This window comes from Flectobacillus sp. BAB-3569 (assembly GCF_002270355.1).
Lineage (GTDB): Bacteria > Bacteroidota > Bacteroidia > Cytophagales > Spirosomataceae > Flectobacillus > Flectobacillus roseus.
In genome coordinates this window covers 115,343-155,765 of record NZ_NJFZ01000008.1, presented here as the reverse complement: position 1 = coordinate 155,765, position 40,423 = coordinate 115,343, and the positions used below count along the sequence as shown (strand labels likewise).

General features: G+C 38.3%; 18 protein-coding genes (1 of these 18 only partly in view). 2 read left to right on the top strand and 16 right to left on the bottom strand.

The window, feature by feature from the left end:
- Window positions 1-208 precede the first annotated feature (208 nt).
- The 4 genes from BWI92_RS09295 to BWI92_RS09280 all read right to left on the bottom strand — a co-directional run bounded on the left by BWI92_RS09295 (window position 209) and on the right by BWI92_RS09280 (window position 7,239).
- Window positions 209-964 carry a hypothetical protein gene (locus tag BWI92_RS09295; protein WP_141234735.1) on the bottom strand — a complete coding sequence of 252 codons (756 nt, stop codon included), beginning with the start codon at window positions 962-964 and terminating at the stop codon, window positions 209-211.
- A gap of 209 nt (window positions 965-1,173) precedes the next feature.
- On the bottom strand, window positions 1,174-2,577 hold the full coding sequence (gene lpdA / locus BWI92_RS09290) for a dihydrolipoyl dehydrogenase (protein WP_095162318.1): 1,404 nt from the start codon (window positions 2,575-2,577) through the stop codon (window positions 1,174-1,176).
- Window positions 2,578-2,819: 242 nt separating this feature from the next.
- On the bottom strand, window positions 2,820-4,343 hold the full coding sequence (gene odhB, locus BWI92_RS09285; protein WP_095162316.1) for a 2-oxoglutarate dehydrogenase complex dihydrolipoyllysine-residue succinyltransferase: 1,524 nt from the start codon (window positions 4,341-4,343) through the stop codon (window positions 2,820-2,822).
- Window positions 4,344-4,503: 160 nt separating this feature from the next.
- Window positions 4,504-7,239: a 2-oxoglutarate dehydrogenase E1 component gene (locus tag BWI92_RS09280; RefSeq protein ID WP_095162314.1), complete on the bottom strand. Its 2,736-nt coding sequence runs from the start codon at window positions 7,237-7,239 to the stop codon at window positions 4,504-4,506.
- Window positions 7,240-8,288: 1,049 nt separating this feature from the next.
- Between BWI92_RS09280 and BWI92_RS09275 the strand changes: the two genes are divergently transcribed.
- Window positions 8,289-9,629: a tetratricopeptide repeat protein gene (locus BWI92_RS09275; protein WP_095162312.1), complete on the top strand. Its 1,341-nt coding sequence runs from the start codon at window positions 8,289-8,291 to the stop codon at window positions 9,627-9,629.
- A gap of 52 nt (window positions 9,630-9,681) precedes the next feature.
- On the opposite strand, the gene BWI92_RS09270 is transcribed toward BWI92_RS09275, so the two are convergent.
- The 6 genes from BWI92_RS09270 to BWI92_RS09245 all read right to left on the bottom strand — a co-directional run bounded on the left by BWI92_RS09270 (window position 9,682) and on the right by BWI92_RS09245 (window position 30,303).
- Window positions 9,682-10,599 carry a PorP/SprF family type IX secretion system membrane protein gene (locus BWI92_RS09270; protein ID WP_095162310.1) on the bottom strand — a complete coding sequence of 306 codons (918 nt, stop codon included), beginning with the start codon at window positions 10,597-10,599 and terminating at the stop codon, window positions 9,682-9,684.
- 496 nt (window positions 10,600-11,095) lie between these two features.
- Window positions 11,096-11,845: a LytTR family DNA-binding domain-containing protein gene (locus tag BWI92_RS09265; protein ID WP_095162308.1), complete on the bottom strand. Its 750-nt coding sequence runs from the start codon at window positions 11,843-11,845 to the stop codon at window positions 11,096-11,098.
- A 28-nt stretch (window positions 11,846-11,873) separates the two neighbouring features.
- Complete coding sequence (locus tag BWI92_RS09260; protein ID WP_141234734.1) at window positions 11,874-14,948, bottom strand: two-component regulator propeller domain-containing protein; 3,075 nt, start codon at window positions 14,946-14,948, stop codon at window positions 11,874-11,876.
- A gap of 69 nt (window positions 14,949-15,017) precedes the next feature.
- Complete coding sequence (locus BWI92_RS09255; protein ID WP_095162306.1) at window positions 15,018-17,462, bottom strand: carboxypeptidase regulatory-like domain-containing protein; 2,445 nt, start codon at window positions 17,460-17,462, stop codon at window positions 15,018-15,020.
- Window positions 17,463-17,668: 206 nt separating this feature from the next.
- Window positions 17,669-18,670, bottom strand: a complete 1,002-nt coding sequence (locus BWI92_RS09250) for a type IX secretion system membrane protein PorP/SprF (RefSeq protein WP_095162304.1) — start codon at window positions 18,668-18,670, stop codon at window positions 17,669-17,671.
- Window positions 18,671-18,798: 128 nt separating this feature from the next.
- A complete protein-coding gene (locus tag BWI92_RS09245; protein WP_095162302.1) occupies window positions 18,799-30,303 on the bottom strand; it encodes an SdrD B-like domain-containing protein in 11,505 nt (3,834 codons plus the stop codon).
- Window positions 30,304-30,996: 693 nt separating this feature from the next.
- On the opposite strand from BWI92_RS09245, the gene htpG reads away from it, so the two are divergent.
- Window positions 30,997-32,811, top strand: coding sequence for a molecular chaperone HtpG (gene htpG / locus BWI92_RS09240; protein WP_095162301.1), 1,815 nt, complete (start codon window positions 30,997-30,999; stop codon window positions 32,809-32,811).
- A 167-nt stretch (window positions 32,812-32,978) separates the two neighbouring features.
- Here htpG and BWI92_RS09235 read toward each other — a convergent pair whose 3' ends face one another.
- The 6 genes from BWI92_RS09235 to BWI92_RS09210 all read right to left on the bottom strand — a co-directional run.
- Entirely contained in the window at window positions 32,979-35,240 is a 2,262-nt protein-coding gene (locus tag BWI92_RS09235; protein ID WP_095162299.1) for a carboxypeptidase regulatory-like domain-containing protein, read from the bottom strand.
- Between the two features lie 402 nt (window positions 35,241-35,642).
- Complete coding sequence (locus BWI92_RS09230) at window positions 35,643-36,905, bottom strand: MFS transporter (RefSeq protein ID WP_095162324.1); 1,263 nt, start codon at window positions 36,903-36,905, stop codon at window positions 35,643-35,645.
- On the bottom strand, window positions 36,902-37,711 hold the full coding sequence (locus BWI92_RS09225; RefSeq protein WP_095162297.1) for a hypothetical protein: 810 nt from the start codon (window positions 37,709-37,711) through the stop codon (window positions 36,902-36,904). The genes BWI92_RS09230 and BWI92_RS09225 overlap by 4 nt, the downstream gene beginning before the upstream one ends.
- 86 nt (window positions 37,712-37,797) lie before the next feature.
- Window positions 37,798-38,628: an MOSC domain-containing protein gene (locus tag BWI92_RS09220; protein ID WP_095162295.1), complete on the bottom strand. Its 831-nt coding sequence runs from the start codon at window positions 38,626-38,628 to the stop codon at window positions 37,798-37,800.
- 126 nt (window positions 38,629-38,754) lie between these two features.
- On the bottom strand, window positions 38,755-39,603 hold the full coding sequence (locus BWI92_RS09215) for a CPBP family intramembrane glutamic endopeptidase (RefSeq protein ID WP_095162292.1): 849 nt from the start codon (window positions 39,601-39,603) through the stop codon (window positions 38,755-38,757).
- A 201-nt stretch (window positions 39,604-39,804) separates the two neighbouring features.
- Window positions 39,805-40,423, bottom strand: partial view of an FkbM family methyltransferase gene (locus BWI92_RS09210; RefSeq protein WP_095162290.1) — the 3' portion only. 191 nt of this gene lie beyond the right edge of the window; 619 of the gene's 810 nt are visible here — the last part of the coding sequence; its start codon lies off the right edge, out of view — the gene reads right to left on this strand; the stop codon is at window positions 39,805-39,807.

The following is a 40,423-nucleotide window of genomic DNA, read 5'->3' as shown; positions in this document are numbered from 1 at the left end:
AGCCAAGAAGGTGAAATGTGACAAAGGCACAGGGGCACAAAGTGGATAGGTGGTAAAGCCAAGAAGGTGAAATGTGACAAAGGCACAGGGGCACAAAGTGGATAGGTGAAAAGTCAAGAAGATGAAATGTGACAAAGACACAGAGGGATAAAGCCTAATTAAATTTCACTTTGTCCCTCTGTGCCTTTGCTCCTTTGTCACTGACATCCTAATGCTTCGGCATTTGTTTTTCCTCTACATCTTTGTACATCTTATTACCTAATTCTTTATCGAAATTGGGTTTGTGATATACTGATACTTGGTCTACAATTGGGTTCAATTTTTGAATAGAAGGATGTTTCACGTCAAATTCACGATCCCCAGAAATTTGAGCATATTCAGTTTCTGATAAGCCACCAGAATTTGTAGAATAGTCGTTAAATCTAATATTGATATCTTTATCTGCCAATTTACCACCTTCCCAGCTTACAACATTTCCTCCTAAATCCCAGCCAAGGCCAGTAATAGTAAAGGTTTTACCATTAAGGGCTATAACATCTTTTAGGGTCATTCCTGGCTTCAAGCCTAGTTTAGTAGTCCAAGGCGAACCCTCAGCTGCTGGCTTATCATCTTTTATTTGTAATCTTGCTAATACATCACCAATAACTTTGTATTCTTTTCCATCTTGCCAATATACTTCGATTTCTTTGGGAGTTCCTGCAAAAATCTTAGTTGCTTCAAAAGAACCTTCACCAGTTTCGATGGTTGCTTTTTTAACAATATTCTCAGCACCAAATTTTTTCACCAAACCCTCATAATCATTACAAGCCAACACATCATCCAAATACAATGCATCGCTAGCTGGAGTAGTTGATTCCGTTTGTGTAACAGCAACCGAGTCTGTCTGAGTGGATTCTGAACCAGATTTTGATTTACAAGAAGCTAATATTGAAATAGTTAATGCGAATACGGCTATTTTTTTCATGATATTTTTTGTACAAATAGTGATATAATGATGACTACCCTCAAAGCTAAGAAAAAAGTGCGTGAGTTTCAAATCCATAATGCTGATTGAGATAGTCTTTTGGAAATGATTAATGTTGGTATTTTTAATAAAGAAAAAGGCTGACAGAATAATCCATCAGCCTTTTTCTATTTATTTTAATGCCAAAATCTCAGCATAAAAAGTTCAAATTAAGCATGCAAAGCTCTGTTTTCAGTTGCTGCCAAACATGCTTCCTTCATAGCTTCTGTATAAGTAGGGTGAGCGTGTGACATACGTGAAATATCTTCAGCAGAGGCACGATATTCCATGGCAACTACTGCTTCAGCAATCATATCTGCTGCACGAGCACCGATGATATGAACACCAAGAATTTCGTCTGTAGCTTTGTCTGCCAATACTTTTACCAAACCATCAGTATCCATTGAAGCTGTTGCACGACCCAAAGCTTTGAATGGGAATGAACCAGCCTTGTAAGCACGACCAGCCGCTTTTAATTCTTCTTCTGTTTGACCAACAGAAGCTACTTCTGGCCAAGTGTACACTACGCCTGGAATCAAGTTGTAGTTGATGTGTGGTTTTTGTCCAGCAATAGTTTCAGCTACAAATACACCCTCTTCCTCTGCTTTGTGAGCCAACATCGCACCACGAATCACATCACCAATAGCATAGATTCCACCTACTTTTGTTTGTAAAGTATGCTCATCTACTTCAAGTTTACCTCTTTGGTCTGTAGCAAGGCCAGCAGCTTCAAGATTCAAACCATCAGTATATGGGCGACGACCAATACAAACTAATACATAGTCACCAGTAATTGTTACATCTTCGTCTTTTGAGTTTTTCGCAGTAACAGTTACGTCGTCCCCATTGTTAACTACGCCAGTTACTTTGTGGCTTAAGTAGAAATCAGCACCCAATTTCTTGATTGATTTCTGCAACTCTTTACCCATTGTTTTGTCCATAGTAGGAATCATAGAATCAGCAAATTCTACGAAACTTACTTTTGCACCCAAACGAGCGTAAACCGAACCTAACTCAGCACCAATAACACCAGCACCAATAACGATCAAGTGCTTTGGAATTTCTTGAAGATTCAAAGCTTCTGTTGAAGTAATAACACGCTTTTTGTCAACAGGAATAAATGGTAACACCGTTGGTTTTGAACCTGTAGCAATGATGATATTTTTACCAGTAATTTGCTCAGCAGTACCATCTAATTTAGCAATATTCACAGTGTTTTTGTCAACAAAAGAACCTAATCCGTTGTAAACCGTGATTTTGTTTTTCTTCATCAAGAAAGCAATACCATTATTCATCTTTTCGATTACTCCTTTTTTACGAGAAATCATTTGAGATAAATTAGCTTTCAAGTTTTCAAGCTCGATACCATGCTCAGCAAATGAATGTTGTGCATTGTAGAAATGCTCAGATGAGTCCAACAATGCTTTTGATGGAATACAGCCTACGTTTAAGCAAGTACCACCCAATACAGAGTATTTTTCGATGATGGCTGTTTTTAAGCCTAATTGAGCCGAACGGATGGCTGCTACATAACCACCAGGACCTGAGCCTATTACTATTACGTCGTATTGCATACTTTGATTATTTACAGTTATTGAGCCTTTGACTCTTTATCTATAATTGCTTTGTTACTATAAAAGTTCTTTATCGGATAGTTTTGAAATAAAGTGTTTGACTTTCGACCAATCTTCTTCAATTTTTGATGAAAATAGTTTTTCTCGCACATTGAAACAATGGATTTTAAGTCAAAAAATGATACAAAAAAGGCAAAGACACGCATAATATCGTGTCTTTGCCTCAGTAATATCTATTTAAACTAGACGTCTAACAACAAACGAGTTGGATCTTCTAATAATTGTTTGATTCGTACCAAGAAGCTTACAGACTCACGACCGTCGATGATACGGTGGTCATACGAAAGTGCTACATACATAATCGGACGAACTACCACTTGGCCACCAATTACTACAGCACGCTCAACGATGTTGTGCATACCTAAGATAGCCACTTGTGGAGCATTAATAATTGGTGTTGATAACATTGAACCAAATACACCACCATTTGTAATAGTGAAAGTACCACCGTTCATTTCATCAAGTGTCAATTTGTTGTCACGAGCACGAGTTGCTAATCTAATAACCTCAGCCTCGATACCAGCCAATGATAATTGTTCAGCATTACGAATTACAGGAACCACCAAACCTTTTGGAGCAGATACCGCAATCGAAACATCACAATAATCGTGGTAAACAATTTGATCGCCGTCGATAGAAGCATTAACCGCAGGGAATTCTTTCAATGCCACTGTCACTGCTTTAGTGAAGAATGACATGAAACCTAGGTTAACACCATGTTTTTCTTTGAATTTATCTTTGTATTTCGAACGCAAATCCATAATTGGCTTCATATCAACTTCGTTGAAAGTAGTCAACATAGCAGTCTCGTTTTTCACTTGAACCAAGCGACGAGCTACTGTTTTGCGAAGCGAAGTCATTTTCTCTCTTCTTACACCTCTTGAGTCAGAAGAAGCAACTGGCGCTGCCGCAGGAGCAGGAGCTGCTGCTGGAGTTGCAGGCGCTGAAGCTACTGGTTTTTGAGCACTTTGAGCATCTTCTTTAGTAATACGGCCACCTACGCCAGTACCTTGTACAGCACCAGCATCAATACCTTTTTCAGCTAAAATTTTAGCTGCTGCAGGAGAAGCATGACCAGCAGCATAGTTGGCATCGCCCGAAGGAGCTGCTGCAACTGGTGCTGCTGAAGGAGCTGGGGCAGCAACGCTAGCACCTGCACCTACCGTAATAGTAGCTACTAAGCCACCTATTGGCAATGTTGTACCCGCTTCAGCTACGATGTGTAACACTCCCGCCGCTTCAGCAGGCAATTCGAAGGTAGCTTTGTCAGATTCAAGTTCGCACAGTACTTCGTCCATCGATACAGTATCACCTTCTTTCTTATTCCAAGACGAAACTGTAACTTCAGAAATAGACTCACCCACTGCTGGAACTTTGATTTCAACAACCTTAGTTTCCGTTGCAACTGGCGCTGCCGCTGGAGCAGTAGCTACTACTGGAGCCGCTGCAACTGGTGCTGCTGCCGAAGCACCTGCGGCTTCGATAACGCAGATTACTGCACCAATTGGTAAAGTATCTCCTTCTTTTGCAACAATACGCAAAACACCTTCAGCTTCTGCTGGTAGTTCGAAGGTAGCTTTATCAGACTCTAACTCGCACAATACCTCATCCATCTTCACTACATCCCCATCTTTTTTATTCCATGAGGCAATTGTGACCTCGGTTATCGACTCGCCAACTGGCGGAACTTTCATTTCGATTGCCATCTTATTAATTTATTATTTAGTATTCGGATTGGTTGTTTGACACAATCTTCAATTTATAACTATAGTAAAATGTCCTATTGTAATATTGTCTAGTAACATGATGCCAAAACCGACTCTCTGAGCCTTAGCGTCAAAAAGTCGGTTTCAACAAATATTATAACTAAGCAAATGCTCTATCTACTAGGATTGCTTGTTCTTCGTTGTGAACTTTCAAGAAACCTGTTGCAGGTGAAGCAGATTTTTTGCGAGCAATAACTCCTTCAAATGATTTGAAACCAAATTCGCGAGTTACAAATGACCAGTACCCCATGTTTTCTGGCTCTTCTTGTACCCAGTACACTTTCGCTTTTGGATACTTCGCAAGTTCTGCATTTACTTGGCTAGTTGGGAAAGGATGCAACTGCTCGATACGGATAATTGCCACATCGGTGCGATTGTCTTTTTGTTGTTTTTCCAACAAGTCGAAATAAACTTTGCCAGAGCACAACAATACTTTCTTCACTTTCTTAGCATCTGCATAAGTGTCACCGTAAATTTCTTGGAATGAACCGTCGATAAATTCTTCGATTGGAGAAACTACCTTTGGATGACGGAACAATGATTTTGGTGACATGATGATTAAAGGCTTACGGAATTCCCAAGCCAACTGACGACGCAATGCGTGGAAGATGTTTGCAGGAGTAGTCAAGTTTGCTACTACCATGTTATCTTCTGCTGCCAATTGTAAGTAACGCTCAGGACGAGCATTTGAGTGCTCAGGACCTTGACCTTCATAACCATGAGGCAATTGCATTACCAAAGCATTCATGGTACCCCATTTAGATTCGCAAGATGCAATGAATTGGTCAATCATCGTTTGCGCACCGTTTGAGAAATCACCAAACTGAGCTTCCCAGATTACCAAAGCCTCAGGGTTTGCCAATGAATACCCAAATTCAAAACCTAATACACCGTATTCAGACAACAATGAGTTATAGATTTGAATTTGCTCCTGTCCTTCTTCAATAAAGTTCAAAGATGTATATGACTCGTTAGTTTCAGCATCGTGCAAAACTGCGTGACGGTGAGAGAACGTACCACGTTGAACATCCTGACCAGATACACGTACCATTTTACCTTCCAACAACAATGAACCATAAGCCAAAGCTTCAGCTGTTGCCCAGTTTAATTGTCCGTTTTGGAAAAATGCTTTACGGTCAGCTAATACTTTTTCAATTTGCTTCAAGGCATGGAAACCTGCTGGCAATTTTGTTAAAGCAGCCGCAATTTTATCAATCGTTTCTTTCGAAATACCAGTTTTTGGAGATTTCTCAAAATCTTCTGTACCAGCAAAACGCAATTTAGCCCATTTGTTATCCAATTTTAATGGCACATATTCTGGACGAATTTTTTGTTTTACCTGATCAAGGCGAGCTTGTAATTCAGCCTTGAATTCAGAATCCATTTGAGAAGCCAACTGAGCATCGATATCACCACGTGTAATCAATTTTTGTGTATAGATTTCACGAGGGTTTGGATGATTTGTGATATTCGAATACAAAGTTGGTTGTGTAAATCTTGGCTCATCAGATTCGTTGTGACCATTTCTACGGTAACAAACCATATCAATAAATACGTCACGGTTGAACTGTTGACGGAATTCAGCAGCAATTTTCGAGACGAAAACAACAGCTTCAGGGTCATCGCCATTTACGTGGAATACTGGAGCGTCAATAATTTTAGCTACATCTGTACAGTAGATTGCCGAACGAGCATCTTCAAAGTCAGTAGTAAAACCTACTTGATTGTTGATTACGAAGTGGATTGTACCACCTGTTTCATAACCACGCAACTTCGCCATTTGAGTTACCTCATATACAATACCCTGACCAGCTACTGCAGCATCACCATGAATCAAGATTGGTAATACTTTGTCGTAATCACCATCATAATGAGCATCAGCACTTGCACGACAGAAACCTTCAACCACAGGGTTTACAGCTTCTAAGTGAGAAGGGTTTGGCGCTAATTTCAATGAAATTTCAGAACCAGCAGGAGTAATATGCTTAGATGAATAGCCTAAGTGATATTTTACGTCACCATCGCCATGGATTTGGTCAGGAATATTACCTTCAAAACCATCGAAGATTGCAGCGTAAGATTTATGCATGATGTTTGCCAATACGTTCAAACGACCACGGTGAGCCATACCAATCATCGCTTCTTTCACACCAAGATCAGCCGCTGTATTGATAATAGCATCAAGTGCAGGGATGGTACTTTCGCCACCTTCCAAACCGAAACGTTTTTGACCTAAGTATTTTGTACCTAAGAAGTTTTCGAAAACAACAGCTTCATTCAATTTTTGAAGAATCTGTTTTTTCTCGTCGATAGAAGGATTAAAAGCTAGCGCTTCCTTTTCGATCTTGTTACGAAGCCATTCTTTAACATCTGATTCTCTGATGTAAGAATACTCAAAACCAATCGAACCTGCATAGATTTTATAGAGAGATTCCACAATTTTGCGAAGAGAAGCTGGACCTATGCCCAAAAAACTACCCGCTTGGAATACTGTATCAAGATCAGCTTCAGAAAGTGCATAATCTTTTAAATCAAGGCGCGGACGACGATCCTTGCGCTCACGCACAGGGTTGGTCTTTGACAACAAGTGTCCTCTTGATCTAAATGCCTTAATCAAACTGATTACAGACATTTCTTTCTGAACCATTGAGGCATCGACAGATGCACTACTCACTCCAGTTGAAGAGGCCTCGCCACTCCAAGAAGTATAAAAGTCAAAACCTTTGAAAAAGTTCTGCCAACTAGCGTCAACCGAATTGGGGTCTTGCTGATATGACTCGTACAAGTCCGAAATTACCGCAGTATCGGCGTTGGCAATGTATGAAAATTGGTCCATAACTGGCGTTAATCTTTGATATTAATTAAACTTATTCGTAAAGTTTCTTACATAGGGTACGAATAAAGTACAAAGAGATTGGATTTCTGGATTTAATGAAAGTCTCCCAATAGAATTTTGGCAAAGTTACGGTATGCCCGTTAATTAAATCACAAAAATTTATTTGTTTTTTACAGGATTTTTGCCAAATTAATATAGTAGCTAAAATAACCCCTCTAAAAATTTTGCTTTCTTAGAAAAATTCAACTTTACCTTAAAATAGCAACTATTTTAATCAGTTTGTAGTATTTCTAGTTTATGTAAGAAAACTTCTTTTTTGCGGGTGCAAATGTACGCATATATCTATTTGTTTTACCTATTTTTTTTGAAAAACTATCCTTATGTCTCTAAGTCAATCAGGTAGTTAGATTTACTGAATCCTTGAATATTTTCTTTAAGCTCATCCCATTTTGGCACGTAATTAGCTACAAATTATAACACGAGTAGTGCCAAGTAGTTTTGTAGTTGTTTTACTCCTCCGCCAAAAAGCAATTAATCCTACCCAAAAAATACAAATTTTGTCATTTTTTACTCATTTTGTCTTACTACCATATCTGTATTTCATTTGTAGGTGATACTTGTACTTTTCGAATTTATTTGAAGCTTAAATGCTTTTTTTTCTGTAGTTCTGGACTACAAGTAGATAACTATATATTTTTGCATGATAACATTTAAGGAATTTCCCTAAAAACTTGTATTTGCTACCTAAATTGCTCATTCTGTGGTTATTTACACAGAGTTTTTTCACGAAGCACTTATTTATGTAATTTATTTTCAGTATATTAATCCTTGATTATTGCTGAGACTTCCTGCATTTTTAAGGGTATTAATGAGCTTCAACTGTGCTTATTTGCAAGAAGTTGTTGTTAATAATAAGGGCTTTGTGAATAAATAGTGATATTTTCGAATGGAATTTCATGAGACGATTCGTCTTAAGCATATATTTTCTTTGTTCTCAAAAACGTTGAATACTCATTGAAACTATTCCTTACCAAAAACATTACCATACCATGAAACCAGTAAACCTGTCGCAAATCTGTTTTCTTGCCCTTATGTGGGTAAGTGCTCAGACCTTCTCACAGGGAATATCTTTTCGTCAAGATGATTGGCAAAATGTACTTGTTCAGGCAAAAGCTCAGAACAAGTTGATTTTTGTTGATATTTATACTACTTGGTGCCGACCTTGTAAGGAGATGGACAAAAAAACATTCTCCGAAGCGTCTGTGGGTGATAAATTCAATAGCAAATTTATCAATTACAAAATCGATGCTGAAAAAGGATTTGGGATTACTTTAGCCAGACGTTATAATGTGACTTCCTACCCTACTTGCCTTTTTGTAGATGCCACCGAAAATTTGGTGTACAAACAAGAAGGATACCTTGGCTCAACCGATTTGTTAAAAGAAGCCGACTTGGTTTTGACAAATCAGTCAGACTCCAAGCCTATCTATGTGCTCGAAAAACAATACAATGAAGGCAAACGTGATCCTGATTTTTTATATGAGTTTATTGCCAAACGTTCCAGATACAATCTTGACAACATGACACTGGTAGAGGAGTATGTGAAAGCGTTAACTCCTATCCAACAATCGTCAGACAAAACTCTTCGTTTGGTGGTTAATAATGGTTTTAAAATTGATGGAAAAGCGTTTGAACTATTATTAAAATATCGTGAAAAAGCAGAAGGATTGTTTGAAGGTGGAGATGAAAAAGTCAATCAGGCCTTTTCGACCAGTATCAATGAATTCTTTTATCAGGCCATCGAGACCAAAAATAAAGTACTTTTTGAGAAAGCCTTACAAGCGAATTTAAAGGCACTTCCCAATACCGCTGATAGAGTAAATGATAAAAATAAGTTGGCTTTTTATCTAGCCATAAAAGACATCAATAAGTACGTAGAAGCTGCTGAAAATTATTTGGATCAATACGTGATGTTTGTGCAGATTGAAAGTATTCGTAAGCAAGATTTGTGGGAATATGACAAAATGATGCAAGCTTACAGACTCGGGATTCGTGACTCTACAGGTACAGGAGCGCCACTCTACAACAATATCAAAAAGAATGGTCGATTCACGATGGCACGCCTCACGGCCAATGAGCTTCATGATGTGGTGAAAACGTTTTATGAGCAAGTAGATACTCCAGCAAAACTAGAAAAAGCTATTCCTTGGGTTCAGAGAGCTATAGAGCTGGTAGAAAACCCTGAGTATTATCATTCTTATGCTCAACTGATGTTGAAATTGGGCGACAAGCAAAAAGCCCTTGATATAGAGCAAAAAGCTTATGAATTAGCGCTAAAAGAAAAAATAGATACGCAAAAATTTACATCTGCATTGGAAAAGATGAAATAGAAAACGGGTGAGAATTTCTCACCCGTTTTTTATTTATTGTCATGAAACATTTTTAGAAATATTTGAATTGCGCTGATTTCCCATTACCAGAATCAAAGTCAAATCTTAACATAATTTGGTGAAAACCTTGATTGGCTGGCGAAGTTGTGTTGGTCGAATTACTACCTTGGAAGTCGTAGGAATAACCAATTCTCATTTTGTTGAGTTGTATTTCTAAGGAGCCTAACAGTGCCTTATTGACAAATTCAGAGCCTGTATTTTGATACCAAACACCCACTCCAAATCTTTCTTTTACCCAAAGTACTCCGTGCAAATCTATATCGTTTCGGTTATAATCACCATTGCTGATGCGTCTGAACACTACACCAGTTTTGAGCATAAAATCATCAGATAATGGAAACAAATATCCTCCCGAAACAAAGATAGGCACATTATATCCATCACTAGAGGCATTGACATTAGGCATCGAAACACCTGCATACCAATCATCATTTTGATAATATACCCCTAAACCAAAGCTAGAACGTAATCGAGTGGTACCTGAACTCCCAGCCCCAAAAATAGCAGGAACTTGTGTTATACCCGCCAAAGCACCTACAGCCAATTTGCCATCATTAGGCATATTGAAACGATAGGCAAAATTACCATACAGCCCTAAGTTACCTGCCAAGTTCCCTCCTATTCCAATAGCTTGATCAGTATTATATGCTTGAAAGCCTACCCCCATTTTATCTTGGGCGATTGGCATATCTAAGTTAAAATATTGTTGGGTTGAAGTAGCACCAACATTATTGGTAAACAAGGGTCTTTTGCGATAAATACCTGAAAAAGAGATGACTTCTTTCGCACCAGCATAGGCAGGATTGATTGTCATGGGCATGAAAGGATAAGTATAGTACAACTGATCTTGCTGACCATAGCTTTGAAAATATAGCAAGGCGGCTATTAGCCCTAGTAAAAGCTTTTTCATAATGACATTGTGTTTAATCTTAGAACTGACCTACTCGATGAGGTTTTGTAACGAAGTTAGTAGCCAGTACGCTATAATGCAAGAATCACAAACTAGAAGAAGCATATAAAAATACTTGGTAGGATTTTATGATAATAGTGCTTGCACAAATCTCTATTGGCAGTAAATACAAAAATCAGGAAAGATAGTATTGGGGGCTTATCAGAATAGATTGTGTAGAACCTTTACTAGGATATTTTTAACAAAGCTTGATATTAGACTATCCAAAATGCTTTGTGTGGGATTTCAAAAAATTGTACTTCCTAAGTATTTTGTGTACTCATTTTATATAAAAACAAAAGAGGACCCACAAGTTACCTTATGCTTGGGAGTCCTCGATAAGTATAGAGGTCTAACACACATTACGAAAATACATAGTAAAGCTATGTCAAACAATCTACACCTTTTATACGGCAATAAATTACTATTATCTGGTCGAATATGATTGGTACATGGCTTATCGTCCTTTTAGCCATTCTAGAAAATCGGATTTTCGGCGACGAGCTATTGGTAATCGTATGTCATTGGTAAGTACAACCACTCCACCATCCTCATTCAAAACCTTCTGAATATGGAAGTGGCTAATGACATGCGAATCATGTATTCGAAAGAAATCATACTCCTCCAATAGTTCGTGGTAAGTTTTTAAATCACGAGAAGACATAACTGGCTTCCCTTGAAGCAAGTGAATCAGAGTGTAGCCACTTGAAGCCTCACACCGAACAATATCCTGTACCTCTATCATTTCAAACCCCTTGTGCGTAGGTATGGCTATTTTATTCTTACGGCTTCTGGGGTTATTCAAAGTACTAAGTAAATTTCGTAGTTCACCAAGATTATCCTGACTATTGAGTTGTTTTTCTGCCTTTTTGACTGCCTCGATCAGTTCTGCCACATCAATCGGTTTTAGAAGATAATCAATTGCCGAAAACTTAATGGCGTTAAGCGCATACTGGTCAAAACCCGTTACAAATATGACTTTGAAAGAAGGTTCGTCAAATTTCATTAATAAGTCGAATCCTGTTCCATTTGTCATTTCCACATCCAAAAACAAGAGATTAGGATTGAAAGTAACCACCTTTTGATATGCCTCTTCGACTGAGCTGGCTGTGTCTATAATTTTTACTTGCGGACAATAGTTGGTTAAAAGAGTTTTTAAAGCTTCTAGTGCATTATTTTCATCATCAACAATGATAGCTCTAAGCATGGTTAACAATTAGGGATATTTTAGTTTGTCAAAGATAAATAAGTATTTCAACTTTTGTCCCTTGAGACTCACCTATTTCATTGAATTTATCAATAATATTTACTTCGACTTTAGTTTCTTCAATATACTTTAAAGATTGAATTCGCTCTGCTGTAATTTGTGTTGCTTGAGACTGATACGATTTTAGCGATTTTTGTTTTAACTCTGCAGCTTTGGCACGTCCAATTCCATTGTCTTCGATGGTACACAGCACGTAATCGTCCTTTAGACAAAAGTGTATCCTTAGGTATCCTTCATTATTTTTACTATACACCAAGCCATGATTGATAGCATTTTCAACAAATGGTTGAATCAACATGGCAGGAATTTCTAATTCATGTGGTACATCATCCTCAATACTAATTTGGAAGGTAAAACGATTTTTAAAACGCAATTGCTCTAGTGTAATATAGTAATCCAACAGCTCCGATTCTTCATGAACAGATATATATTTGTTACGAGAGGACTCTAAAAAAAGACGCATTAATCTCGAAAATCTACTCAAATAATCATTTGCAGCTTCTATGTCATTATTTAATATATAATACTGAATAGAACTAAGCGCATTGAATACAAAATGAGGGTTCATTTGTGCCTGTAGGGCTTGTAATTCAAGTTGTGCAAATTTCTTGTTCGCCTCAGTTCTTTCACCTTCCACTCTTTGTATAAATTGGATTCGAGCGTAAACCGAAAATAGAATAATGGCAACAATAAGAATCGCTATCACTACCCAAAACCAAGTTTCTTGCCAAAATGGTGCTTTTATGTGAAATCTTATTGGATTTATTTTTTGCGTTATTTTTCCAGTCACATCATAAGCTCTCAAATCAAAAATATAAGTTCCTGGAGGCAAAAATGGAAAGCTTAACTGTAGCTCTTCTACTTCCCTCCAATGTGTATCAGATTGATTACTACCAAGCAAACGATATTGGTATCTGATATTTTTATTACTCATATAAGAAAGCGCCACAAACTCTATTGTAAGATTATTTTGCGTATGCTCAAGCTCATAATGCGTAGTGACCAAAGTATCTTGATTATTCACTTTTACTCGTCTAATCACCAACGGTACCTGAGCTTTGGGCACAGGCATATTGAGCACATACTTTACCCCCAATTTGAAGAGTCCATTGGCTGTCCCGATCCAAACTATGTCATTTTGCACCGTCAGACAATATACTTCATGGGTTGGTAAACCTTGAATTACTGACAACTTTTTGAGTTGATATTGCTTTGTTTTAAAATCAATGTTGGATAGTACAAATACCCCTTTGTTGGTGCCTACCCAAACAGTTTGAGTTTTGTTGTCCAGAAAAACAGCGTTGATATTTTCATAGGCCAGTTCTGATACAACGAACGGACTGCCCCCGTCGAAGGCATATAATCCAAACCCATTGGTACCTACCCAAGCCCTCCCATTTTTGTCCGATACCAAACATTTTACAGCTCGACTCAGTATTGGATATTGAATCTTTTGTTTGTCGAAAAGTTCTGCTGTGGAATCAATCATAGAAAGTTGATAAATACCTTTAGAGTTTCCGACCCATATCTTGTGATTACTGCCCACGTGCATGGCAACAATTTTGGGAATATTAACCTTAGTAAACATTTTTCGAGCCTGATAATACTTTTTTGACTCAAAGAGTTTTACCATCATTAGGGCGTTATATCCTATGATCGTTTTTGCATCAAGGGTATCGATTGTTTTAAAATCGATCCAATGGACGCTCTCTCCATCATATTTTCGGTTAATAGGCTCATGTAAATCGCTTTGACCATTTTTCTTGATGATTTTATTAATGGATAAACGAGTTTTGGTCATGAGTGCCTTTGTGGAATACATGGTATAATCCATTCCAAAATAGGCAATCATAGCCTTTTCCTTTGTAATAGCAATATCCCTAACGGGAAGATGAATGGGGTCTTTAATCAAAAACCGTGTAATAGATTCATCCTGATTGATTCTGTACAAGTCACCTTTACCTGTTCCAAATATGATTTTATTCTCAAATTGTTGCATAGCCACAACCGAATTTCCTCCCTGAAAATTATAGGTGGCAGAATACATTGCTTGCTTTGACAAAAACAATAAACCTTTGTCTTTGGTACAAAACCAAAAGTTTTCCTCACTATCTACATAAATTGTATTGAGAACATATTTATTTAGGAAATCGAACTGTCGAAGTCGGTTGAAATTTTCATCCAAGAGAAAGGATTCCTTTTCTGTAACACATAGTTTATACTTCAAACTCCCTGTGCTGAGAAGTAGTGTGATAGGATTGTTTTTTAATGGACTTAAGTTGGATATATGAATTTGTTTTAGACCTTCTTTACTGTACACTACAAGTTTATCGGCAGTAGCATATATGGTTTTATCATCTTCAAATAAAATCGTGATAAGTTTATCAAAAATCTCGGTTGGAAAGTTGCCTTTATCAAACCTTGGAAGTACGTGAGGTATATTTTTAAGGTTATGGGTAAGCCCTTCGGAATAGGCTCTCAGCGTAAATGGAGACCCTACACTCATTATCACACTAAGATGGGTTTTGTTATTGATAAAAGGATATGATTGATTGCCTATTTTACGTGGCATAAATCTTTTAACCACTTTCTTTTTGACATCTATTTCTAGTACTTCTAACCCTTTACTTAAAATCACTTGTACGGTATTAGGAGCTGTTTGAACATAACACCAAATATGGGAATCTTGTAAATCTGGGTATGGATTCGGAATGGTATAGAATTTATTATCATTCGTATCAAAATAAAAGAAGACAGAGCTGTAAGTTAAGAACCAAATTCTCTTTTGATTATCCTCTGCACATTGCCAGACATCGTTGTTGGGCAAACCATTTTTAGTGGTAAAACTTTCGAAATGATACCCATCAAATCTAGCAAGACCTTTGTCGGTACAAAACCATAGAAAACCTTTACTATCTTGATAAGCACGATATACATTAGAGCTAGGCAAACCATTGTCAACAGTATAAGACCTTAAAAAAGGATACTGTGCAAAACTAAGTGAAGATATAAGTAGAAATATAAAAAGTAAGAGCTGTTTCATGCCACAAAAAAAGTCCGTGTAAGGTAAAGTTACCTGATACACGGACTCAAATATCAATTTCACTCAAATTTATTGCATCTGAATTACTTTAAATTCTGTTCTACGGTTGGTTTGATGTTGCTCTTCAGTACATTCAACACCATCAGCACATTCATTAAGCAATTGTGTTTCTCCAAATCCTGAAGACTCTAATCTGGTTGAGGCGATACCACGTTTGCGCAAATAGCTAACCACTGATTTCGAACGATTTTCTGAGAGTTTTTGATTAAATTCAGTCGATGAGCGAGAATCTGTATGAGAACGCAAATCTATTCTCATTTTAGGATAACGCTTCATTAATGATACCAACTTCTCCAATTCTCTGGCAGCATCAGGGCGAATATTGTATCTACCGTAATCGTAGTAGATATTATCAATGGTGATTACATCTCCTTCTTCAAACATACTCAAGTTAGAGTTGATGTATTTCGGAGGATTGTCGCCAACTTTCTTGATTTTGTTGCTTTTCGAGCCAAAGTTTTCTTTTGCTGCTTCCAAATTATAATCACAACCTTGGCAAATATCAAATTGATAACGACCATCTGCGCCAGTGACTACTTGTTGAATTGTTCCATCGCATTCGTTTCTTAAAGTCACAAGAACGCCTGCAATTGGTTGTTTATCTTTGTTAGAAGTAACTCGACCTCTTAAGGTTGTTACTTTACAAGGTAATGCTGGGTTTGGATTTCCTGATGGATTAATTCTTGCAGAAAGAGAATCACCTTCCACTTCTTTCACTGGTTGCAAAGGAATATCCAGTGTCGACTGTTCGATTTTAGCATCTTTTGCCGAATACCCAACGGTATTTGGAAGATACCCTTCACGAGAAGCCTTTAACAAATATGACTTATCTTCATCCAAACAGATTTTGAAAGTACCATTAGAATCGGTCTTTTTCATTTCTGTCTTACCCTCTGTCGACACTTCAACATCGGCATTATCTAGTGGCAATTTAGATTCAGCATCAAATACAATCACCTGCAATTCGCGACACTCAGGTTTTTCGTCACATTCGCGTGTAAATCTGTAAATATCATCGTCAGCACCACCACGTTTGCGGTTTGAGCTTAGATATCCTTGTCTGCGTTCGCCATCGGTTATAAGTCCAAAATCATCTTGGCTTGTATTGATTGGTGCGCCAAGGTTTTTAATTTTACCTTTTGCTTTTCCATCTTGTAATTCAACGAAGAAAATATCTAATCCTCCAAGTCCAGCGTGACCATCTGAAGCAAAATAAAGATTACCTTTTTCATCTACAAAAGGAAACATTTCATTGCCTTCTGTATTTATCTCAGGACCAAGATTAACAGGCGTTCCAAAATTTCCATTGTTGTATTCAACTACATATACGTCTGTTCCTCCAAAACCACCTGGCATATCTGAAACAAAATACATTAACTTATCGTCTTTTGTCAAAGAAGGATGACCGGTCGAGTACTCATTATTATTAAAAGGAACTTCCTTCACTGTCGACCATTGCCCATCACCTTTTTTATCTTCAGCAGTGTAAAGTTTCAATTTATTTACACGGTCAGCGCTAGTTTTGAAACTTCCTGAATTGTAGTTATTTCTGGTAAAAACAATTTTACGACCGTCACTAGAAAAGGTTACTGGCCCTTCATGATACTTGGTATTAAGTGTTTTTGAAAAAACCTCACTTTGTGTAACAGGGGTTTCGTTGTAGGTAGCATATCCTTTGTACATACCTGTACTACCGTAAGACCCAATTGTTCTAGAATCGTTTGGTGTAGATGGTGTATACTCGTCATCACCAACAACGGCTGGAGCTTTAAACTTACGTTCTTTATTTGCTGTCGAACCACCAACACCTGAAGGCTGAGAAGCAGTAAGTTTACTGATGTCGGATAAATAATATAGGTCAAGAAAGTTTGAATTATCCCATGAATATACTCTTTTCAACCCAACAGACTCTGTACGCCCAGAGTTGAAAACAAAACCATTTTTGTAATAACTAGGACTAAAATCTGCTTTATCAGTATTTAGATTTAAGTATTCAACCTTGTAACAAGCACGGTTTTTATTGAGTGTTTCAATATTTTTATACAATTTTTGAAAGCTTGAACTTCGCTTGTCTGTCGCTGCTAATTTAGCGTATTTCTCATATACCTCTTGAGACTCTTTGTATTTACCGTTGGTAGCAAGCGCTTGCGCATAATAAAGATATGCTTTTGAATCACCTGAAAAAGATGGATTGTCTACAATCTCTTTATATACTCTCTCTGCATTTTGAGAATCTTTGATTTGTCGATAAGCATATGCTAGTTTCAGTTTCGCAGCTTGTTTATCTGCTTCAGAAACCTTGCCTTTTAGGGCATGCTCATACATCTCGGCGGCATTCAAATAACTCATTTTTTCAAATTCAGCTTCTGCATCTTTCAAAGTCTGAGCTGATACTTTTGAAACAAAGAGAAAGGCAGTAAGAATTACCAATCCTATTTTCTTACAATTAATCATTTTTCTAAATAGTTATAACATCATGAGGCGAATTCAAAATCGATAAAGCAACGAAGGGCATGCCTTGTATTCAATACATTCCAGTAATAATAAAAAAAAGTTTTTAGTTAATAGTATATCAGTTATTTGTTTACTCTCATAATAAGACGGCTACTTCCACAGTGCACCACAGATATACTATTAATGTAGTCTTTCGTATTACTTGATTAGAAATAACGTGGAGTAAGGATTTTGGCTTTCTTGAAACCAAATTCGTATCTCAACATAATTTCATGGCTACCTTTTTGCGAGTTCTGCAAGCTATTTAGCATAAAATCGTACGCATAGCCTATACGGAACTGGTCACTTGCTTGAATTTCGAGCATACCAATAGCGGCATCACCATTTTGATTTGCGAAAGGTGAATCAAACTTCTGATTATTAGTTCTCCAAGAAGCCCCAACAGCAACTCTATCACGAATCCATAAGTTAAGATTCAAATCAAATGCAGCGGCGTCACGAGTAGCTTTTACCAAAACGGAAGGCTTCAATGCCAATGAACTACCTAATGGCACAACAAATCCCATCATCAAAAAATAGTGTCTTTCTTGACGCGCTTTTTTCAAAGTATCCTCATTACCAGTATAAGTACGAAGTTCATTTTGTACTAAGTTGGGAACCGAAACACCAATATATCCACGGTCGTTACTCAAATACAAACCTGTACCTACATTGGGTAACCATTTTGAAGTATTACCACTAAAAGCTGGATCTATATCGTTATTATCTAGGGTACGACGAACGCCACCCAAACTACCAACCAAGTTGGTTGCACCAGCTTGGATACCCATAGCCAACGTAGAGCGTTGAGATACTTTTACACGGTAGGCATAAGATAAATAAGCTCCAGTATTGTTGAATACCCCAATTTGGTCGTGGTATGCTTGTAGCCCAATACCAACTTTTTCTTTTTTAACGGGCATATCAACAGTGAATGATTGTGTAGTAGGTGCGCCTTCGATTCCTACCCACTGTTGTCGGTAAACTCCAGTCATGCTCAACACGTCACGGCTACCTGCATAAGCGGGGTTCACTGCAAGCATATTAAACATATACTGAGAATACTGGACTTCTTGCTGAGCATGAGCTTTTTCTACACCTGCCAGCCCCAAGGCGAGTGAGAAGATGATTGCGGTTTTAGCTCTCGAAAGCAAACTTTGGCGTCTCATTGGATGATGGTTTAAATTATTAACCAAAGAAAAAAGGGTAAACACTACTTGGCTTAGTTTTCTTTGATTTGATTTTTTAACTATTTAGGCACCCTAGAGTGAGAGACTCACTCTAGGGTGTTTTTGTATTATCTCACAATTGTGAAGTATTTAACTACAGTGTTTTTACCTTGGGTTAAAATAATTTCACCTGTTGTTCTATCGTAACGAGTGAAGCTGTAGTAGTAAGTACCATCAGGTAAGCCTTGGCCATCACCGATTACTTTCACACCTTGGTTAGCTTCGCCACCCCAGTCATTTTGATAGTCACTTGCAGCGTAAACTAAACTTCCCCATCTGTTGAAGATTTTCAATTCGATGCGTTGATCAGGATTCAATGGCTGTATTACGAACTTGTCGTTAATTCCATCACCGTTTGGAGAGAACCCTTCAGGAATAAATGGACTATCAGTTACTACCGACGCATCGAATATTACAGGAGTCTTAGCATTTTCAGAAGGATTACCATCACCATTAGGATCTGGGTTCGTACCTGCTGTTGATAAGTCAAATGCTTTCTTCGTCGCATCTGCAATACTTATACCTGTTGCGCTAGCTTGAGTATAAATCGTATCCTGAAGTGGTTCACGGATATTCAATGTGTACTCAATCACGATACTGTCACCTTGGGCAAACTTGAATGTACTACTTGCTACTGTAAGAGTTGTATCAGCAATGCCATCGAACAATGAATCTAGTTTTACACTACCACTTACAAGTGTTGGCTTACCTACCAATGACCAAGCCGTTACTTGCTGACCAATATTAGATTGAATATGGTTGGCAAGAACAACATTGTTTAGCGTATCCTTACCATAGTTACGAGCAATCAATCTAAACTTCACGTTAAACGTGCTATCTGTTTGCATCACTGGTTTGCTAGCTGACAATGCTACACCAATTGCGGCATCTCCTAATGGTTTTACTGGGTTACTCAACGTTACTGAAGTAGCCACCTTGTTATTTGAAGGATCACCATCTTTGTCAGGATCTGGATCAGAACCAGCCGTTGAAATATCCTCATAAGTCAAACCATCTGTACCTGTACCTTTACCTATTGCAACGTTACTGAATACTGAGTCAGTAGCAGCAGTAGTATTAACTCTTACTGCCAAGTTGATTGATACTGAATCGCCAACACCTAGCGCAGACGAATCTGGCAATACTAAATCGATATTCAAACCAGAACCTGTATATTTAGAATTTACTTTCACACCTGGACGATTTGTCGAAACAGTAGGTTGACCTACAATAGTTGCTCCTTTCGAAGTATAAACTGCATCTAAGTCATCGGTTACTGACAATTTCGTGATTCTATTTACACCCATGTTAACAACTCTAATGACATAAGGAACTGTCCATTCGTTTGTGCTCTCACGTTTCAAGCCAGAAGCTAGAACTTCTTTTGCTACACCAATCAATGTTCTTGGTAAGTCGAAGCGCAATACTGTTCTGCTAGGCATTGCACTCACATCGGTACCAGCAGATGACTTAGCTGTTACTGTGCCACTTGGAGCAATACCCGAACCATTTACTTGACTGTAGAATGGACCTTTATTGCCGTTTAATGTAAGTGTTACAGTGTAAATCAAAGTATCTACTTTATTTGGAATCATGAAGCTAGAAGCCGCTTTCACCAAATTTGGATCACTAGCGCCAAATGCCTCATTGATTACCAAATTGCCTGTATTCTTCAATACTGGTGCACTCACTGTAAATGTTGCAGGAGAAGGGAAGTTTTTCGCAACCGAATCTACCAAGCTAACATTACGTAGCGTATCACTACAGAAGTTTTTCGCAATCAATTGATAAGTCACGTTGTAAACACCAGTTGATGTTTGGTTTGTATCAATTACAGCTAATGCTAAGCCCAGTCTACAGTCATTTACCACTCTATTGATGATATTAACTTCAACTGTACTCTTATCATTCTCTTTCACAGCATCCAATTTACTTGAGCTTGCTACAAATACAGTGTTAGGTGCAACACCTTGTAATACAGCACGTGCACTGTAGGTTAACGATTTAGTTTCTCCTTTTGCAATTGCTGCAATAGTAGCACTCAATGAATCACCTGTTGCAGTCTTGCCAGTTGAAGTAAAGTCGCCACTGATGTATGACAAATTACTTACTAAGAAGTCTTTCAAGACAACATTTGTAGCATTACCAGGACCCGCATTGGTTACCTTAATGGTGTAGGTTACCAAACTGTCTTTGTTAACTGTTGTAGCACTTGCTGTTTTGACTACTGCCAAATCTGCATAGAGTGTATCGTTTGCAGATACGATTGTCGCAGTTGCTGTATTATTAGTCAACAATGGGTCTGTTGGGCTATACCTAGTTGTAGTCGCAGTAGTTGAGATTGTTTTATCTTCATCTACTTTCACTCTATAAGAGAATGATGCTGAAGCCCCAACTGCCAAATTACCGATAGTTGCTTTTATTGAATCTGCAGTTTTATCTACATCGCCAGATAAGAATGTTAGCCCTTGAGGGAACAACGCTCTTAACTCAATGTTTGAAGCAGCAGCAGGTCCATTATTTTGAACTTTTAATGTATAAACTACTTCATCACCTTTTGATACAATCGACTTATCTGCAGTAAAGCTTAAAGCAAGGTCAGCTAAACCTGTTGGGTTGATAGTTCCAACCTGAACAGTGGTCGTTGCAGTATTGTTATCTGTTTTAGGATCTAAGGTAGAAGCTACTGTAGCTCCAAATAATAGATTTCCAGATGTAATACCTTTCGCGATGAATGTTAATACTTTTGTTTCTCCTTTCTTCAATGAATCGTAGCTAGCTGTCAAAGTATTTCCACTCACTATCCAATCAGTTGCTGCTGACATTAACTCGAACCCTGCTGGAATAGTAGTTGTCACTTTCACTCCTTTAGCTGTAGCAGGGCCATTGTTAGAAACAGTTACTGTTAAAGTTGTTGTTTCATTTAATCCAATGGCTGTTTTATCTGCAACTATAGCAATGGCTGCATCTGCGGCATTTGGATCTACAATTCCTGCATTGATTGTAACAGACGCTTTGTTGTTAGCTGTATTCGGATCTACAGTGCTAGAAGTTCCTGACACCGTAATAGTTGCTTCCGAAGTACTTGTTACCACCGATTTGAATGTGTATGTTTTAGTACCATTCATTGCAAGTGTATCAATATTTACACCAACTGTATTTCCATTTTGAATTAAGCCTCCTGTTTGACTTGCATAAGTAAGCGTTCCTGGGATGATTACACTTAGGGCAACTCCTTTAGCAATTCTTGGTCCAGAGTTAACTACTGTTACTGTAGTTACTACTGTGTCACCTACCGCATATGTTGCTTTGTCTGTTGTTATACCTACACCAATATCAGCCAAATCCATCACTACCAAATCAGTACTTACTGTAATTGGCGAACCAGAAGAGAAACATCCTTGTGCAGTACGATAGAATGCGTAGTATGTTCCAAATCCAACCGCAGATGGAGTTGCTACATCGTTAGATGTTGCCGAACCACCAGATTTAAACACCAAGGTAGCCCCAGTTGGAGTTGTTGATGTTACTAAACTATTCAAGTTGGCAGTCTGACCAGAAGATATCATCAAATTCTTCGTGACTGGAGCAGAGATATCTGCAAGAGGATTCAATGTAGCTGTATCTGATGGTACAGAAGTACATCCATTTGCATCGCTCAAGATATAGTAATAGCTACCCAAACCTTTCACATTGATCGCCTGTGCAGTTGAAACCACAGAAGACGAACCTACTTTATACCATTTGTATTGATAACCATCAATTGCTTTCAATCCTACAGAATCAGTTGTACAAGCTGTCAAATTACCCGAAACGGTAATGGTTGGTTTTACTTTGATTCCATTAATAGTAAGAATCATTGTATCCACAGCAGCCACACATGGACCTGTACCATCAGGGTCATTTGAAGTCAAGAATAACTTCACTGAACCATTTGTCACATCTTGTGCCGAAGCGGTATAGGTAGCAGTTGGCAATAATGGATTATCAAATGTACCTGAACCTGTTGACTTCCATGTAATGAAGTTTGCAGCTCCACTAAATACCCCTTTCAATTGGTAAGATTTAGTATCACAAATTGTAGCATCAGCACCTGCATTTACTGTTGCAGGCGTAGTAGCACAATCTTTAGGAGTGCAATCTGTTGTGATAAACACATTGATTACTGCTGGAGCTGAAGTACAACCTGAAGCAAACTTCTCGAATACATAATAAGTACCAGTTGCTGAAACAGCTTGTGGATTACTTACTAAAGTTGAAGTGCTTGACATACCTGTTCTGAATTCAAATGAGCTACCATTTGACGCTGTACTTAATAAACCAGATGTTAAATCAACGGTTGTTGCTGGACAAGCATTTACCAAATCTTTCGTAGATGGCTTGCTAGCAGAATTTCCTACTTGGATAGTCAACTCATTTGAGTTACCACTTTCACACTTATCAAGTTTACAAATTGCAGTATAAGTTGTCTTAGCTGTTGGTTTTACACTTACCGTTGTTCCAATTTGACCATCACTCCAAATTACAGCACCATCACAACCAGTTGCAGTTAAGTTCACTAATGAACCAGCACAAGCAGTTAATACATCACTTGTAATTACTGGAGCTGTCGGAGTTCCTACTGTAATAGTTGTTACTGCTGAAGAAGCAGACTCACAAGTACTCGTTACACATTTCACTGTGTAGTTTGTAGTTTGAGTTGGGCTTACTGTATGAATTGCACCTGTAAATCCATCAGACCATTGAATTGTTCCACCTTCACATCCAGTTGCCACTAATGTCATTGAACTACCTGGACACATAAATTTCGCAGGACAAGTACACACAACACTAATTGTTGGAATTGCTAATGGTGTAACATTCACCGTTACTTTGTTCGACTCTGCACTTACACAAGTATTTCCTTTACAAGTAGCAGAATAGGTTGTTGTAGTTGTTGGTGTTTCAGTGATAGAAGCGCCAGTTTTACCATTCGACCAAGTTACCTCACCAGCACCACAACCAGTTGCGGTAAGCGTTACTTGAGTACCTGAACAAATTGTATTCGTTGATGCTGTAATAACTGGCGCAACACCTGAACCCACTGTTACCGTTACTGGGCTAGATGTCTTAGCAGTTGCGTTAGCACAACTATTTGATTTACACTGAACAGTATAAGTAGTTGTTACAGTTGGCTTAACATTAATACTTGCAGTAGTTTCACCAGTACTCCACAACAAATCAGCCGTACATCCTGTGGCAGTTAAAGTAACTTCTGTTCCTGCACATACAGGAGAAGTAGTACTTGCCACGATTACTGGTGTTGGCAAATCTGTAGCAACATTTACCGTTACTGAAGCTTTAGCATCTGTAGCACAAGCTACATCTGTACACAATGCAGTATAAGTAGTTGTCACCGTTGGATTAACTGTAATAGTTGAACCTGTTAGACCGCCAGTCCATGTTACCTTACCAGCTTCGCAACCTTTTACTGATAATGTTACTGGAGAACCAGCACATACATTATTCTTATCTGCTGAAGCAACCAATGTTACTACAACCGTTGGTTTAACTACAATTTCTTTTTCGTTTGATTTAACACTTTCACATGCACCTAATGAACAAACAGCTGAGAAAACAGTGGTAATTGTTGGTTTCACAGTAATTGTTGTTCCTGTCATACCATTTGACCATTTTACTGTTGTACCGCTTGGACATCCTAATGCTAAGAAGACAACTTCTTGACCAACACAAATTTCTTGATCTCCACATACAACAATTGGCGCATCAATAGATCCACTGTTTACTTTCACCTCTACAGTATTTGATACTCCAGAGTTACATGTCGCATTTGTAGATGTACAAGTTGCGGTGTAAGAAGTTGTAACCGAAGGCTTAACTGTTACTGATGCACCTGTTTGACCATCTGACCATTTGATTGTACCATTACATCCTGTAGCAGTCAATGTTACACTTTCACCCACACAGATAGCAGTTTTAGATGCTGCAATTGTTGGTTTAGCAAATTCTGAAACTGTTACACTTGCTGTATTCGATGCAATACTTGTACAAGTTCCCATTTTACAAACTGCAGTGTAGTTTGTACTAACAGTTGGCGTTACAGTAATTGACGATCCTGTCATTCCATTTGACCATTCTATTGTACCACCTGCACAACCTGTTGCGCTTAATGTCAATGGAGAACCAGAGCAAATCGCTGATAATGCTGGACTAATTGCTGGAGGTGTTGGTGTACCCACAGTGATTGTCACTGATTGTGATTTAGTTGATTCACAAGTAGCAACTGTACATGTTGCAGAGTAAGTTGTTGTAACCGTTGGATTAACTGTTACCGATGCACCTGTCAATACTTGTGCACCACCGTACCATTTAACAGTTCCAGTACAACCAGTAGCTGTTAATGTTACAGAACCAGAACCACAAATAGAAGTTGATGATGCAACTATTGTTGGAACTGTTGGAGTTGTAACCGTAATCGAAACAGGAGTTGAAGGATTACTTGTACAATTATTTACTGTACAAGTTGCCGTGTAAGTTGCGTTTACAGATGGCGTAACAGTAATAGATGCTGTTGTTTCACCTGTATTCCATTTAATCTGACCTGAACATCCTACTGCCGTGATGTTTACTGATTGACCAGAGCATATAGCTGTTTTCTCAGCTGCAAGCACAGGTGCTGCTACATTACAAACAGTTGGGGTAATAATATCTACACTATCATCATCATCTTCATTTTTATCTGTACCATTATTTGGTGTCGAATCAGGGTCTTTCACATCCGACTTGGTAATTTGTGCAGCGTTCGTGATTTTACCACCTGATGTTACTTTCGCGCGGAAAGTAAATTCTACTTTTGCATCCTTCGCCAGATTTGCAATCGTACCTGTCAATGTACCGTTGTTGTTTGTCAAAGAAGAACTAGACACAAAGCTGATACCCGCAGGAAGCACATCTTGAATTTCAACATTTGTTGCAGCGTGTGGACCTGCGTTAGATACTACTATTGTATAAACAATTTCGTCGTTAACATTTGGAGTAGCATTCGAAACTGTTTTCGTCAAGCTCAAGTCAGCCAATTCAATAGCATTGATAGTTACACTTGATTTGTTATTACCCAATTTTGTTGGGTCTTCACTTGGACTTGAGATTTCGGCATCATTAACGATACTGCCTTTCGAAAGAATCGTTGCCTTTATGTTTAAAGTAACTTGAGCACCAGCTGCTAAAGTACCAATCGTCCATTCGCCAGTTGAAGCATTGTATTGAGCAGAAGGATCTGCACTTACAAACGATAAGCTTGCAGGAAGTACATCTTTTACTTTAACAGTTGAAGCACTCGAACCTCCTAAGTTTTTAGCAACGATAGCATAATTAATCGTCTGTCCTACTAAATAAGAAGGTGATGTTTGCGGAGATGCTACGTCAACAATTGTTTTAACAACTGCTAGGTCTGTCGTTTGACAGCTTGTCACTGTAAAGTTGATAGATGCTCTTTCGCTAATACAACCTTCTGGTGTTACTGCCTCTGCATAATACACTACTGTACCTGTTGCTGTCGGAGTAACTTTTAAGCTAGTACCTGTTCCTACTGATGTTCCTCCTGTAGCGGTTGTGTACCATTTAATAGTATTACCTGTACTTTCAGCAGTAAGTGTATTCGATTCTCCTAAACAAATTTGTGAGCTAGCTGACAAGTTTGATGGTTTTGATGGACGAGTCTTATACGTAAATACTGTCTTAGAAGTTGCAGCAGAACATAAAGTAGCACTACCATCTGGGTCGTTAGTTGTAAACGTAAATTCAATTAAACCTTTTGCCTCGTCTGATGCAGAAGGAGTATATTTGGCAGATACGCTAGTTGCATTATCAAATGTTCCAGTACCTGTCGATGTCCATGTTCCGCTTGTTGCTCCTCCACCCAAAGTAGCAGTTAGTTGCAGTTGTGTGAAACTACCTACGCATTGAGACGAGATAGCAGCAACTGTAACTGTTGCAGGATTAGGACAACTACATGAATTGATATTAACAGTTACTACTGCAGGTGCGCTATAGCAGCCATTAGTTGATTTTTCAAATAAATAATAAGTACCTGCTCCTACTACCGCTGGATTTGCTACCAACGATGCCGATGGCGTTGAGCCTGTTCTCCATTCGAATACACCACCACTTGTTGAAGGAGTACTTGTGATTGCTGATGCCAAATTCACAGTAGTAGTAACTGCTGGTGAACATTGATTAGCTAAAGATGCCAACACTGTTGGAGTCGTAGGCGATGGATTAACCGTAAAGCTGATAGATGCTCTTTCACTTGTACAACCCTCAGACGTTGACGCCTCTGCATAATATATTACTGTACCCGCTGCTGTTGGTGTTACTGTCAAGCTAGTGCCTGTTCCTACTGATGTTCCTCCAGTAGCAGTTGTGTACCACTTAATCGTGTTACCTGCGCTTTCAGCAGTAAGTGTATTAGGTTGTCCTAAACAAATTTGTGAGCTAGCTGACAAGTTTGATGGTTTCGAAGGACGAGCTTTGTAAATGAAAGTCGTTTTAGAAGTAGCAGCCGAACATAAAGTAGCGCTACCATCTGGGTCATTGGTTGTAAACGTAAATTCGATTGAACCTTTTGTTTCATCTGACGCAGAAGGGGTATATTTCGCAGAAACACTCGATGCATTATCAAATGTACCTGTACCTGTTGAGGTCCATGTTCCGCTTGTTGCTCCCCCACCCAAAGTAGCTGATAGTTGCAATTGTGTGAAACTACCCACGCACTGAGATGGAATTGCAGCAAGAATAACCGTTGCAGGATTAGGACATGCACAAGGGTTAATACTCACTGTTACTAACGCAGGTGAACTATAACAGCCTGTAGTTGATTTTTCAAACAAGTAATAAGTACCTGCTCCCACTGCCGCTGGATTTGCTACCAACGACGATGTTGAAGCCGAACCTGTTCTCCACTCAAATACACCACCACTTGTTGAAGGAGTACTCGTAATAGCTGACGCCAAATTCACTGTCGTTGTAGCAACTGGTGAGCATTGGTTTGCAATTGATGCCAATACTGTTGGAGTGGTAGGTTTGGTATTTACTACGATAGAAATACTTTTTCTAGCACTTGTACAGCCATTCGCATTTATTGTCTCTACATAATAAGTGGTATTTGCCGTTGGGGTAACTTGAACACTCGCTGTAGTAGCGAAGGCTGTTCCTCCAGTAGGTAGTGTATACCATTTATAAGAAGAACCTGTACCCGATGCTGTCAGAGTAGCCACATCGCCAACACATAGCGTGCTAGCAGAAGCAACTACATTTGGCATATCTGGGTTACTTGTTACATTGAAGCTTACTCCAGTCGCATCAAGTGCTAGGCATTTTCCAGAAATGGTTGTTTGCAAATCTGAAAGTTTGGTAGTACCTAATGTAATAGCCGTCGTCAAGTTCAAATCTGTAGTATTATAGACTATAGTATGAATCTTGTATGAATCAGCTGCATTGATAGAGAAACTTGGAGTTGTTGCCGTCTGAACAATAGTATTTGTTGTGCCTTTACTCAACAAATATCTCACAACATATCCAGATGGAACTGTTGGTGCTGTCGAAACAGACGCTGTAAGTGTTAATGAACCTCCCGTAGGTAAGCACAAACCTGCTGTACCTGCCAATAGATTACCCGTTATTACATTACAGCTAGGAATAATACCTGCGTCGATATCTTTATTATCACGTGCAGGATCGCCAACTGGTTTTGTGGCATCTATTGTAATAAGTGGACTTTTACCATCGGTACCTGCATCAGAGTCAGTAGAAGATGTTCCTTTTCCTGTTAAAGTAAAGGTTGAGCCCGCAGGCTTATCAAATAATACATAGTACTGACCACTAGCAACGATAAATTCATATTTACCACTCGCATTAGTGGTAGTAGTACTGATTACATTGCCATTTTTATCCAATAAAGAGACTTTCAAACCAGCTACTGGTGTATCACCTGTGTTTTGAATACCATCTTTATTGTTATCATTAAATACATAATCACCAATAGAACCTAAAGGAACGATACCCGCATCTACATTAGGATTGTTTCTCAAAGTATCTGTAACAGCTAATGCAGTATTAATCGTAACTAAATGGCTGCGACCCAATGCACTAAAATCACTGTCTTTAGTGTCATCGCTTCCTTGATTAGCTTTAGAGATTTGACTCTTCGCTGGAAGCGTTACACGTACTTGATAAGAACCAGAAGTCAGGTTATCAAATAAATAATAACCTGTCGATGTTGTAGTAACAGTTTTTACAAATGTATTTGAGCCTGTGTATAAATCTACTTTCACGCCCGCCAATCCAGTTTCTGTAGCATCTTGAATACCATTGGCATTCACATCGCTCCAAACATAATCTCCAATCGAACCAAAAGGATCAGGAAGAAACTTCACTGGGCAACAACCTGTTACAGGACACGTCGAATTGGTAGCAGAAAAAGTAAACTCCGTATAATCTGTAATACTTTCTATATATAATACGCCATTTTGAACATAAGCACCCGAACCTGACGTGGTAGCTGTAATAGCTGTTGCAACACCATTTGTTCCGATACGTCTAGTCCACACTACGTTCGTCAAACCTTTTGGTACTGAAACTTCAAAAACACTTCCAATCGAAAAATATGTTGGGACAGAAAAACATACAGCCGCTTGATCGTCCTCATTAATATTATGATTGTTTGGTTTTGAATCCGTATCTGGTTCGGTTTGAGCAACTACCTCAAAACTAGCATAGGCGATTCCTCTTCCGAGGTCGCCGCTTTTTACTCTTGCCTGAACTTGAAGTGTTATTTCAGTATTGCCTAGCAACTGAGTAATTACCCATTTTTTATTGACATTGTCGTAGGTGACTCCTGAGGCTGGGCTCGAATACACAATCGACTCCAACGTTGAAGGCAAGGAATCTTTTACGGAAATATTGGTAGCCTTATCTCCTGTACTATTCTTTAACTTAATAATATAGGTAACCAAATCGCCAGGATTAGGATTACCATTGCTTACCGAAGCTGTTAAAGACAAGTCTGGACTAGCCACAGCCGTCCAAGCAGTAAGTACTGTAAGGATTAAAGAAGCGAATACAGTTCGAAGGGTAGAAAAACCATTCAATGAACTTGCTGATAATTGTTCTTTCTTATTCGAAGTAAGGCGGTTGGTTAATGTAGACAAACCCCAACTTTCGCATAAGTCCAACACAGATTTCACCATGCGAGATTTTGACAATAGAGTAGCACCCATATTGCTTGCACCTCGAGGCTGAAACAGATTATTAGCCGCTCGTGTCAGGTAAGTAAAAAGATTCATTTGCTGTATGTTTAATTGATAAAATTCACTACTAGGACCTTGTTCGTTTGGGCTATCCGACAAGTAATTACTTGGTGTATCAACAAGAAGTGAATCTTCACTTAGGGGCATAACAGCAGGTATGCTATCAGAAGCATTTAGGGAATTAACTACTTTAGGCTGCAAATGCGATGAAAACCTATGATCCGCTTGACGGCTAGCGCCAACCTCGAATGTAAATGTTTTTTTCATCCGATTTCTTGTTAATGTTTTAATTACTTAGGAGGATACCAAAATCTTGTACTATCGACCAGTTTTGTTCAAACTTCGGATTCGCATGATTTAGTCACTTTTAGGCGTCTCAAAATGATGAGATTGTACGGTAAAATGTACCAAAATTGTGCCAAATACCTAACACTTAAGTTGAGTAACTGACCGCCTTTTTGTGCTATATTAAATCAAGCGCACATCCTCGATTTACGGACTTTGTCATAAAAATTTGACAATACTAGGTCAATTTAATTTTGCTGCAAAAGCTACAAAAAATGTAACGGGGCAGCAAAGCCAAAACTATGCCAAAATTTTGCTTAAATAAAAACTTTATGAAATACAATAAGATACAACCAATGCACTTATGAAAATGCACTAACCGAGAAGACACCAATTAAGGTAACGAAAGGAAGTATATAAATTTATTAATTGCGAGCGAAGCACCTATCTTATCCGATATTAGCTTTGATGATACAAATCAAATAAAAATTTATTAGTCTGTCAAGGTTTTCAGTCTTTATTTTATTAAGTGGCAGGACTTTATACGTAAGCGCTGACAATTTGGCATTTTATGCGGTTTTGGAATTGTATTTGTCAATATCGCTATGTCGGTTACGACACCATTCTATGAATATTTGGTTTGTATTTCTATAAATTATTAATGACAAAATGACCATGCAAGAAAAAGGTAACATTTCGATTCATACCGAAAACATTTTCCCTATTATTAAGAAGTTTTTATACTCAGATCATGAAATCTTCTTACGTGAGTTAGTATCTAATGCAGTTGATGCTTCTCAAAAATTGAAACGTTTGTCGGCCATTGGTGAATACGCTGGTGAATTAGGTGAATTGAAGGTAAAAGTAAGTTTTGACAAAGATGCTCGCACGATTACTATCTCCGATTCGGGTATTGGTATGACTGCCGATGAGGTGAAAAAGTACATCAACCAAATTGCCTTTTCTGGAGCTACTGAGTTTGTTGAAAAATACAAGGATAAAGGAGACGAAAAAGCAATCATTGGTCATTTCGGTCTTGGGTTTTACTCTGCCTTTATGGTTGCTGAAAGAGTAGACATTATTACAAAATCTTTCCAAGATGGTGCACAAGCTGTAAAATGGACTTGTGATGGCTCAACCGAATTCGAAATTTCGGAGGCTACTCGTGAAAGAAGAGGTACTGATATTATTTTGTACGTTGCTGATGATTCATTAGAATTCCTTGAGAATTTTAGACTCAAACAAATTCTTGATAAATACTGCAAATTCCTTCCTATTGAAATCGAATTTGAAGATGCTATCATCAACAACCCTACTCCTATCTGGGCAAAATCACCTGCTGATTTGACAGATGAAGATTATCTGAAGTTCTATGAAGAGCTTTATCCTATGTCAGAAAAGCCTCTTTTCTGGATTCACTTGAATGTAGATTATCCATTCAATTTGACAGGTATTCTGTATTTCCCGAAAGTGAAAAACGAATTGCAATTACAAAGAGAAAAAATTCAACTTTTCAGCCGTCAGGTATTTATTACTGACGAAGTAAAAGATGTAGTTCCTGAGTTCTTGATGTTGTTGCATGGGGTAATTGACTCGCCAGATATTCCTCTTAACGTTTCAAGAAGCTTCTTACAAGCTGACTCTAATGTTAAGAAAATCAATAACTATATTACTAGAAAAGTAGCTGAAAAACTGAATGATTTATTCAAAAATGACCGTGCTGGCTTTGAAGAGAAATTCGAAAACATTGGTCTTTTTGTAAAATACGGAATGATTTCAGATGAGAAGTTCTACGACAAAGCGAAAGACTTCTGTTTGCTACAAAGCACTTCGGGCAAATACTACACTTTGAATGAATACGCCGAGTTTGCTCAGGAAAATCAGAAAGATAAAAACGATGACGTTGTATACCTTTACGCGACTGACTTACTAGGACAAGATGGCTATATCCAATCGGCGACTAAACGTGGCTATGATGTTTTGAAATTGGATGCTGTTTTGGATAGTCATTTTATCAATATGCTTGAAACCAAATTGGTAAAAACTAACCTTAAACGTGTTGATGCCGATACGGTAGAAAAATTAATTGATAAAGGTATCGCCTTAGAAGCTGTACTTTCAGACTCAGAAAAAGAGACTGTGAAAAAGGTATTTGATGAGGTAATCAATGATAAAAACAAGTCGGTTCAAGTAGAGGCGATGCCAGTAGACGAACTTCCTGCTATCGTTACCCAAAATGAATTTATGCGCCGTATGAGCGATATGTCAAAACTTGGTGGTGGCATGGGAATGTTTGGAGCAATGCCAAACAATTATACTATTGCAGTAAATGCCAATCACCCTTTGATTAATAAAATTCTTAAAACAGAAGAAGAAGGTGAACAAAAACGTTTGGCGAAACAGGTTTATGACCTTGCTTTATTGTCTCAAAACTTGTTGACAGGTGCCGACTTAACAGCCTTTATCCAACGTACTGCACAAGGATTATAGTTAATTGAAGAATTTAGAATGAGTGAATTGTGAATGTATTATTTTCATAATTTGACACTTACATCTGATTTTAGTTATAACCTTGATAAAAATAAAAGCCCTTCAATCGAAGGGCTTTTATTTTTCTAACCTAAAAAACACATCTAAATTTCTCTTTATTACGATTGTTATTTTACAGATATAATTCTAAACTCTGTTCTGCGGTTTTCTTGGTGTTGTTTTTCATCACAAATTATTCCATCCACACATTCATTCACCAGTTCTGTTTCGCCATATCCGTTTGATACTAACCTAGATGGATCAATGCCTCGCATAGCTAAGTAATCAACAACGGCTCTGGCACGGTTTGCCGAAAGTTGCATATTGAAGTTATCACTTGAGCGAGCATCTGTATGCGAACGAATCTCGATAGTCATTGCAGGATACTTACGAAGCAATGGCAATAATGTTTTTTCAAGCTCTCGAGCTGCGTCTGGGCGAATAAAGAATTTTCCATAGTCGTAATAAATATTTTTCAACTTGAAAATATCCCCTTCTCCATACATTCCCTGAATATTCTGAACTACTTCTCCACTCGATTTAACTTTACCAATTTTCTCTGTGTTAGTAGCATACTTATCTTTTTCAGCAGTCAGCTTGTGGTCGTCCCCAGGTTTTACCTGAAACTCATAGCCACCATCTGGTCCTGTTGTTACAGTTTGCTTCGTTTTATCTTTTTCGTTTTCTAAAGTTACCTGAACACCAGCCATAGGTTGGTCGTTTACTTCAGATTTTACGACACCTTTCAGCACCGCCAAAGGAGCTTTTTCGAGATATAACTCTAAGGTTGTTTTCTGAGCAGTATTACTTTTAGTAGAATATGCCACCGAGTTCATCAGATAGCCCTCTTTAATAGCTTTAAACTCGTACTCAGCATTGGCTTCCATACAAATACTGGTCGAGCCATCAACGCCTGTCACTCTCAATTCACGACTTTCAGCATTTACCGTGATACGAACGTCAACGTTTTCAAGTGGTTGTTTCGACGCTGCATCATAGACAATCAAAGTCAGAGGACGACAAACACGTTTGAAGCTATAGATATTATCGTCACTTAAACCAGACTTACGGTTTGACGAGAAAAATCCACTTGTACGAGTAGCATCTGTTATGATTCCAAAATCATCTTGCGGAGAGTTCAACGGAGCACCTAAGTTATTTACGCCTCTGTACGCTACACCATCTTTAATTTCTGCAAAAAACATATCGAGTCCACCTAGTCCTTCATGACCATCAGAAGCAAAATAGAGATTTCCAGTTGGGTCAACAAATGGGAACATTTCATTACCCTCAGAGTTGATTTCTTTTCCCATATTTACGGGGGTTCCCCAATTTCCATCGCTGTATTCTACCACATAAATATCAGTGCCACCATAACCACCAGGCATATCTGACACAAAATACAATTTGGTATTATCAGGTGTCAAAGCTGGGTGTCCACAAGAGTATTCATCAGAATTAAATGGTAGTTCTTTAATATTACTCCAATTGTCTTTTACCAAATCAGCAATGTATAATTTCAGCTTATTGGTACCATCTTTAGATTCTCTGGTTTTACCTTTATTAAAATTGTTACGAGTAAAAATGGCTTTTTGCTCCCCTTGAAAAAATACTGCAGGTCCCTCATGGTATTTTGTATTAATCACACGGCTAAATTCTTCTACTTTATTAACATCGCCTGTTGATTTCAAGGTTTTATTACTACTACTCGCAACAACACCACCCAAAGCAGCCGCTTTTTGCACCATACCCGACTTGAGTTGTGCGGTATCTGGCACAAAGTATAAGTCTAAAAATGGCGTTTGGTTCCAGCCATAAACACGTTTCACTGCGCCCGACTCATCACGAGCAGAACAAAACACCAAACCACCTTTATAGAACATCGGGCTAAAATCCGCTTGGTTTGAGTTGATTGGAAGATATTCGACTTGATACGAAGAAGAGTCTCTATAGAAACGACTCATTTCCATGTATGAAACCGTAAACTTTTTACTACGAACATCAGCAGTTTGTTTTTCTCCATAAATCGAATAATACTTTTGTGAATCACGGTATTTGCCGTTTGAAGCCAAAGCCTGTGCATAATAAAGATAATTCTCAGACTCTACGTCTGGGAAGTTTTTTAATAAGTCACTATATGCTTTTTCGGCATTTTTGGTATCCTGAATACGACGATAACAGTAGGCTAATTTTTTCAAGGCTTCTTTACGAACAGCGGCGTCCAGTTTTGAATCAGACAGCACGTCTTCGTACAAGCGAATGGCCGACATGTAACTAAGTTGCTCATACTCTCTATTGGCTGCCTTAAACTTAGCTTGTCCCCAAGCGCTGTTAGCAGAAATAGCAAAGAGTAAGACAATACTCAGTAGAATATGTAATGATTTGTTCATGATAGGATTTTAGGCTAAATCGTTTTACAAAGTAAGTATATAGAATGATAAAGAAATGGTTCTTAAAACAAGTTTAGAAACATAACTCCTTGATTTTCATATTTAGTGCATTCTGTACATTCCATTTACAGAGTAAAATGCTTTATGAAATCCGATTAGCCTTGTTTGATTTCTGTAGACAAAAAGGTGTATCTACAAGAAGTTGGTTAATACTAAAACTACTATTTTGGCGAAACTCTGCCTTTCAAACTTTCGGAAGAATGACAGAAAATTATGAAAGCAAAAAACAAATAGCGTGCCAAAAAGTGGACACACGACTCTCTGAAGTATCAAAGCCGTTATACCTCGGTGGTACAACGGCTTTGATTATGGTAGAAATCTTTGAAGATATAAGTCAGATAGTTAGTCTGTCACCTTCATTTTAAACAATTCTTTTGAACGAATCCACACAATGGATACAATAATCATAGTCATAGTACCGCCAAAAATTACCGATGGCACTGTGCCCATTAACTTAGCCAATAGACCTGACTCAAAAGCGCCGATTTCGTTGGAAGAGCTCACAAAAATCCCATTCACCGCCGATACACGCCCACGCATTTCGTCTGGAGTCCAATATCGCAATACCGTTTGACGCACAATTACACTTACGCTGTCAAAGGCGCCCGTAAAAAACAAAGCAATCACCGAAATCCATAAATTTGTTGAAACCGCAAAAATCAATGTGGCCAATCCAAAGCCTCCAACAGCCAGCAATAAATTTCGCCATGCGTGTTTTAATGGCGGAAAATATACCATCATAAACATGGTTAAAATTGCTCCTATTGATGGCGCTGCACGCAAAATACCCAAGCCCTCGGCTCCTACTTTAAGGATGTCTTCAGCATAGATAGGCAATAGGGCAATAACTCCACCAAACAGTACCGAAAACAAATCAAGCGAGATTGAATAAAGGATAATTTTTGTTTTGAAAACAAAAGCGATTCCCTCTTTAAGACTTTGGAAAATATTTACTTTCTCTTCTACTTTTTCAGGAATTGGCGGTGCTGTGATGGTGCTAATTAAGAGCATTACAGTACACAAAAGTGCTACCACAAACCAAAGAGAATTTGTCAATCCCCAATAAGCATACATAAAACCCGCTAAACCTGGTCCTAAAATAGCTCCTGCTTGCCAAAAAGAACTTGCCCATGTAGTTGCATTCGCAAACACTTCTTTCGGAATCAAAAATGGATTTAAAGACGAAGAGGCTGGCGAATAAAACCCTTTGGCTAAGCCTATCAAAAATATTACGCCGTAAATGATGGGCAATAAATTGTGTTGCGGCAACTGGGTAGTTGAATGTGTAGCCCAAACCAAAATAACTGAGCTCAGAATGATGACACTTAAACTTAGCATCAAAATGGTTTTCTTGTTATAAAGGTCGGCTAAATGGCCTCCAAATAATGCCAAAGAAATATACGGAAGTGCCTCCGCCAAGCCAATGAGCCCCAGCGCCATAGGGTCGTGTGTAACCTTGTACATTTCGTATCCAAGCAATACTTCTTGAATCAACAAGGCCATTGTAATAAAACTATTAGCAAACATATATGCCACAAACTGTGGATATTTCAACGCCTCATAAGGCGATTTTTTTGCAGATGGTGGTGTTAGTTGCTCGCTCATCCAATCAGAATAAAAAGAAATAAAGGAAGTAAAAATATGCCATCTCCAACCCAACGATAACGGTCATTTTTTACAAAAAATGATTCAAAATACGTTATTAACACTAGCACGGTACTCATGATGATTTCGACAACTCCTAAACCGATCGAATATGAATACGTACTATGCCAAAGGATTAAAGATATGGCTATGAGATTAATTACAAAAAGTCCATATAAAATTTGTCGAGAAGCACGTGCTCCCCACATTGACCCTAATGAGTGTACCTGAGGATATTTCTGTTGCTCAAATGCCGAAAAAAGCAATAAATTTTGAAAAGCTATCACAAAAAAAACGCCTGCCAAAGCCCAGTCCATCCAACCAAATACGCGCGAATGCTGCACGATAGCCGTTCCACACACACCCGACGCATACACAAAAGCAGTAACTGGTTCTTTGTAAGCCTGAAAGATGCTATCTGAGGACAATTTACTCACGACTACCAAATAAATAGACGTGATAAAAGCAATGCCAAAACCTACCATTAAGGTTAAGTAGGTGATATGTCCCAAAAGATAAACGCCCAATAACATGGCTAGGGCCACAGATAGCTTCAAAACTTTGGCATATTGTTTATGAAAACGATGCCTTGGAGTTGCTATTTGTTCGGGCTTTAAGTTATCCAATTGTCTATCTAAGGTGTATATAATAAACACCGCAATACCCAACAACCACGTACTGGTTGTTGCATGGGTAAACTTGCCTTCTGGTAGTCGCAAAAAAGCCGAATGACAAATCATGGCTCCAGCTACTACATCTAAGCTCAAGAGGTTTATTATTTCTAAAAAGCGCTTTAGGATCATATTCAAATGCTACCGCCACAATCTAAGCGCGCAATTGCTTTGTATAGCTTTTAACTTATCGAAAACTTAGCCAACTGGCGTGTTGTTTGCACTGTTATTTCTTCTCCTACACTTACTGTTCCAGTTTGAACAATCAGTACATTTTGTCCAAATAAGATTTTATTTCCAGCTTTTCTGTAGGTCGAAAGGGTGTGTAATGGTTCTTTTCCAGTCTTCTGCCCTGTTTCGTGATTCAAGGTGGTGACAATACACCTTGAGCATGGTTTTACCCCTTTAAAAGATGTTTTACCTATCGAAAACTCAAACCAAGACTCTTCTTCAAAAGCACTCCCTCCAGTAAAGACAAAATTTGGACGAAAACGATTAATCGAAATTTGTTTTTCTAAACGATTATTCAAATCGTCTAAGGACGACTGTCCAATTACCAAAATAGGATACCCATCCGAAAAAGAGGTTATATCTTCAGGCGTTTGGGCATACTGGGGATCAACAGGTCGTAAACTTTCGTCAGGCATATAGACCAATCTTACAGGTTTACCAAGCAATTCACTAAACCATGCACTTGCCACCTCGGATACCTCATGCGCATCCATCTCATCATCCCAAACTTCTACGGTAATGGCATCAGGTAGGTATTCTCCGATATTTACCGACAATATTTTTGCTGTAGGACTATGTGTAACATGAAGTGTATTCGCTTCAATAGCCGTTTTAAACAATGCCAAATCTCCCACTTGTCGTTGAGTGACAAACACGTTGTCGGCATCAATAAGCATCCATCGACGGTCATATTTTAGTCCACGAGTAGTGACTTCTGTTTGTTGGACACTAAAACCACCTAGAGATTTGACAGGATAAATCCAGATTTCAGAAAGTTGCATAGTCGTTTTTTTACTTTAAAATTCTCAGACTGTTTTTACATTATTATGCCATAGGCTGTAAGCATTAGGCAAAATGTTTATTTTATTTCAGAAAACATTGATTTTTTACGTTGTCTCAAATAACTTTTATATCCACTTAAACACCCATTTGATAGTCACCGTATATAACACCACTGCCAATAACCAGCCTATAATCATAAGCGGAAAGTTTAATTCGGTCATGGTTATTACAGAAGGCGAAGGCAATGCGCTATCGGGGTAGGTCACAAACAAGAAGGCATATATATTATTAGAAGCATGTATGCCTAAAGCTAGTTCCAACTTCCCATCAAAATAGGTCAATAAGGCAAAAAATAAGCCTACACCGATGTAATATGTCATAGCCAAACCAAAACCTACTTTTGCCGTTTCGGGATTAGCACTGTGCATTAATCCGAAAAAGACAGAGCTAATCACAAGCCCCGCTACCACATTTCTCGAACCAATTGCTTGAAATAAATAACCTCTAAATATGAGTTCTTCACAACTAGTTTGAATGGGCAAAAACAAGAAACCGACGATAAATGCAGGTAACCATTGTTGAGGATTCCAAGTAAAGCGGTACATCTCAGGAAAAACCAAATACATACCAAATTCTACGATTGCGGTACATACCAGCCATACTGCCGCAGAACTAGCAACACGTTTCCAATTGACAGAGCTTTGTGGAGTAATCAGGGTTCGAAATGCTCGATGATGGCTATTTTTCAACCAAACCCATAACATCAAAATTCCTCCAGCAAAACTGCCTATTGCCACCAACAAATACCAATGCGAAGCCACAGTTGGATATCCACCTTTTGTATCTGTAACCAGCACTTGCGGAATACTAAATATCAGTAGCGCCAGCAATACCAAAATCATACCTACAACATATCTCCAAGGCTGATTATTACCTATTTTGGCTTGTGCCAGAAAATCATTTTGTGCTAACATAGAGGTTTGGGATTAGGTTAAATAGAAGGCTCAGCGTTCAGGTGTTTTGAAATTCTTTGTATTACAAATGTAAATGAAGAGGAGGTTACTTCCTTGAAAGGGTGTAGAAAAATACAAATAAAAAAACAGAGATAGGGATATTTTTAACATAGATTAAAAAACATCTCTATCTCTGTTTGGCCTTGTTTTACCCAAAACCAATTATTTTTTCACTGCAAAAATATTCAACTGCAAATCCATCGAAGGATTGGCTTTGTACGCATGATTTATAAACGGCACTGGTCTATCTTGGGCGTCACGGATGAAGTATCTGAAACCATTTTTTGTCAAAATAGAAAGCAATACATCTAGGTCTTGCGGGCGATTTGGAAAAGAATGGTACTCAATAAAGATATGGTCGATATGTCCAATACTATCAGCACAATCTTGAAAAACCTCTACTTCGGCACCTTCGATATCCATTTTCAACATTTGAATACTTGGATATTTTTGCAAATATTCCTTCAAACGGACAGAGTCGATACGTTGTTTTTCTCCTTCACCATAAATCGAAGCACCGTCCGAACCTTCGGTCACAAACTCGATTCCTTGGTCATGAACCCACACAGCTTTATCGACAATAGTGACCCCTTGAATACCATTGGACGTCAAGTTATTTTTCAAGATTTTAGCAATTTGTGGATCGGCCTCAAAAGCTGTAATATTAGCTTTTGGATACAGTTTTTTGAAGAACAAACAACTCGTACCAATATTAGCTCCACAATCCAAAATAACAGGACTATCGGTACTACTTTGGAATCGATAACTTTGTCCCACAAAA

Bases quoted from the DNA above. Each gene is read 5' to 3' on its own strand.
- BWI92_RS09215 (WP_095162292.1), bottom strand. From the start codon at position 39,603: ATGTTAGCACAAAATGATTTTCTGGCACAAGCCAAAATAGGTAATAAT.
- BWI92_RS09245 (WP_095162302.1), bottom strand. From the start codon at position 30,303: ATGAAAAAAACATTTACATTCGAGGTTGGCGCTAGCCGTCAAGCGGAT.
- BWI92_RS09220 (WP_095162295.1), bottom strand. From the start codon at position 38,628: ATGCAACTTTCTGAAATCTGGATTTATCCTGTCAAATCTCTAGGTGGT.
- odhB (WP_095162316.1), bottom strand. From the start codon at position 4,343: ATGGCAATCGAAATGAAAGTTCCGCCAGTTGGCGAGTCGATAACCGAG.
- htpG (WP_095162301.1), top strand. From the start codon at position 30,997: ATGCAAGAAAAAGGTAACATTTCGATTCATACCGAAAACATTTTCCCT.
- BWI92_RS09235 (WP_095162299.1), bottom strand. From the start codon at position 35,240: ATGAACAAATCATTACATATTCTACTGAGTATTGTCTTACTCTTTGCT.
- BWI92_RS09270 (WP_095162310.1), bottom strand. From the start codon at position 10,599: ATGAAAAAGCTTTTACTAGGGCTAATAGCCGCCTTGCTATATTTTCAA.
- BWI92_RS09295 (WP_141234735.1), bottom strand. From the start codon at position 964: ATGAAAAAAATAGCCGTATTCGCATTAACTATTTCAATATTAGCTTCT.
- BWI92_RS09260 (WP_141234734.1), bottom strand. From the start codon at position 14,948: ATGAAACAGCTCTTACTTTTTATATTTCTACTTATATCTTCACTTAGT.
- BWI92_RS09275 (WP_095162312.1), top strand. From the start codon at position 8,289: ATGAAACCAGTAAACCTGTCGCAAATCTGTTTTCTTGCCCTTATGTGG.
- BWI92_RS09280 (WP_095162314.1), bottom strand. From the start codon at position 7,239: ATGGACCAATTTTCATACATTGCCAACGCCGATACTGCGGTAATTTCG.
- BWI92_RS09250 (WP_095162304.1), bottom strand. From the start codon at position 18,670: ATGAGACGCCAAAGTTTGCTTTCGAGAGCTAAAACCGCAATCATCTTC.
- BWI92_RS09230 (WP_095162324.1), bottom strand. From the start codon at position 36,905: ATGAGCGAGCAACTAACACCACCATCTGCAAAAAAATCGCCTTATGAG.
- BWI92_RS09255 (WP_095162306.1), bottom strand. From the start codon at position 17,462: ATGATTAATTGTAAGAAAATAGGATTGGTAATTCTTACTGCCTTTCTC.
- lpdA (WP_095162318.1), bottom strand. From the start codon at position 2,577: ATGCAATACGACGTAATAGTAATAGGCTCAGGTCCTGGTGGTTATGTA.
- BWI92_RS09265 (WP_095162308.1), bottom strand. From the start codon at position 11,845: ATGCTTAGAGCTATCATTGTTGATGATGAAAATAATGCACTAGAAGCT.